Annotated in this window: 50 protein-coding genes, 1 rRNA gene, 1 pseudogene and 1 riboswitch (1 of these 53 cut by a window edge); of the genes and pseudogenes, 19 read left to right on the top strand and 33 right to left on the bottom strand. The window is 70.1% G+C overall.

All coding sequences use genetic code 11. From position 1 onward, the window contains the following. Positions 1-183, bottom strand: partial view of a hypothetical protein gene (locus ACFVTC_RS00260; RefSeq protein WP_390123708.1) — the 5' portion only. The gene continues 381 nt to the left of window position 1, outside the view; only the first 183 of its 564 coding nucleotides appear in the window; it begins with the start codon at positions 181-183; its stop codon lies off the left edge, out of view. Positions 184-328: 145 nt separating this feature from the next. Continuing rightward, complete coding sequence (ung, locus tag ACFVTC_RS00255) at positions 329-1,012, bottom strand: uracil-DNA glycosylase (RefSeq protein WP_329286125.1); 684 nt, start codon at positions 1,010-1,012, stop codon at positions 329-331. A 539-nt stretch (positions 1,013-1,551) separates the two neighbouring features. On the opposite strand from ung, the gene ACFVTC_RS00250 reads away from it, so the two are divergent. From ACFVTC_RS00250 to ACFVTC_RS00240, 3 genes and pseudogenes are all read left to right on the top strand, one after another. Further along, positions 1,552-3,507 carry a 3-hydroxyacyl-CoA dehydrogenase NAD-binding domain-containing protein gene (locus ACFVTC_RS00250; protein WP_390122343.1) on the top strand — a complete coding sequence of 652 codons (1,956 nt, stop codon included), beginning with the start codon at positions 1,552-1,554 and terminating at the stop codon, positions 3,505-3,507. A 41-nt stretch (positions 3,508-3,548) separates the two neighbouring features. Further along, a pseudogene (locus tag ACFVTC_RS00245) lies at positions 3,549-3,872 on the top strand (enoyl-CoA hydratase-related protein); the annotation flags it as partial. Positions 3,873-3,916: 44 nt separating this feature from the next. After that, entirely contained in the window at positions 3,917-4,069 is a 153-nt protein-coding gene (locus tag ACFVTC_RS00240; protein ID WP_390122341.1) for a hypothetical protein, read from the top strand. A gap of 217 nt (positions 4,070-4,286) precedes the next feature. Here the strand turns inward: ACFVTC_RS00240 and ACFVTC_RS00235 are convergent, their stop codons facing one another. The 6 genes from ACFVTC_RS00235 to ACFVTC_RS00210 all read right to left on the bottom strand — a co-directional run bounded on the left by ACFVTC_RS00235 (position 4,287) and on the right by ACFVTC_RS00210 (position 10,042). Continuing rightward, positions 4,287-5,048, bottom strand: coding sequence for an SDR family oxidoreductase (locus ACFVTC_RS00235; protein WP_390122339.1), 762 nt, complete (start codon positions 5,046-5,048; stop codon positions 4,287-4,289). Between the two features lie 16 nt (positions 5,049-5,064). Continuing rightward, positions 5,065-5,826: a 3-oxoacyl-ACP reductase FabG gene (gene fabG, locus ACFVTC_RS00230; RefSeq protein ID WP_390122337.1), complete on the bottom strand. Its 762-nt coding sequence runs from the start codon at positions 5,824-5,826 to the stop codon at positions 5,065-5,067. 159 nt (positions 5,827-5,985) lie between these two features. Further along, entirely contained in the window at positions 5,986-6,369 is a 384-nt protein-coding gene (locus tag ACFVTC_RS00225; RefSeq protein WP_329525816.1) for a DUF3037 domain-containing protein, read from the bottom strand. After that, entirely contained in the window at positions 6,366-7,211 is an 846-nt protein-coding gene (locus tag ACFVTC_RS00220; RefSeq protein WP_390122335.1) for a HipA family kinase, read from the bottom strand. The genes ACFVTC_RS00225 and ACFVTC_RS00220 overlap by 4 nt, the downstream gene beginning before the upstream one ends. Positions 7,212-7,292: 81 nt before the next feature. Further along, positions 7,293-7,820, bottom strand: coding sequence for a YbhB/YbcL family Raf kinase inhibitor-like protein (locus ACFVTC_RS00215; protein WP_390122333.1), 528 nt, complete (start codon positions 7,818-7,820; stop codon positions 7,293-7,295). Further along, positions 7,817-10,042 carry an FUSC family protein gene (locus ACFVTC_RS00210; protein ID WP_390122331.1) on the bottom strand — a complete coding sequence of 742 codons (2,226 nt, stop codon included), beginning with the start codon at positions 10,040-10,042 and terminating at the stop codon, positions 7,817-7,819. The genes ACFVTC_RS00215 and ACFVTC_RS00210 overlap by 4 nt, the downstream gene beginning before the upstream one ends. A gap of 193 nt (positions 10,043-10,235) precedes the next feature. On the opposite strand from ACFVTC_RS00210, the gene ACFVTC_RS00205 reads away from it, so the two are divergent. Then, complete coding sequence (locus ACFVTC_RS00205) at positions 10,236-11,309, top strand: NAD(P)-dependent alcohol dehydrogenase (protein ID WP_390122328.1); 1,074 nt, start codon at positions 10,236-10,238, stop codon at positions 11,307-11,309. A 121-nt stretch (positions 11,310-11,430) separates the two neighbouring features. On the opposite strand, the gene ACFVTC_RS00200 is transcribed toward ACFVTC_RS00205, so the two are convergent. The 4 genes from ACFVTC_RS00200 to ACFVTC_RS00185 form a co-directional block, all read right to left on the bottom strand. After that, positions 11,431-12,228 (bottom strand): maleylpyruvate isomerase family mycothiol-dependent enzyme, encoded by a 798-nt coding sequence (locus ACFVTC_RS00200; protein WP_390122326.1) that lies wholly within the window; start codon positions 12,226-12,228, stop codon positions 11,431-11,433. A gap of 82 nt (positions 12,229-12,310) precedes the next feature. Further along, on the bottom strand, positions 12,311-13,216 hold the full coding sequence (locus ACFVTC_RS00195) for an NAD(P)-dependent oxidoreductase (RefSeq protein WP_390122324.1): 906 nt from the start codon (positions 13,214-13,216) through the stop codon (positions 12,311-12,313). Between the two features lie 139 nt (positions 13,217-13,355). Beyond that, positions 13,356-14,738, bottom strand: coding sequence for an NADP-dependent succinic semialdehyde dehydrogenase (locus ACFVTC_RS00190; RefSeq protein ID WP_390122322.1), 1,383 nt, complete (start codon positions 14,736-14,738; stop codon positions 13,356-13,358). Between the two features lie 134 nt (positions 14,739-14,872). Beyond that, positions 14,873-15,751, bottom strand: coding sequence for an alpha/beta fold hydrolase (locus ACFVTC_RS00185; protein WP_390122320.1), 879 nt, complete (start codon positions 15,749-15,751; stop codon positions 14,873-14,875). A gap of 596 nt (positions 15,752-16,347) precedes the next feature. Between ACFVTC_RS00185 and ACFVTC_RS00180 the strand changes: the two genes are divergently transcribed. Further along, on the top strand, positions 16,348-16,824 hold the full coding sequence (locus ACFVTC_RS00180) for a Rieske (2Fe-2S) protein (protein ID WP_390122318.1): 477 nt from the start codon (positions 16,348-16,350) through the stop codon (positions 16,822-16,824). A gap of 12 nt (positions 16,825-16,836) precedes the next feature. Here the strand turns inward: ACFVTC_RS00180 and ACFVTC_RS00175 are convergent, their stop codons facing one another. Further along, complete coding sequence (locus ACFVTC_RS00175; protein ID WP_390122316.1) at positions 16,837-17,475, bottom strand: cysteine hydrolase; 639 nt, start codon at positions 17,473-17,475, stop codon at positions 16,837-16,839. 143 nt (positions 17,476-17,618) lie between these two features. Between ACFVTC_RS00175 and ACFVTC_RS00170 the strand changes: the two genes are divergently transcribed. Next, positions 17,619-18,086, top strand: coding sequence for a pyridoxamine 5'-phosphate oxidase family protein (locus ACFVTC_RS00170; protein ID WP_168527069.1), 468 nt, complete (start codon positions 17,619-17,621; stop codon positions 18,084-18,086). A 28-nt stretch (positions 18,087-18,114) separates the two neighbouring features. On the opposite strand, the gene ACFVTC_RS00165 is transcribed toward ACFVTC_RS00170, so the two are convergent. Next, complete coding sequence (locus ACFVTC_RS00165; RefSeq protein WP_390122314.1) at positions 18,115-19,017, bottom strand: LysR family transcriptional regulator; 903 nt, start codon at positions 19,015-19,017, stop codon at positions 18,115-18,117. A 75-nt stretch (positions 19,018-19,092) separates the two neighbouring features. Between ACFVTC_RS00165 and ACFVTC_RS00160 the strand changes: the two genes are divergently transcribed. Further along, positions 19,093-20,145, top strand: a complete 1,053-nt coding sequence (locus ACFVTC_RS00160; protein WP_390122312.1) for a DMT family transporter — start codon at positions 19,093-19,095, stop codon at positions 20,143-20,145. Between the two features lies 1 nt (position 20,146). Here ACFVTC_RS00160 and ACFVTC_RS00155 read toward each other — a convergent pair whose 3' ends face one another. Then, positions 20,147-21,478, bottom strand: coding sequence for an aminotransferase class I/II-fold pyridoxal phosphate-dependent enzyme (locus ACFVTC_RS00155; RefSeq protein ID WP_390122310.1), 1,332 nt, complete (start codon positions 21,476-21,478; stop codon positions 20,147-20,149). 35 nt (positions 21,479-21,513) lie between these two features. Between ACFVTC_RS00155 and ACFVTC_RS00150 the strand changes: the two genes are divergently transcribed. Continuing rightward, positions 21,514-22,203 carry a pyridoxamine 5'-phosphate oxidase family protein gene (locus ACFVTC_RS00150; RefSeq protein ID WP_390122308.1) on the top strand — a complete coding sequence of 230 codons (690 nt, stop codon included), beginning with the start codon at positions 21,514-21,516 and terminating at the stop codon, positions 22,201-22,203. 51 nt (positions 22,204-22,254) lie between these two features. Here ACFVTC_RS00150 and ACFVTC_RS00145 read toward each other — a convergent pair whose 3' ends face one another. Both ACFVTC_RS00145 and ACFVTC_RS00140 read right to left on the bottom strand, forming a co-directional pair. After that, positions 22,255-23,292 (bottom strand): DMT family transporter, encoded by a 1,038-nt coding sequence (locus tag ACFVTC_RS00145; protein ID WP_390122305.1) that lies wholly within the window; start codon positions 23,290-23,292, stop codon positions 22,255-22,257. 196 nt (positions 23,293-23,488) lie between these two features. Next, positions 23,489-24,037: a Clp protease N-terminal domain-containing protein gene (locus ACFVTC_RS00140; protein ID WP_390122303.1), complete on the bottom strand. Its 549-nt coding sequence runs from the start codon at positions 24,035-24,037 to the stop codon at positions 23,489-23,491. Between the two features lie 348 nt (positions 24,038-24,385). Here ACFVTC_RS00140 and ACFVTC_RS00135 point away from each other — a divergent pair, with 348 nt between their 5' ends. Beyond that, on the top strand, positions 24,386-24,814 hold the full coding sequence (locus tag ACFVTC_RS00135) for an SRPBCC family protein (RefSeq protein WP_153291794.1): 429 nt from the start codon (positions 24,386-24,388) through the stop codon (positions 24,812-24,814). Positions 24,815-24,915: 101 nt separating this feature from the next. Here the strand turns inward: ACFVTC_RS00135 and ACFVTC_RS00130 are convergent, their stop codons facing one another. Then, entirely contained in the window at positions 24,916-25,569 is a 654-nt protein-coding gene (locus ACFVTC_RS00130; protein ID WP_390122301.1) for a PadR family transcriptional regulator, read from the bottom strand. 220 nt (positions 25,570-25,789) lie between these two features. Between ACFVTC_RS00130 and ACFVTC_RS00125 the strand changes: the two genes are divergently transcribed. From ACFVTC_RS00125 to ACFVTC_RS00110, 4 genes are all read left to right on the top strand, one after another. Beyond that, complete coding sequence (locus ACFVTC_RS00125; protein ID WP_390122299.1) at positions 25,790-25,987, top strand: hypothetical protein; 198 nt, start codon at positions 25,790-25,792, stop codon at positions 25,985-25,987. Between the two features lie 123 nt (positions 25,988-26,110). Next, positions 26,111-26,755 carry a TnsA-like heteromeric transposase endonuclease subunit gene (locus ACFVTC_RS00120; protein WP_390122297.1) on the top strand — a complete coding sequence of 215 codons (645 nt, stop codon included), beginning with the start codon at positions 26,111-26,113 and terminating at the stop codon, positions 26,753-26,755. Continuing rightward, positions 26,752-28,809 carry a Mu transposase C-terminal domain-containing protein gene (locus ACFVTC_RS00115; RefSeq protein ID WP_390122295.1) on the top strand — a complete coding sequence of 686 codons (2,058 nt, stop codon included), beginning with the start codon at positions 26,752-26,754 and terminating at the stop codon, positions 28,807-28,809. Before ACFVTC_RS00120 ends, ACFVTC_RS00115 begins: the two co-directional genes overlap by 4 nt. Continuing rightward, on the top strand, positions 28,806-29,822 hold the full coding sequence (locus tag ACFVTC_RS00110; RefSeq protein WP_390122293.1) for a TniB family NTP-binding protein: 1,017 nt from the start codon (positions 28,806-28,808) through the stop codon (positions 29,820-29,822). The genes ACFVTC_RS00115 and ACFVTC_RS00110 overlap by 4 nt, the downstream gene beginning before the upstream one ends. Before the next feature lie 998 nt (positions 29,823-30,820). Here the strand turns inward: ACFVTC_RS00110 and ACFVTC_RS00105 are convergent. Then, positions 30,821-32,257 (bottom strand): ATP-dependent endonuclease, encoded by a 1,437-nt coding sequence (locus ACFVTC_RS00105; protein ID WP_390122291.1) that lies wholly within the window; start codon positions 32,255-32,257, stop codon positions 30,821-30,823. Positions 32,258-32,613: 356 nt separating this feature from the next. Between ACFVTC_RS00105 and ACFVTC_RS00100 the strand changes: the two genes are divergently transcribed. Further along, positions 32,614-33,429, top strand: coding sequence for a PhzF family phenazine biosynthesis protein (locus tag ACFVTC_RS00100; protein ID WP_390122289.1), 816 nt, complete (start codon positions 32,614-32,616; stop codon positions 33,427-33,429). A 165-nt stretch (positions 33,430-33,594) separates the two neighbouring features. Here the strand turns inward: ACFVTC_RS00100 and ACFVTC_RS00095 are convergent, their stop codons facing one another. Continuing rightward, positions 33,595-34,395, bottom strand: coding sequence for a CPBP family intramembrane glutamic endopeptidase (locus tag ACFVTC_RS00095; RefSeq protein WP_390122287.1), 801 nt, complete (start codon positions 34,393-34,395; stop codon positions 33,595-33,597). A 195-nt stretch (positions 34,396-34,590) separates the two neighbouring features. On the opposite strand from ACFVTC_RS00095, the gene ACFVTC_RS00090 reads away from it, so the two are divergent. Next, positions 34,591-36,360: a substrate-binding and VWA domain-containing protein gene (locus ACFVTC_RS00090; protein ID WP_390122284.1), complete on the top strand. Its 1,770-nt coding sequence runs from the start codon at positions 34,591-34,593 to the stop codon at positions 36,358-36,360. A 423-nt stretch (positions 36,361-36,783) separates the two neighbouring features. Here ACFVTC_RS00090 and ACFVTC_RS00085 read toward each other — a convergent pair whose 3' ends face one another. After that, the gene (locus tag ACFVTC_RS00085; RefSeq protein ID WP_390122282.1) at positions 36,784-38,301 is read right to left on the bottom strand and encodes a glutamate--cysteine ligase; all 1,518 of its coding nucleotides are present in this window, start codon (positions 38,299-38,301) and stop codon (positions 36,784-36,786) included. Positions 38,302-38,840: 539 nt separating this feature from the next. On the opposite strand from ACFVTC_RS00085, the gene ACFVTC_RS00080 reads away from it, so the two are divergent. The 3 genes from ACFVTC_RS00080 (at position 38,841) to ACFVTC_RS00070 (ending at position 41,804) form a co-directional block, all read left to right on the top strand. Beyond that, positions 38,841-39,425 carry a hypothetical protein gene (locus tag ACFVTC_RS00080; RefSeq protein WP_390122279.1) on the top strand — a complete coding sequence of 195 codons (585 nt, stop codon included), beginning with the start codon at positions 38,841-38,843 and terminating at the stop codon, positions 39,423-39,425. A 435-nt stretch (positions 39,426-39,860) separates the two neighbouring features. Beyond that, the gene (locus ACFVTC_RS00075; protein ID WP_148007936.1) at positions 39,861-40,067 is read left to right on the top strand and encodes a DUF5999 family protein; all 207 of its coding nucleotides are present in this window, start codon (positions 39,861-39,863) and stop codon (positions 40,065-40,067) included. 543 nt (positions 40,068-40,610) lie between these two features. Continuing rightward, positions 40,611-41,804 carry a M23 family metallopeptidase gene (locus ACFVTC_RS00070; RefSeq protein ID WP_390123706.1) on the top strand — a complete coding sequence of 398 codons (1,194 nt, stop codon included), beginning with the start codon at positions 40,611-40,613 and terminating at the stop codon, positions 41,802-41,804. 264 nt (positions 41,805-42,068) lie between these two features. Here ACFVTC_RS00070 and gcvP read toward each other — a convergent pair whose 3' ends face one another. Beyond that, on the bottom strand, positions 42,069-44,954 hold the full coding sequence (gcvP, locus tag ACFVTC_RS00065; protein ID WP_390122276.1) for an aminomethyl-transferring glycine dehydrogenase: 2,886 nt from the start codon (positions 44,952-44,954) through the stop codon (positions 42,069-42,071). A 178-nt stretch (positions 44,955-45,132) separates the two neighbouring features. Next, positions 45,133-45,228, bottom strand: a riboswitch (glycine riboswitch). A gap of 114 nt (positions 45,229-45,342) precedes the next feature. Here gcvP and ACFVTC_RS00060 point away from each other — a divergent pair. Next, entirely contained in the window at positions 45,343-45,714 is a 372-nt protein-coding gene (locus tag ACFVTC_RS00060) for a PRC-barrel domain-containing protein (protein WP_329286188.1), read from the top strand. A 112-nt stretch (positions 45,715-45,826) separates the two neighbouring features. Here ACFVTC_RS00060 and ACFVTC_RS00055 read toward each other — a convergent pair whose 3' ends face one another. The 11 genes from ACFVTC_RS00055 to rrf all read right to left on the bottom strand — a co-directional run bounded on the left by ACFVTC_RS00055 (position 45,827) and on the right by rrf (position 56,490). Further along, complete coding sequence (locus ACFVTC_RS00055; RefSeq protein WP_390122272.1) at positions 45,827-47,257, bottom strand: DNA polymerase IV; 1,431 nt, start codon at positions 47,255-47,257, stop codon at positions 45,827-45,829. Positions 47,258-47,411: 154 nt separating this feature from the next. Continuing rightward, entirely contained in the window at positions 47,412-48,086 is a 675-nt protein-coding gene (locus tag ACFVTC_RS00050) for a MerR family transcriptional regulator (RefSeq protein ID WP_168527086.1), read from the bottom strand. Between the two features lie 269 nt (positions 48,087-48,355). Next, on the bottom strand, positions 48,356-48,829 hold the full coding sequence (locus tag ACFVTC_RS00045; RefSeq protein ID WP_006123076.1) for a bifunctional nuclease family protein: 474 nt from the start codon (positions 48,827-48,829) through the stop codon (positions 48,356-48,358). An 86-nt stretch (positions 48,830-48,915) separates the two neighbouring features. Then, the gene (locus ACFVTC_RS00040) at positions 48,916-49,656 is read right to left on the bottom strand and encodes a MerR family transcriptional regulator (protein WP_390122270.1); all 741 of its coding nucleotides are present in this window, start codon (positions 49,654-49,656) and stop codon (positions 48,916-48,918) included. 42 nt (positions 49,657-49,698) lie between these two features. Continuing rightward, positions 49,699-50,664 carry an FHA domain-containing protein gene (locus tag ACFVTC_RS00035; RefSeq protein WP_390122268.1) on the bottom strand — a complete coding sequence of 322 codons (966 nt, stop codon included), beginning with the start codon at positions 50,662-50,664 and terminating at the stop codon, positions 49,699-49,701. Between the two features lie 61 nt (positions 50,665-50,725). Continuing rightward, on the bottom strand, positions 50,726-51,583 hold the full coding sequence (locus ACFVTC_RS00030) for a DUF881 domain-containing protein (protein WP_390122266.1): 858 nt from the start codon (positions 51,581-51,583) through the stop codon (positions 50,726-50,728). 5 nt (positions 51,584-51,588) lie between these two features. Then, complete coding sequence (locus tag ACFVTC_RS00025) at positions 51,589-51,921, bottom strand: small basic family protein (RefSeq protein WP_148007916.1); 333 nt, start codon at positions 51,919-51,921, stop codon at positions 51,589-51,591. Continuing rightward, complete coding sequence (locus tag ACFVTC_RS00020; protein WP_390122264.1) at positions 51,918-52,814, bottom strand: DUF881 domain-containing protein; 897 nt, start codon at positions 52,812-52,814, stop codon at positions 51,918-51,920. Before ACFVTC_RS00020 ends, ACFVTC_RS00025 begins: the two co-directional genes overlap by 4 nt. Positions 52,815-52,968: 154 nt before the next feature. Further along, positions 52,969-55,464: a sugar phosphate nucleotidyltransferase gene (locus ACFVTC_RS00015; RefSeq protein ID WP_390122262.1), complete on the bottom strand. Its 2,496-nt coding sequence runs from the start codon at positions 55,462-55,464 to the stop codon at positions 52,969-52,971. A gap of 116 nt (positions 55,465-55,580) precedes the next feature. After that, positions 55,581-56,189: a CDP-alcohol phosphatidyltransferase family protein gene (locus ACFVTC_RS00010; protein ID WP_390122260.1), complete on the bottom strand. Its 609-nt coding sequence runs from the start codon at positions 56,187-56,189 to the stop codon at positions 55,581-55,583. A gap of 184 nt (positions 56,190-56,373) precedes the next feature. Beyond that, a 5S ribosomal RNA gene (gene rrf / locus ACFVTC_RS00005) occupies positions 56,374-56,490 on the bottom strand. Positions 56,491-56,650: the final 160 nt, after the last annotated feature.

Below are 56,650 nucleotides of genomic sequence, written 5' to 3'. Positions count from 1 at the left end.
GTCCGCCATGTAGTGCGCCAGGGTGCAGCGGTGCAGCGGGTCACCGTCCTCGCCGATCTCCGACCACAGGTCCAGGAAACGGCCCCTGGCCTCCTCGCGGTCGCCTCCGTGGTGCAGCATGACGGCCTGGCCGATCCGGGTCATCATGGCGTCCGGCGCCGTCTGCTCCTGCTGCTCCGCCACCGCGTCCTCCAGGCTCGTCACTGTCTCTTCCGACGCTAACCGCAGCCACTGCCAAACCGGCTCAGGCGCCCCCGTACGCCGCCGGACCGGGCCGGGGAGGGCGGGACCGGGCCCCCCGCCCGGCCCAGCCGTCCCCCATCCCGGGTCAGCCGAGGTCCGGAATCCGCCAGTCGATCGGGTCGTGGCCCTGCTGCGCCACGGCCTCGTTGATCTGTGTGAACGGCCGGGAGCCGAAGAACTTCTTGGCGGAGAGCGGCGAGGGGTGCGCGCCCTTCACCACGATGTGCCGGTCCTCGTCGATGAGCGGGAGCTTCTTCTGCGCGTAGTTCCCCCACAGCACGAAGACCGCCGGGTCGGGCCGGTCGGCCACGGAGCGGATCACCGCGTCCGTGAACCTCTCCCAGCCCTTGCCCTTGTGGGAGTTGGCCTCACCGGAGCGCACGGTCAGCACCGCGTTGAGCAGCAGGACGCCCTGCTCGGCCCACGGCATCAGATAGCCGTTGTCCGGGATCGGGGTGCCGAGCTCCTCCTTCATCTCCTTGTAGATGTTCCGCAGGGAGGGCGGGGTCCGCACTCCGGGGCGCACCGAGAAGCACAGGCCGTGTCCCTGGCCCTCGCCGTGGTACGGGTCCTGGCCGAGGACCAGCACCTTGACCCGCTCGTACGGTGTCGCGTCCAGCGCGGCGAAGACCTCTTCGCGCGGAGGGTAGACGGGACCCTTGGCTCGCTCCTCCTCGACGAACTCGGTGAGTTCCTTGAAGTAGGGCTGCTGCAGTTCCTCGCCGAGGACGCCGCGCCAGGACTCGGGCAGCATGGCGGTGTCGGTCACGTCAACTTCCTCCGATGTACGGTCACTTCCAGGCCTCAGAACCTACAGGCGACCACTGACACCCGGCCCCGTACCCCTTGCCACCAGCGGATCCTCCCCTGTCACCCGGCGGATCTCGCCCCTCGGCCGTCGGCTCCGGTCCCCTCCGGCCACCGTCACCCCCTCCGCGTCCGCCCCCGCTGTCACCCCGCTGCCGGCTGGTCCCGCGTCTCCGCCCGCCCGTCATCGTGATCGTCGACGACGATCCGCGGGGCCTCCGGGAACCGCCGGACCACGGCTCCTCGGCGTCCCCGAGATGCCCCGGCCGAGCAGGCGCCGCACCCTGGAATGGAGCCGTCATGGCGTCACCGGGCCCCCGCCCCGACCTGGCGTGGCGGGCCGGGTCCTTCCTGTCGGCGGCCGGGCGGAGGGCCGCGCCGCACGGCCGGTCCGCACGCGGGCCTTCCCCGTCCGCGCCGCCCGCGCCGCCCGCGCCGTCCCTGGTCCGCCCGACATTTCAGGTGCACCGGAGCAGCCAAGAGCAAGAGCGACGAGGAGCCATGAACGCACAGGGACCCGTCCATCGTGTAGCGATCGTCGGCACCGGCACCATCGGTGCGAGCTGGGCGACGCACTACCTCGCCCGGGGCTTCGAGGTCACGGCGACCGACCCCGCCCCCGCCGCGGAGGAGGCCCTCAGGGCGTACGTGGCCGAGGCATGGGACGCGGCGGCCACGCTCGGCGCCGAACCCGGAACCTCACCCGACCGTCTCCGGTTCACCACCGACATGCGAGAAGCCGTCGCGGACGCGGATTTCGTCCAGGAGAACGCGCCGGAGCGCCCGGATCTGAAGGTCAGGCTGTTCGCCGACATCGACGACGCGACGCCGCCGGACGCGATCATCGCCTCGAGCTCGTCGGGCATCACGATGAGTGTCATCCAGGCCGAGTGCCGGAATCCGCAGCGCACCCTCATCGGGCATCCGTTCAACCCCCCGCACATCATCCCGCTCGTCGAAGTCGTCGGCGGGACGAAGACCGCCCCGCGGACCGTCCGGGACGCCATGTCCTTCTACACGGCGATCGGCAAGAAGCCGATCCATCTCAAGAAGGAGCTCCCCGGACACGTCGCCAACCGCCTCCAGGCCGCTCTGTACCGCGAGGTCGTCCACCTGATCGACCAGGGGGTGCTGGACGTCGCGGACTCCGACGACGCGGTGTCCTGGGGCCCCGGACTCAGGTGGGGTGTCATGGGTCCCAACCTGCTGTGGCATCTCGGCGGCGGCGAGGGCGGCATCCGGCACTTCATGGAGACCCTCATGCCGGGGATGGCCGGGATGTGGCACGGACTGGGCGACCCGCGACTCACGCCCGAGCTCGAGGAGAAGATCGTCGGTGGGGTCCTGGAGGAGGCGGACGGTCACTCCGTCGGCGAACTGGCCGCCCGGCGTGACGCGATGCTGCTCAGCCTGCTGGCCGTACGGGGATCCGGCCGCGCGACGACACCACCGGCCGACCGGCATGAGACGGCAAAGGTCACCCCTGAGGCACCGGTCACCCCTGAGGCACCGGTCACCCCTGGGGCAGCGAGCCCTCGCCCGGGAGGAGGAACCGCGACGGAGCGGCGGCAGAGACTGTTCGTGCTCGAAATCAGCGGTGCCGGTCGGGTGTTCTCGGTGAACCCCGACGGCACCGACAAGCGGTTCCTCGTCTCGGGATGCGGGTTCCCCGACGGTGTCGCCGTGGACGCCGCTGCGGGGCACATCTACTGGACGAACATGGGCTCCCCGCCCCTCGACGACGGCTCGATCGAGCGTGTCGACCTGGACGGAGGCAACCGGACGACGATCGTTCCCGACGGCGCCACGCACACGCCGAAGCAACTGCACCTCGAAGCCGTCGGCCGCAAGCTGTACTGGGGTGACCGCGAAGGGATGCGCGTCATGCGCTGCGACCTCGACGGCACGAACATCGAGACACTCGTCCGGACGGGGCGGACGGACAGCGACCGCCGCGATGAGACCAGATGGTGCGTCGGAGTCGCCGTGGATCCCGGCGCCGGCCACCTGTACTGGTCGCAGAAGGGACCGAGCGACGCGGGTCGGGGGAAGATCCTCCGGGCCGGGATCGATGTGCCCGCCGGCGAATCCGCTGACAGGCGCAGCGACGTCGAGGTGCTTCTCCAGGGGCTCCCGGAACCGATCGACCTGCAGTTGGACCTGACGGAGCGCACGCTGTACTGGACCGACCGCGGGGATCCGCCGCGAGGCAACTCCGTGAACCGCGCACCGGTGGATCCGCCCGGCGGGCGGCGGGAGCCCGAGATCCTGTGGACGCACCTGATGGAGGGCATCGGCATCGCCCTCGATCTCGACGGCGGCCGCCTGTTCGTCACCGACATGGCCGGGACCGTCTACGCGGCGGATCTCGACGGGTCGAACCGCCGGGAGATCCTCATCGTCCAGGGCAACCTCACCGGGATCGCCCACGCCCTGGTTCCGGCCGAGGAGCACTAGGGCGTGGACGGCCGGCGCCGCCACCGAGGTCCCGGGACACCGTGGACCGGCCGAGGGTACGCAACGCTGTCGACGGCGCCACCGCGCGGGCCCTGGCCGATGCCTTCGACCGGCTCGGCGCCCGCGACGACCCGCTGGTCGGTGTGCTCACCGGGGCCGGCGGCACCTTCAGCACCGGGATGGACCTCAAGGCGTACGCGGTCGGGGACACCCCGAACATCCCCGGGCGGGGCTTCGCGGGGCTCACCCGGACCCGCCGCCGCGCCCCCCTCATCGCGGCCGTCGAGGGCTGGGCGCTGGGCGGCGGCACGGAGATGGCCCTCGCCTGCGACGTGATCGTCGCGGCCCAGGACGCCACCTTCGGTCTCACCGAGGTGAGGGTCGGCCTGGTGCCCCTGAAGGCGGCATCGTGTGCCTGCCCGAAAGCATCCCCCGCGACATCGCCGTCGAGGTCCTTCTCACCGGCCATCCCCTGCCCGCCGAACGGGCTCATCAGCTCGGCGTGCGGGAAGGAGCCCATGCCTTCGCCGAGAAGCGCTCACCCCCGTGGGAAGGCCGCTGACCCCAGCCCGTTCCCCAGGCCCGAGCCCGTTCCCCATGCCTCGGGCCGCCATCACCGAGGACCGGCCGATCGTACGGCGATGCCCCGCCGGGAACCCGTGTTCCCGGCGGGGCACTTGATCAGCGCGCCGGTGACCGCGCGGGCAGGACGGCGGGCGTCCGTGGCACCTGGACCCGGGCGCCGCCCGGGTCCGACCGCGGTCGCGGCGAGGCGTCCGTCAGCCCACTCCGGCGTTCAGGAAGATGCCGCCGTCGACCACCAGCGTCTGCCCGGTGATCCAGTCCGACTGTGCCGAGGTGAGGAACGCGGCGGCGCCTCCGATGTCGGAGGGCACGCCGAGCCGGCCGAGGGGGTAAGCCGCGGCCGCCTCCGCCTCCCGGCCCTCGTACAGGGCCTGCGCGAACTTGGTCTTGACGACGGCGGGCGCGATCGCGTTGACCCGCACCTTGGGCGCGAACTCGTGCGCCAGCTGCACGGTCAGGTTGATCATCGCGGCCTTGCTCATGCCGTACGCGCCGATGAACGGCGAGGGAGAGATGCCGGCGACGGACGCGATGTTGACGATCGCGCCGCCGTTCTCGCTCTGCCATGCCTTCCAGGTCAGCTGGGCGAAGCCGAGCGCCGAGACGACGTTGGTCTCGAAGACCTTGCGCGCCACGTTGAGGTCCAGGTCGGCCATGGGGCCGAACACCGGGTTCGTGCCCGCGTTGTTGACCAGGTAGTCGACGCGTCCGAAAGCCTCCATGGTGCGCTCGACGGCGACGGCCTGGTGGGCCTCGTCGTGCGCCTTGCCCGCGACACCGATGACGCGGTCGGCACCGAGTGTCTCGACGGCCTCCTTGAGAGCGTCCTCGTTGCGGCCGGTGATGCACACGCGGTCACCACGGGCGATGAGGGCCTCGGCGACGCCGTAGCCGATGCCACGGCTCGCGCCGGTGACGAGGGCGACCTTGCCGGAGAGTTCGGGAAGTGCGGTCATGTCCGTGTCCCCGCCCTTAGTTGAGCGGTCCGCCGGCCACGTACAGCACCTGGCCGGAGACGAATCCGGCGGCCTCGCCGGTGAAGAAGGCGATGGCGTTGGCGATGTCGTCGGGGTTGCCGACGCGCTGCACGGGGATCTGGGTGGCGGCGGCGGCCTGGAAGTCCTCGAAGCCCATGCCGACGCGGGCGGCCGTGGCGGCGGTCATGTCGGTGGCGATGAAGCCGGGCGCGACGGCGTTCGCGGTGACGCCGAACTTGCCGAGTTCGATGGCGAGCGTCTTGGTCAGGCCCTGGAGGCCCGCCTTGGCGGCGGAGTAGTTGGCCTGGCCGCGATTGCCGAGAGCGGAGGAGGACGACAGGTTGACGATCCGGCCGAACTTCGCCTCCACCATGTACTTCTGACAGGCCTTCGCCATCAGGAAGGCACCGCGCAGGTGCACGTTCATGACGGTGTCCCAGTCGGACGCGGCCATCTTGAACAGCAGGTTGTCGCGGAGCACGCCCGCGTTGTTCACCAGGATCGTCGGCGCGCCGAGCTCCTCGGCGATCCGCGCGATCGCGGACTCGACCTGGGCCTCGTCGGAGACGTCGCAGCCGACCGCGACGGCCTTGCCGCCCGCGGAGGTGATCTTCTCCACGGTGTCCTTGCACGCGGCCTCGTCGAGGTCGATCACCGCGACGGCGCGGCCCTCGGCGGCCAGTCGTACGGCGGTCGCGGCGCCGATGCCGCGCGCGGCACCGGTGACTACGGCGACGCGCTGCTCAGTGGTGGACATTGCTGGTTCTCCTCGCCCTTGAAAAGCCCTGCGGCCTGACATGTCCTGCGGCTCACACGGTACGCCCGTCCGGTGAGCGACCGCTTAGTACCTTCAGCAGACGTGACGCTAGAAGCCCTGGCACCCGGTGTCAACGGCACACGGCGCGGGTGTGATCCATTACCTGACCAGCAGCGCGAGCAACCGCTCCGTCTCCGCCTCCGGATCGGCGGTGAGGCCCGTGTGCACGGGCCCTGGCTGCAGCACCGTCGAGCGCGGCGCGATCAGCCAGCGAAAACGCCGGCCCGCATCGTCCCCCGCGGCCTGACCTGCCGCTTTCCCACCCGCGCAGACCCCTTCCACGGCGCGCAGCGCGGCCCGTACGCCCGCCACGTCGGCCTCCGGGTCCAGCGCCCGCAGTTTCGTCTCGTCCAGATGGGTGCGCGCCGCCACGAAGGACTTGGCGCGGCAGTACACCAGTACGCCCGCGTTGAAGCACTCACCGCGTTCGACGCGCGGCACCACCCTCAGCAGCGCGTACTCGAAGACGTCCCGCTCGCTCACGCGTCCCCCTCGGTGACCCTGGTGCCGTTGGCTCCCCCGCCGCCAGCGGGACCCTCGCCGCTCGTACTGCCCGCCCCGGCCTCGGGGCCCTCGACGCCCCTGACCCGTTCGTGGATGACGGCGGCGCGGGCCAGGAGCGGCTCCGCGTAGGCGCGCCGCAGCGCCTCGGTGGAGTCGAAGCCCGGCTCGTCCGCCAGCCACTCCTCCGGGATCGCGGCGGTCACCTCGGCGAGCAGTTCCGCGGTCACCAGCGGCGCCAGCTCGGCCGCCGCCGTGGCGATGTCCGGGCCGAAGGGCGCGAGCGCGTGGTCGGAGGCGTCGTACGGCTTGGCGGCGGAGGCTCGGGCACCGGGCCAGTGGTGGTGCCAGATCATGGTGGCGCCGTGGTCGATGAGCCACAGATCGCCGTGCCACATCAGCAGGTTGGGGTTGCGCCAGGAGCGGTCGACGTTGTTGACCAGCGCGTCGAACCAGACGATGCGCCCGGCTTCCCGCGCGCTCACGTCGAAGGCGAGGGAGTCGAAGCCGACGGCGCGGGAGAGGAAGTCCATGCCGAGGTTCAGCCCGCCGCTCGACTTGAGCAGTTCCTGGACCTCCTGGTCGGGTTCGCCGAGCCCCAGGACCGGGTCGAGGCCGATCGTCACCAGTCCGGGCACGCGCAGGCCGAGCCGACGGGCGAGTTCACCGCAGACGACCTCCGCGACGAGCGTCTTGCGCCCCTGCCCCGCGCCGGTGAACTTCATGACGTACGTCCCGAGATCGTCGGCCTCGACGAGCCCCGGCAGCGAGCCGCCCTCACGCAGCGGTGTGATGTAGCGGGTGGCGGCGACTTCTTTGAGCAATGTTCCCGGCTCCCTCGTTCTTCGGCCGTACCAATCTACGGTCAGGCGCGCCTCCTCCGGGAAGCGGAGTGCCCCGTCCGGTCACCGCTCGTAGGTGCCGTACATGGTTGCCCGCGCGATCGCGTGGGTGAAAAGGAGGAAGTCCATGAGGGCGGGGGCCGTCGCCTGCGACACCTCCAGTTCTTCCACGTCGACGGCATGGACCACGAGGAAGTAGCGGTCCGGGCCGTTGCCCGGCGGTGTCGCCGGACCGAGGTACCTCCTGTGGCCGGCGTCGTTGACCAGCGTCACCGCGCCGCCGGGCAGATCGCCACCGTCTCCGGCCCCGGCCGGAAGGCCGGTCACGGAGGCGGGAAGGTTGGCGACGGCCCAGTGCCAGAAGCCCGAGGCGGTGGGCACGTCGGGGTCGAACATGGCGACCGTGAAACTCCGTGTCTCCTCGGGGAAGCCGGACCAGCTCAGTTGCGGCGAGACGTCCGATCCGCCCGCTCCCAGGATGCCGCTCACCTGCGCACGGGCCAGTGGCTCGCCGTCGGCCACGGACTCCGAGGTCAGCGTGAAGGTCCTGATCGGCGGCATGAAGTCGTACGGACCAAAGGGTTTGATCATGACGATCCCTCACTCCAGGGCGACGTCGTCGTTCCCGTCGCCGCTCGTGGCGTGCGAGCCGCGCCGATCGCCCGCTGCAGACTCGCCAGCCAGATGGCCGCGTCCACCGCGTAGTACAGCAGGGGGTCGGGGTCCCGGCCCGCGGAGGCGGCACAGACGTCGCGGATCACTGTGCTGTCGGCCTGCGCGTCGGTGGTGGGGCCGGTGACGGGGCCGCCCACGGGAGCGGGCCGGCCTTGTCCCGAGCGCAGGTCGTGGCTGAACTCCAGCGTGCTGAGCCGTAGTCGGTGGGCCGCGTCGCGCAGGTGCGCGGCGCTCAGCGGCCACGCGGACAGCGCGCCCGGCGGGCAGTTGTCCAGCAGGATCTGGCCCATCGTGATGACCCGGTTGCCCATCAGCATGATCGCTTGGAAGTCGGTGTCCGAGGCCGCCCCTTCCCGCCGCCGTACGTGCCGCTCGATGGCGAACTCCGCGTAACTCGCCTCCGCGATCCGTTGAGCGAGCCTCGCCCCGGGCAGGGCGTCGGTCGTCCGCACACCTTTGGTGATGGTGTCGGTGACATCGGTGACCGCTCGGGTGCCCTGGTCGAGCACGCGCGCGCAGGCCCGCCGCAACTCGCCCGTGCCTCCGTGCGGCCACGCGAGCAGCCCGACGAAGGCACCGATGAACGCACCGGCCAGCACGTCCAGCACCCGCGCGGCCGCCAACTCGGGCCCGCTGCGGGCCACCTGAGAGAAGGCGGCCGCCACGGTCAGGGTGAAGAACGCCTGCCCCCAGCCCGGCCCCAGCACGGAGCCCGATGCGAACGCCAGGAACATGCAGGGCGGAAGCATCACCGCGTACACCACCGGCGCGTCCACGGCGAAGTGCAGGATCAGCGCGGCCACGACCGCCCCCGCGAGCGTCCCGCGCAACGCGGGCCGCAGAGCGGTACGGGTGTCCGCGGCGCTCGTCCGCATCACGGTCAACGTCGTGAGCAGCGCCCAGAATCCGTGTGCCAGACTCAGCTCGCCCACCACCAGCCGCACCGCGGACAGCGCCACCGCGGTGCGCACCGCGTTCTGGAAGCACACCGACCGCGGAGTCAGATGCGCGCGCACCCGCCAGTAGTACAGCTCCGGGGTCGACCTGCCCGCGTACCAGAACGCGCCGTGCACCTCCGGCGACGCCGTCCCTGCCGGCACGGGGGCACCCAGCGCGATCCGGGCCGCTGTCACCACCAGATCCGCCGTGTGCGTGATGTCCAGGGCGATCGCACCGTCACGCACCATCGTGGCGGAGTACGTGCCCGCCGCGCACGGCCGCACACGATACGACTCGAACACACGGACCGCGGACCGGCACCACGACCGCGTCGGCGGCGGCGCCTTCCCGCTCAGAGCCCGTGCGACGTCTTCGCAGGCTGCGGCCGAGGCCGTCAGCAACCCCTTCGCGGCCGGTCCGGGCGGGGCCGCCCCCCTCTCCAGCGACTCGGCCAACTGCCGCGTCTGTGCCAGGAGATGCCGCATGTGCCCGGCGCCCTCGGACAGCGCGCGGTCCCGCGCCGACGCCGACACGGGACGTTCGTCAGGCGGCACCCGGCTCATGCGCAGCGCCTGCGACGCCTCCGGCAACAACGCCGGATCGGAGTACCGGGGTGGATCCTCCGCCAGTCCGTGCAGCGCGTCGGCCGCCGCCCGACCCGCCCGTGCGAGCCGGTCCTCGTACCGACCCGGGCACGGCGCCGGCCAGAGCCACACCTCCGCCGCGGCCATGAGCAGCACTCCGGCCGCCAGGCCCGCGAGCCGCAACCCGAGCGTGGCCGGGGCGTAGGGCGGAAAGCACGGAAGGATGTAGAACAGCTGCAGCCCGTTGGCCAGCCCGACCATTTTCGGGCCGCCGACCCCGCTGTACGTCACCAGGAACCCCACGACGAGCATCCCCAGTGCCGCGGCCCACCCGTACACCGCCAGCCACGTACCGAGCGTCACCAGCGCCATGGCGAGCGGCAGCACCACCAGCAGCGTCCGCGCCCGCTGACGCGGCGTTCCCGGCACCGACGACAGCCCGCCCGCCGCCACGGCACCGAACAGGGCGTAGATCGCGACGGTCCGGTCTCCCAGCCCGTACCGCGCCGCGTAGAACCCGGCGCACGCCACCACGGTGACCCGCGCCGAACGCCGCGCCGCGGCAAGACCCGTGTCCCGGGTCCGCGGCCACTTCGTCCGGCGCAGCACTCCCACCGGTCAACCGTAGGCTCCCTCCGGTGGCCGGACCACCGCGCGGGCGTCCGCGCGCCGCGTTCCGGATGCGGGGGCGGGGCAGGCGCAGGAACCTGGTGATGTCGGAAGCGGGGGCCGCGATGACCGGCGACGGAGTCCGGGTCCCGTCACGCGTGCCCGCCCTCTTGCCCGCCGACGGAAGCGAGGCACACCCATGCGGATGCGAGCAGCCCGGATGCACGGATACAACGAGCCCCTCCGGATCGAGGAGGTTCCCGTACCCGAACCCGCGCCGGACGAGATTCTGCTGAAGGTCGCCGCGACCGGCATGTGCCGAAGCGACTACCAGCTCGTCGACGGCTACTTCAAGGGTCCGTTCCCCGTGGACTTTCCCTACATCCCGGGCCACGAGGTCACAGGCCGGGTGGCGGGGCTGGGCAGCGGCGTACCGCAATCGGTCGGCTACTCGGAGGGGGACATGGTCGTGGTCAACCCCAGCTGGGGTGACGGCACATGCCGTCAGTGCCGCGAGGGCAACGAACAGCTGTGCAGCGGCAACGGCAGGTGGGTGGGCTTCGGCCCTCCGGGAGGCTTCGCCGAGTACATGGCCGTGGAGTACCGGCACGCCGTTCCGGTCTCGGAGGAGGCCGCGAGGACGCCCGAACTCCTCGCTCCCATGACCGACGCGGGCATGACCCCGTACCGGGGAATGAGGAAGCTGCGGGACGCGGGCAAGCTCGGTCCCGCCCGGACCGTCGCCGTCACGGGCATCGGCGGTCTGGGCAGCTACGCGGTCCAGTACGCGAAGCTGCTCGGAAGCGGAGCGACCGTGGTGGCCCTCGCGCGCACTGACGGCAAGCTGGACGTGGCGAGGGAGAACGGCGCGGACCACGGGGTCAATGTCAGGGACAAGTCCACCGAAGCCATCCAGGACGAACTGGAGGGGCTCACGGGCCGCAGGACGATCGACGCCATCCTGGACTGCGTCGGCAGCGAGGCGTCCATCTCGATGGGGTTCGACCTGCTGGGTCCCGAGGGCGCGCTGGCGGCCGTCGGCCTCATGAGTCACCGCGTGGAGCACAACCAGTTCCCCTTCGTGGGGACGGAGCTGTCCTATCTCGGTTCTTTCTGGGGCAACCACATGGACCTCGTAGAGGTGCTCTCCCTCGCCGAAGCGGGCCTGGTCAAGCACAACGTCACCAAGGTCGCGCTCGAGGACGTCAACGAGAACCTGGAGGCCCTGGGGCGGGGCGAGATCGTAGGGCGGCAGGTCATCGTCTTCGACTGAGCGGGCACCGCGGACGGCCCGCTGATCTCCAGCGGGCCGTCGGGGCGCGCGTGTTGATCTCCAGTTGACCTCCAGCGGGCCGTCCGGGTATGCCCGTTGACCTCCAGCCGGCCGTCCGGGCTCAGATGATGTCGAGGCAGTCGAGGAACGGCGTCGCGGCGGACGTGTCCCCGGTGATGCGGCAGTGGTCGCGCCAGGGTGCGCGCGTGGTGCCCCATGCGATGAAGTCGGATGCCGTGCTGCTGATCCTGGTGGCGCCGTCGGCCCCGGGTCGCACGGTCAGGGGTCCGTCCTGCCGGGCGGCGGGGTGGACGGTGACGGTGGTGGCGCCCGGTCCCGTCAGGTCGAGGACGAGGGGTTCGCAGACGGTGGCGGCGAGTTCGGGCCCCTGCATCTGGGGCAGGCCGGCGAGCATGAACGCGACCGCGGGTGCGACCAGGCCGTCGGTCTCCTCGGGCACGGCGAACGGGAGCGGACCGTCCGGGGCGAGCATGTCGTGGCGCAGGTGGCACAGGACGTTGAACGCCATGGTGTTCGCCAGGAGATGTCGCGGGTAGGTCCCCAGGCCCGGCACCTCGACCGGTTGCCCGGCCCGTGAGGGCTCCTGGGCCGACTCCAGGATCTCCAGCTGCCTTGGGGTGAAGTCGCGCCACTCGTCCACGACTTCGCCGTGGCTCCAGCCGCGGCGCTCGTCGACCCGCAGGTCGTGGTAGCGCTCGCGGTTCTTGGGCAGGGTGGGGTCCGGGGCGGGGGGTTCCACCGCTTCGTGGGCGAGGGCACCGAGGTGGGCGATCACGTCGATGACGCGCCAGCCCGCACAGGCGGACGGCAGTTCCCACTGCTCGTCGTCCACCAGGGACACGACGTCCGCCAGGTGCTCGCTGCTCAGACGCGCGGAGGACAGTCCGGCACCAGTCATCGGTTCCTCCCTTCATGACCCGGCCCGAGGACCCGGCCCGAGGGCCGTGGACCGGGGCCGGACGGGCGTCGGGCAGAAGTGGTCACGCGGGGGTCCGGCGGGACGTGCGGTAGGTGGCGGCCACGTCGGCACGGCCGAGTCCGTCGTCCGCGGCGCGGTGCAGCCGCTCCCGGACGACTTCGGCGATGCCGAGGTGCAAGCCGGCGGCGCGGGCCGTGTCGGTGATCAGGCCGGCGTCCTTGGCTGCCGCTTCCAGGGGGAAGGATGGGTCGTCGAGATCGTCGTCGATCATCTTCGGGCCCTTGTTCTGCACGTACGGGCTGTTGAGTCCGCTTCCGTCGATGACGTCGATGACCAGGTGGGGATCGACGCCGAGGGCGGCGGCGAGGGTGAGGGACTCCGCGATGCCTTCGACGGTGGTCAGGACCCAGGCGTTGTAGGCGAGTTTGAGGCTGCTGGGCCGGCCCACTTCGTCGAGCCAGACCGTGCGTGATCCCACGGCGTCCAGGACCGGTCGGACACGGTCCCGGACGTCCGTCCGGGAGGAGGCGGCCAGGACGGTCAGCGTTCCGGCCACGGCTGGTTCCTTGGTGCCGAGGAGGGGTGCTTCCACGTAGGCGACGCCGAGGTCCGCGGCCTGATCGCCGAGCCGGCGGCTGCCGTCCGGAGAGACCGTGCACGACTGCACCCACACCGCGTCGGCGCCGAGGCCGTCCCGGGCCTGGTCCATCACGTCGGCGACCACACCCTCGTTGGCGAGTGCGGTCAGGACGACGCTCGCGCCCCGGCATGCCTCGGCCGCCGTGTCGCACACCACCGCGCCGACGCCGGCCAGCGGTTCCGCGGTGGCCCGCTCGCGGTTCCACACACGCAGTCCCAGCCCGGCCGACGCGATGTTCCTCCCCATGGCGTCACCCATGGTCCCTGTTCCGAGCACTGCCACCACCGGTTGCCCCTGCCCGGACGGCACCGGGTTCGCTCCGCTCATCGTGACGCCTCCACGCCGCTCGATACGCGCCTTCGCACCTCGGCATCCGGCGCGTGGACCCGCTTCCCGCGTCCGGCGCCCGGAGCGGGCGCCGGGGCATGCCCGTCGCGACCGTCCCGCAGGGGGCCGCACCCGGCGGTCAGGAGTCCTGGCCGACCCATACGGTCTTGGCGTTCATGAACTCGCGCATGCCGAGGTCGGACAACTCCCGTCCGTAGCCACTGCGTTTCACACCTCCGAAGGGGATCTCCGGATAACTGGTCGTGTTGCCGTTGATGAACGCCATGCCGGACTGCACGTCCCGCACGAACAGCTCCCGCTCCTCCGCGTCCTCGCTCCACAGGTTCGATCCCAGGCCGTAGGGGTGCCCGTTGGCGATCTCCAGTGCCTCTTCCAGAGAGGAGACCGCCCATACCTGCGCCACCGGACCGAAGACCTCCTCGTGGTACATCTTCATCTCCGGTGTGACACCGGTCAGCACGGTCGGCGGGTAGAACCACCCCGGCCCATCCGGACGGCTGCCGCCCACCAGCGCCGTCGCCCCCTTGCCGACGGCGTCGTCGACGTAGTCCTCCACATCCCGCCGGCCCGACTCGGTGGCCAGCGGACCGACGTCCGTGCCCTCGTCCATCGGGTCCCCCACCACCAAGGCGCCCATCTTCGCCGTGAATCTCTCCAGGAACGCCTCCGCGATGTCCTGGTGCACGAAGAAGCGCTTGCCGTTGATACAGGATTGCCCGTTGTTCAGCGTCCGCGCCTTCACCGCGACGTCGGTGGCCCGCTCCAGGTCCGCGGACGGCATGACGATGAACGGGTCGGAACCACCGAGTTCGAGGACGACCTTCTTGATCTCCTCCCCGGCGATGGTGCCCACCGAACGCCCCGCGGGCTCACTGCCCGTCAGCGTCGCGGCCCGCACCCGATCGTCCCTCAGCACCTCTTCGACCCGGCGGGCGGAGATCAGCAGCGTCTGGAACACGTCCTCCGGGAACCCCGCCTCGCGAAAGAGCCGCTCCAAGTACAGCGCGCACTGCGGCACGTTCGACGCGTGCTTGAGCACCCCCACGTTCCCGGCCATCAGCGCGGGCGCCGCGAACCGCATCGCCTGCCACAGCGGCAGGTTCCACGGCATGACCGCCAGCACCACGCCGATCGGCTGGTACGTCACGAACGTCTGCTTGGCACCCACGCGCCCAGCGTCACCCGGCGCGTCCCGCAGGAACTTCGGCCCCTCGGCGGCGTAGAACCGCAGCCCGTGCACGCACTTGGCCACTTCCTCGTGCGCCGCCCGGAGCGTCTTGCCCATCTCCATGGTGATCATCCGACTGACGGCGTCGGCGTCCTTCTCCAGATGGTCAGCGGCCTGCGCGAGCCACCCCGCCCGGTCCTCCACGCTCGTCAGCCGGTACGTCGCCGCCGCGGCGGCGGCTCGGGCCAGCTTGTCCTCCAGCTGTTCGGGAGTGAGCTCGTCGAAGGTCTTGACTACCTCACCGGTCACAGGACTCGTCGTCGCAATAGCCATATATAAACCATATGATCGCCATACGCTCGGTGCAATTCACCCTATTTGCGGCATGCCCGTCGACCGCGCGTGACTCCTTGGGGTGCGGTGCCCGTACGCCACTGACCGAATTCGGTCCGTCACCGCCAAACGATTCAGGGGATCTTCGGCTCCGTCGAACTCCGGTTCGCCTGTTGACGGAGATAGTCGTCGGCGGCGGCGACGATCAGGCCCGTGACAGCCTGCGGGTGAGAGACGAGAGAGACATGGGAGGAATCGATCTCCAATGTCTTGCGCGCATGGGAACGCTTCGCCTCGAAACGTTCGAGACGGGGATCGATGACCCGGTCCTGCTTTCCGACGAGTACATAGACAGGCTTTTCCCGCCAGGCCACAGCGCCGACTTTGTCGGTGAACGCCGACAGCGCGAGGGGGCGTTGCGTGGCCGCCATGATCCTGGTCTGCCTCTCGGGGAGGTCCTGAGCGAAAACCGACCGGATCTTGTCGGCTCGAATGTACACGTCCGTACCGGCACTGCCGTCGCCATTGCGGAACGGAACCTGTCCGAACGAACCCGTGATCTTGGTCGGCGGGAATTTGGCGGACAGGCTGGAAAAGGACTCGCCCTTGTCGGGCATGATCGCATTGATGTAGACGAGCGCCTTGACCTGGTCCACGCCCTCCGCGGCCTGTGATATAACTTCGCCGCCGTAGGAGTGGCCCACGAGGACGATCGGGCCCTTGACGGACTTCAGGAGGCTGTTCAGGTACGTCGAATCCTGGGGCATGCCGCGCAACGGGTTGGCCGGAGCGATGACCTGGTAGCCGTCATGCTGAAGACGCTCCACCACTCCGCTCCAGCTGCTGCCGTCGGCGAAGGCCCCGTGCACGAGCACCACGGTCGGCTTGGTGCCGGGGATGGCGCCGACGGGACCATGGGCGGCATGGGGCAAGACCACGCCCAGCCCGGCGAGCACGGCGACGGCGGCCACCCCCGTCGTCCTGCCGGGCATCATGAGGTGACGGGCTTTCATATGCTTGCCGTTCCTTCAGGATTCGAATATCGAAGGGGCTTTGCGCACGAGCCGACAAACAGGTTCGGCGAGCCAAGTCGCGCCTGACCGCGAGTGGATTGAATCATTCTCATGCAAAAAATACCGCTCCCCGAGATCCGAGGCAACCGCAGTCACCGCCAGAACCTGCCGGGCCGACCTCACCGCCGAAAGCACTCCGACCGCCCCGAGCGCTGAGGACTCGAATGCCAGAATTCCACCGTCAGAATTCCACCGTCAGAATTCCACCGTCAGAATTCCACTTCATCATCCGGAGCAGAATTGGGCCCTTTTGGTCGGCCCGCGCACCGATGCGGGCAACCGGCGCGGGCAACCGGGGCGGAGCTTTCACGAAGCCGTGCGGGAATTCCAGCAGGCATCAGGGACTCGTCGGGCGGTCCTGTCGGCGTGCCGTGCCGCAGGATCTCTGCGGTGGGGCAGGCTGTGGACAGCGGGCGGACCAGCTGTCGGCCCGCTGTCGATCAGGTCAAGAAGTCGCCACCTCCTGAACAGGTCACGGCGGTGGAGCGTACTTCTGTACGGATCAACCCATCACATCCATCGGAGGGAAAGTCAGCATGACCAGCGAATCGCTTCACCCCGCCCCGGCCCCGGCACGCCGCACCGTCGTGGCGGCGGTCGGCGCGGCGGGACTCGCCGTCGCGCTGACCGCGTGCGGGTCGGACGGCAAGTCCTCCGACCCCTCCTCCAGCGCGAGCAGCGGCGGCACGGGCGGCGGCGACAACGGCGCGGCCAGGAACGCGGGCGGCACGGTCCTCGCCAAGACCGCCGACATCCCGGAGGGCGGCGGCAAGGTCTTCGCCGACCAGGGCGTGGTGGTCACACAGCCGACGGCGGGCACGTTCAAGGCCTTCTCGTCCAAGTGCACCCACCAGGGCTGCGCCGTGAAGGACATCTCGAACGGCGTGATCACCTGCCCCTGCCACAACAGCCAGTTCTCCGCCACGGACGGCAGCGTGAAGAAGGGCCCCGCGACGCAGGCCCTGGCGGCCGCCGACATCAGCGTGGACGGGGACTCGATCAAGCTCGCGTGACGCCGGCGGTCGTCAGTGGCGCGGTCGCGCGAAACAGGCCAGCACGTCCTCGGTGGTGGTGACGGTGGCGACCAGGGCGAGCGTGTTGCGGATCATCGCGGGGGTGTAGTCGGAGGGCACTCCCGCGATGGCGTCCGCGGGCACCACGACGGTGTAGCCGCGGTTCACGGCATCGAACACGGCATTCGGGACGGCGACGTTGGCGGAGACACCGGTCACCACGAGGGTGCGGCAGCCCAGGTTGCGCAGCAGCGCGTCGACGTCCGTCCCCGCGATCGGTGACAGCCCGTGCAGACGGCGTACGACGAGATCCTCCTCGGCGACCTCGATCGGGGCGGCGACCCGGACCGCCGCCGTCCCCGGCAGTTGGCGTACGGGAAGCCGTTCGGCCGCGCGGAAGAGCCGGGCGTTGCGGTTGGCGCCACGCCCGTCGGCGCGCCGCTCCGCGACCGCGTGGATCACCTGCACCCCACCCTCATGGGCCGCGGACACCAGTCGGCCCACCTGCGCCAACGCCCCGGAGGAGCGCGCCTCGTCGGCGAGTTCGGGCAGTGCGCTGCGGGGGCCCACCACACCCTGCTGGCACTCGACGGTGAGCAGCACGGTGGTGGCGGGATCGAGGAGTTCGCGGAGCTGTTCGTACGACGGCACGGCTCCCCCTTGTCGTCGAGGGTCGGGGCGGGGGAGCGTAACGACCATTGCGTGGGGACGGAAGACGCCTCATGCTTTTTCTGACGCAACGTCAGAGGATCTCTGTCGACACACCAGGCCGACGTGGAAGAAGAGGTGCCCGTATGACCGTCACTCAGCGCAGGGGTCGGAAGATCATGATGACTCCCGGCGAACTGGACGAGTTCCTCACCACCCAGCGCACGTGCCGCGTCGCGACGGTGTCGCAGGACGGCGTCCCGCATGTGAGCGCCCTCTGGTTCGCCTGGGACGGCACCTCGTTGTGGCTCTACTCCGTGGTGCGCAGCAAGCGGTGGGCCCAGTTGCGGCGTGACCCGCGGGTCGCGGTGGTGGTCGACTCCGGCGAGGAGTACGACCAGTTGCGGGGCGTCGAGCTGTCCGGGACGGTGGAGTTCGTGGGCGAGGTCCCCCGCACCGGGGAACTCCGCGCCGAACTCGACGTCCCGGAGACCCTGTTCGCCCGCAAGAACTTCGGCCTGGAGGAGATGCCGCACGACGGCCGTCACGCGTGGGCGCGGCTGACTCCGACGGCCATCGCCTCCTGGGACTTCCGGAAGCTGCCGCCGCTGTAGGAAACGGGGCGGAGGCAGGACGGCGGGGTCAGCGGACCCCTTCCCCGGCCGCTCGCAGTGCCTCCACCGCCGCCCTGATCGACGGGCGGCGGTCGGCGTCCGCCCGCCAGACGACGTACACATGGCGCCGTACACGCTGGCGCAGCGGCACCGTGACGACCCCCTCCGCCATCGGACGCCGCCCGAGCACCGGCGCGATGCAGACGCCGAGCCCCGCGGCGACCATGCTGAGCTGGGTGTGCGTCTCGGCGGCCCGATGGCCGACGCGCGGCTCGACGCCCTTGGAGCGCAGCGTGAACATCAGCCACTCGTGGCAGAACTCGCCCTCGCCCCAGGTGATCCACTCGTCCTCGGCGAACTCGGCCAGGTCGACCTCCGCGCGGTCCGCGAGCCGGTGGCCGACCGGCATCGCCACATCGGCCGGGTCGTCGAGGATCGACGCCTTCACCAGGCCGTCGGGCAGCGGCATCGGCTTGTTGTACCAGTCGAGCACCACCGCCAGGTCGAGGTCTCCGCGCACCACTCCCGCGACCCCGGCCTCCGGCTCCAGCTCGCACGAGCGCACCCGCAGCCCGGGGTGGTCGGCGCGCAGTGCGGCGAGCGCGGTGGGGAACAGGCCGCGGGCGGCGGTCGGGAACGCCGAGAGCCTCAGCTCGCCGACGACCTGGCCGCGCTGTGCCTCCAGGTCGGACTGGGCGAGTTCGACCTGCGAGAGGATGCGCGCCGCGTGGTCGGCGAGGAGCCGGCCCGCGTCCGTGAGCCTCACCCCTCGCCCGTTCTTGGCGAGCAGCTGCTGCCCCACCTCGCGCTCCAGCTTGGACATCTGCTGGGAGACGGCCGAGGTCGTCACGTGCAGCCCGTCGGCCGCGCCGCTCACCGAGCCGTGCCGGGCCAGGGCGTCGAGGGTGCGCAGGCGCTCCAGATTCAACATGTAAGCAATGCTACGAGATACCGCTCGAGAAATCTCGCTTGTGCTACGAGATCGTTCTGCTTCATCGTTACGACCATGACCACCGTCGCCACACCGGGCACCGCCTCCCCCGAACCGACCGCCTCTGAACCGACCACCCCCGGATCGATCCCCGCGGAACAGAGCCCCTCGAAGCCGAGTCCCTCAGAGCCGAGCCCCTCGGAGCCGACCTCCGCCGCCCGTGCGTCCCCCGGCCGCGGGCCGGGCTCCCGCGCCGCGCTCGACTGGCGGATCCGCTTCGGCGCGCTCTCGCTCATCTGGGGGTTCAGCTTCCTGCTCATCAAGGTCGGCACGGAGAGCTACGCGCCGTTCCAGGTCACCCTCGGGAGGCTGGTCTTCGGAACCGTGGTGCTCGCGGCCGCGATGGCGGTGAAGCGGGAGCGGCTGCCGCGCGGAGCCCGCACCTGGGGACATCTCGCGGTCGCGGCCCTCCTGTTGAACGCGCTGCCGTTCTCACTCTTCGCCTACGCGGAGCTCACGATCCCCTCCACGCTCGCGGGTATCTGCAACGCGACCTCGCCCCTGTGGGGCATGGCCCTGTCCATGGTCGCCCTGTCCGAGGACCGGCCGACCCGGCGCAGAGTCGCGGGCCTGGGCCTCGGGTTCCTCGGCGTCCTGACGGTCCTGGGCGCCTGGCAGGGTTTCCACGGCCTGGACGCCACGGGTACGGCGATGGCCCTGCTGGCCTCGCTGAGCTACCCGGTCGGCTGGATATACGTCCGTCGCACCCTGGCCGCCTCCGACCACTCGCACCTGTCCATGACCGGCGCCCAGCTGCTCCTGGCCACCGCCCAACTGGCCCTGGTCACCCCGCTGTTCACCACCATGCCGAGCCACTTCCCGCTCGTCCCGCTGCTGGCCACGGCCGCCCTGGGCGCCCTCGGCACGGGCCTGGCCGTCCTCGTCCAGTACGGCCTGGTCGCCGAGGTGGGCCCGACCACCGCGCAGATGGTCACGTACTTCATCCCGGTCATCGCCACCGCGGCGGGGGTCGCCGTCCTCGGCGAGTCACTGACCTGGTCGACACCGGTCGGCGCGGTGATCGTCCTGGCCGGCGCGGCGCTCACCCAGGCCAGGAGCCGCCGATGACTCACACGTAACGGCGGGCGGGCGCGGGACCCGCGGCGGAGGCGACGGCGTCCGCCAACGGTCCGATGTCGTCCGGTGCGAGCGTCGAGACGGTGATCCGGATGCCGGGCGGCGCGCTCATCCGGAAGCGTGCCCCCGGCGCGACCGCCCAGCCCGCGTGCAGCAGCCGCGCGACCGCTCCGGTCTCGTCCGGGACGGGAATCCAGACGTTCATCCCGCTGCGCCCGTGGGCCTCGATGCCTCGCTCCGCGAGGGCGGTGATCAGTGCGTCCCGGCGCCGCCCGTACGCGGCCGCCACCGCCGGCACGTCCACCGCACCGCTCGCCCACAGGTGGGCGACCGCCCGCTGCAGCAGCCGGCTCACCCAGCCGGGGCCGAGCCGCTGCCGCCCGTGCACACGGTCCATGGTGACGGCGTCCCCCGTGAGCACGGCGAGCCGCAGGTCGGGGCCGTACGCCTTGGCGACGGAGCGCACCAGGGCCCAGTGGTCGGTCACTCCGGCCAGCGGGTGCAGGGGCAGATCGACGATCCGATGTCCGTGGTCGTCCTCGACGAGCAGGGTGCGCGGGTGCCGCGCCAGCACGGAACGCAGGGCACGCGCGCGCGTGGCGGTCACGGCGGCGCCGGTCGGGTTCTGCGCCCGGTCCGTGACGATCAGCGCGCGGGCGCCCCCCTCCAGCGCACGTCGTACGTCGTCGGGCAGCGGGCCCTCGTCGTCGACGCGCACCGGGACCGTGCGCAGTCCCAGCGCCGGCGCGAGATCGAACACACTCCCCCACCCCGGGTCCTCAACGGCGACGACGTCACCCGGCTTGAGATGGGCCGCCAGGACGCGCTCGATGCCGTCGAGCGACCCGGACGTGACGACGACGGGACCCTCCGGCACCCCGTCCGCGTCGAGGTCGGCGCGTGCGAGCCGCAGCAGTTCCGGTTCCACGGCGGCGTCCCCGTACAGCACGGGGTCCCGGTCCGACTGTCCCGCCGCCGCTGCGAACGCCTCCGCGAGGCCGGGCAGCAGTGCGCGGTCCGGGTTGCCGTCCGCCAGGTTCCGTACACCGTCCGGCACCTCGACCCGGATGTACTCGCGTCCCGTGGTGACGGGCTTGGAGCGGACACGACTGCCTCGGCGGCCGTCCGTCTCGATCACTCCGCGTTCCCGCAGCACGCGGTACGCGGCGGCCACGGTATTGGGATTCACCCCCAGTCGCGCGGCCAACTCCCGCATCGGGGGCAGTGGCTGTCCCGGTTCGAGCGCTCCGGCGCCCACCGCACGCTCGACACTCGACGCGATGTCGGCTGCGCGGCGCCCTTCGATCCGATACTCTCCTAGCACAAAGAAGATTATGCACTAGTACAATGGGGAGCGCAATGTCGGAGACGAGCACACAGCCAGAGACGGCGCGGGCCGCCGCCTACACCCCGACCGACCGCACCGTTCCCACGCGTTCCAAGGAGCGCGCCGCGTACGACCACGAACTGGTCCACGCGATACTCGACGAGGGCTACGTCTGCCACCTCGGCTTCGTCCGGGACGGCGCCCCGGTGGTGCTGCCCACCCTCTACGCGCGGGTCGGCCGACGCCTCTACGTGCACGGGTCGACGGGCTCGCGGCCTCTGCGGATGACCGGCGGGACCGACCCCGGTCTTCCGGTCTGTGTGACCGTCACCCATGTCGACGGTCTGGTCCTGGCCCGGTCGGCCTTCCACCACTCGATCAACTACCGCTCCGTGGTGGTGCACGGCGTCGCGCACCAGGTGACGGATCCGGACGAGAAGCGGGAGGCCCTGGACGCGCTGGTCGACCAGGTCGTTCCCGGCCGCTCGTCCGATTCCCGCGCGGCCAACGCCAAGGAACTGGCCGCCACCGCGGTGATCCGCCTGGACCTGCGCGAGGTCTCCGCGAAGCTGCGCACCGGCGGCCCGAACGACGACCCCGAGGACCTGGCCCTCCCCCACTGGACCGGCGTCGTTCCCGTCACCAAGGGACACGGCGCCCCGATCCCCGCCGCCGACCTCGCCCCCGGCATCGACGTCCCCGACTACCTGACAACCCGGTAGCGAGGAACAGCTGGGGACGGGGCCGGAAGTCCGACCCGTCCGTGACGTCCGTCAGTTCCGGCCCTGGGCCGTGCCGCCCCGGGCGGACAACTCCCTTTCGGGATCGCCCGTTTCGACACCGGCCGCACCGCCCAGGACCGGCCCCTCCGAGGGCTTCACCGGCGCCGACGACTGCGCGATGAAGGCGCCGGCCAGCACGACAGCACCGCCGACGATCTGCGGAGCGGACAGGTGCTCACCGAGCAGGACCCAGGCGAGCACGGTGGCGATGACCGCCTCCAGACAGGCCACGACACCCGCGACCTGCGGGGAGAGCCTGCGCACGGAGAGCACGCCGGTGACGTACGCGACGACGGTCGCGATCAGCACGATCCAGCCCAGGAGCAGGGCGGCCGGAACGGACGTCCCGTTCATGTCCGCGCCGCCGCCCAGGACCGACCACTCCATCGTCCAGGGCCGTGCGACGAGCGTCAGCACGAGCGAGCCGACGAGCAGTCCGTACGCGATGACGCCGAGCGGGTCCGGTGCCTCGTCCCCGGCGTCGCTGCCCTGGTCGGACAGGACGAAGTAGCCGACCTGGCAGCAGGCGGCGCCCAGCGCGAGCAGCAGTCCGAGGGCGTCGAAGCCGAGCCCGGACCACACCTCGACGACACAGGCGAGTCCGCCCGCAGCGAGGACGACACCGAGGGCCGCTCCACGCGTCACCGGCCTGCGCTGCACGAACCGCACCCAGCCGAGCACGAGCGCCGGCGCGAGGTACTCGACGAGCAGGGCGACGCCGACGGGTATTCGGGAGATCGCCGCGAAGTAGCATGCCTGGACGCCGGCGACGGCGAGCAGACCGAACCCGGCCAGCAGCGCGGGACGCCGCCGCAGCAGCGCGCGATGGCGTACGGCCAGCGGCAGCATCACCAAAGCGGCGCCCGTGACCCTCAGCCACACCACGTGGAGCGGGTCCAGACCCGCCTCGATCAGCGGTTTCGCCGCGACACCCGATCCGCCGAAGGCGACCGCCGACGCGAGGGCGAGGCCCAGGCCGACGCCCTTCCCACGATTACCCTGACTGCCCTGAGACGTATGCACCGGCACATGATGACAGGCGGCGACATGAGCGTCATCCCCGATGACTCCTGTCTCGCCGACTGGACCCCGCGCCCTGGACCGCCCGGTACCCTCCTGCGGACCCGTCTGCGGACCGGCCTGCGTGCCTGCCTGCGGACGCGTCTGCGGACCCGTCTGCGGACCGGCCTGCGTGCCTGCCTGCGGACGCGTCTGCCTATTCGCCCTACTCGTCCGCGTTCTCGTCCGCGCGTTCGTTGCGCAGCGCGCTCTCGATCCGCGGAAGCAGCACTCTGGCGTCCGCGCCCGCGCGCCGGAGTACCTCGACGGCCCGCGCCTGCGGATCGGCGACGATCGAGGCGAGCAGGTCGAGGCAGCGGGCCCGCGCCTCACCGCGCAGTCCGGCGCGTACGCACGCGCCCTCCATGGCACCGGCCGCCACCGGGGACCAGCCCGCCTCGACCACCACCGGCACGGCACCCGAGTCCTCCACGGCGCTCTGCCAGCGCAGCCCGTAGCCGATGCTGCGCTGGACGAGATAGCCGAGCAGCCGGGCGACCTGTGGGGCACCGTCGAAGACGGCGCGCACCCCCTGGTCGGACTCCAACAGCGAGTGCAGCAGATGGGCCGTGTCGATCTGCCGGTCCCCGTCCCGCATCGCCCGCCTGCGCGCGGCGGAGACCACCGAGGCCAGCTCGTCACCGAGCCCGGCCTCGAGTTCCGTACGGTGGGGACCGCTCTCCGCGGCCGACTGCGAGGGGATACGGGGTGGCACATCTCCCACCCCATCAGCCCGCGAGGTCCGGGGCATCCCCGCAGGGCAGCATTTCCACGTCCCGCACAGGGTGGGCAGGCGCGAGCGAGTTCTCCTCCTCAGGGATGACTTCGCACGGATTTCTCCCCCGGGCGCGCGCCGCCTTGCGTAGCGCCCCGCACACGACCGTGCCACGGACGAGTGAACGGGCCCCGCCACACCGCCCCACCGCTGCGCCCCGGCCGTCAGGCCCACCCGACACCGCACTTCCTGACGGTTCATCAGTCTTGAATCTTCCAGGGCCTGCGGCTACCTTCCGCGACACCGTAGCTGCGCCGGGCGCAGCGCCCGACACGAAGGGGTGGCCGCATGGCCGAAGTCAGCGCGGAAGCACGCATCGAGGCGCCGGCCGAGAAGGTGTGGGCGCAGCTCACGGACTTCTCCTCGTACGGCGAGTGGAACTCGACCCACACCAGCTTCCCCAAGGGCGGCCCCGCCTCACTCGAGGTGGGCGGGACGTTCGAGGAGAACATGAAACTCATGGGGTTCCCGGCCGAGGTCGGCTGGACCATCGAGGAACTCGAGCCCGCCCGCGTCCTGGCCATCCGCGGAAAGGGTCCGATGGCCGTCACCGTCGCCACCCGCTACACGCTGACTCCCGACGGCGACGCCACCTCGGTGCGCATCGACGGGGAGTTCACCGGCGCCGCCGTCTCGCTGATGGCCGGAAAGCTCAAGGACTCGGCGACGGCCGCCCTCAACGAGTCGTTGCGCAAGCTGGGCGGACTGGTGACCTGAGTCCCGCACCTGCGCCGAGGCCCGCACCCAGCCCCCGTAGGCGGAAAGGCGCCCCGCGAAGACACTTCCACGGGGCGCCGTCAGGTACCACAGCATGCCCGTCAGTCCTCGTCGGCGAGGATCAGGTACAGCTTCTTGCGCGCTTCGTTGATGACCGCCAGCGCCTTGTCGCGCTGGTCCTTGCTGCCGGTCTTCCAGACCTGGCCGAAGGCCTCCATCAGGCCGAAGCCGGCCTGCCGGATCTCTTGCAGCGTCTCCCAGTCGACTCCGCGCCCGGCCTCTTCCCAGGGAGCGTCGGGTCCCTCCTCGGCCGCGCCGCGGCCTTCCTCGGTGAGCGAGAACAGCTTCTTGCCGCCCTCGGCCGCGCTCGCGATGAGACCTTCGTCCTCCAGCAACTGGAGGGTCGGGTAGACCGAACCAGGGCTGGGCTTCCACGCCCCCCCACTGCGCTCGGCGATCTCCTGGATCATCTCGTAGCCGTGCATGGGCCGGTCCTTGAGCAGCGCCAGGATCGACGCGCGTACGTCACCGCGCCGCGCCCTGCCCCGGGGGCCGCCCCGGCCTCCGCGCCCGCCACCCCAGGGGCCCGGGCCGAAGCCGGGTCCGCCGAAGCCGTCGGGGCCACCCGGACCGCCCGGACCGAAGGGCCCGAAGGCCCCGCGCCGGCCCTCGAAGCGACCCCTGCCCCGCGGGCCGGGTCCGCCGTGCCGGCCGTGCCCACGTTCGAATTCGAACTCCTGTCCTTCGCTACGCATCGCCATCACTCCATCCGTCTTTTCGTTGATCGACCCATCTGTTCGTTGATCGGTCGCGATGCGTCAACGATATATCGGAACAGGTCGCTGGACAACCCCTGAATGCCGGGCGGCCAGTGTCCTGTGACAGCGAATCTCGTTCGATTGCCACTGAAGTTTGACCACCGCTACGTGCGTGACACCGAACTTTGACCGGTACGGAAGGGAGCGAGACCTCCACATGACGGACGCGGAACGGTTCCTCAAGGAACATCAGGACGTGCTTCGCGCGGCACTCGACCACTACGCCCTCACCTGTACGAAGGCACTCCACAAGCGAGGCGCATCAGGTGAACCCGAAGTCGTCGCCAAGGTGAGAGATGAACTCGCGGACGCTCAGCGAGCCAGGAACGAACTGTCCGGAGCGCTAGCGGATTGAGGAGGTGAGGGGCAGGTGGGGGTACCAGCTCATCTCTACGGCGACTCCGCGTTATCGGCCTTTGAGCTGGAGTTTTACGGTCGCTCAGGCCGCAGTCGGCTGCCCTTGGGAGAAGCCTGGAGCGTGCGGTTCGAGGAGGTTGAGCCGGTTCGTCAGTTCCGCTGGACGAAGGGGGGCGAGAGCTTCCCGGGGTGGTACTACGCTGCGACGACGGCTGGTCATGTGGGATACGAATCGTGGCTGGAGCGGGACTGTCTGACCTTGCTGGATCGCGATCCGGAAGTGGTCGGGATCGCATCTCAGCCGTTCTGGCTTCGCTGGCACGACGGGCGGGAAGCCCGTCGTCACGCCCCTGACTACTTCGTACGGCTTGCCGACGGCCGTGCCCGGGTGGTCGATGTCCGGTCCGCTGACCGTCTGGACGAGCGGACGGAGGATGCCTTCGAGGCTACCCGCGAGGCATGCGGGGCGGTGGGTTGGGAGCTCGAGTGGGCTGGTGCGCCGGAGCCGGTGTTCATGGCGAACGTCCGGTGGCTGGCCCGTTATCGGCGCCGTCGTTCGGGGCGGCCGGCGGAGGTCTCGGCCCGGCTGGTCGATGTGTTCGCGGAGCCGTTGCCGTTGTGGACTGGGGCCGAGCGGGTCGGCGACCGGCTGCAGGTTCTGCCGGTGCTGTTCTATCTGCTGTGGTCTGGGCGGCTCAACGCCGATCTGGAGTCCGCCCTGCTGGGGACAGGCAGCCTGGTCTGGGCCGGGAGGTGGTCGACGTGAGCGGGCTGAAGCGACCGGTCCGTGTCACGGCCGGGGACCGGGTCCGGTTCGACGGGCAGCTTCGCGGGGTTCTCGCGGTGTCGGCCCTGGCGGTGACGTTGAGCGATGACGACCGTCCTTATCGGGTCGTACCGTTGCTGGAGTTGTTCGAGACCGAGGACTTCAAGGTCGTGGACACCCCGATGCGGATGCCGCTGCCGCCTGCTTCGCTGCTGGAGTCGTTCCCGGAGGCGGAGGTGGAGAAGGCTCTGTGGTGGGAGGGGCACATCCTGGAGGTCCTGCACGGTCTACCGCCGGGGGCCGAGCCGGGCGCGGAACCACGGCCTGAGTTCGGGCCGGATCGGTCGCTGACCGCCCGCCAGCGGGCCAAGGCGGCCGAACTGACCACTGCCGGGCACCGGGTGAGTCCCAGCACGGTGGCCCACCGTCGGCGCCGATACCAGGAGCACGGGGTGATCGGGCTGGCTGACCACCGGCTGGTCCGCAAGAGGCCACAGTACGGCGAGGTGGACGACGCGGTGGTCACAGCGATGCGGCAGGCGATCGGCGAGGCCGTGGACGCCTCGACGCGCACGGGCACGTTTCTGCTCTGGCGGACCGGCGAGATCCTCAAGGCTTCTCCAGAGGGGCATCAGGTTAGGTTGCCCTCGCAGCGGACTCTCTACCGGCTGCTGGGGAAACTGACGGTGGGCACCCACACCACCGGTTCCGCCACCACCCGCCGGTCCCGGGCTCATGGTGCCCAAGGACCCCATGGCGAAATGCCCGTGTTCGCACCCGGGGAAGTCATGCAGATCGACTCCACCCCGCTGGACGTGCTGGTCCGGCTGGACAACGGCGTCGTCGGCAAGGTCGAACTCACCGCGATGGTCGACGTCGCGACCAGAACGGTGACCGCGGCGGTGCTGCGGCCGACCACGAAGTCGGTGGACGCCAGCGTTCTGCTGGCCCGCACCGTTACGCCCGAACTCATGCGGCCGGGCTGGGTGGAGGCGTTGAAGATGTCCCGATCGGTGCTGCCGCACCGCCGGCTGCTGGCCCTGGACGAACGGCTGGAACACGCGGCGGCACGTCCGGTGATCGTCCCGGAGCTGATCGTCTGCGACCACGGGAAGGTGTTCCTCTCCCGCAACTTCCGCTCGGCCTGCCGGTTCCTGGAGGTCGACTTCCAGCCGACGCACAAGGGCTCGCCCTTCGAGAAGGGGCACATCGAGAAGACGCTGGGCTCGGTGGCCACGCTGTTCGCCCAGTTCCTGCCCGGCTACACCGGCCGCAATACCGACCACCGCGGGCGCAACCTGGAGCACGAACACCTGTGGTCCCTGCTTGAGCTGCAAGAGCTCCTGGACGAGTGGATCGTCGCCAAGTGGCAGAACCGCAAGCACGACGGTCTGCGCGACCCGTCTCACCCGGGCCGGCCGTTCACCCCGAACGAGAAGTACGCCGCCCTCGTCGAGGCCTGCGGCTATGTCCCGGTCGCGCTCGGTGGGGACGACTACGTCGAACTCCTGCCCGCAGAGTGGCGGGTGGTCAACGACTACGGCATCCGGATCAAGAACCGCACCTACGACAGCCCTGAGCTGGGACGAATGCGTCGCCAGGACTCCGGTGTCAGGGCGAAACGGGGTCTATGGGAGGCCCACACTGACCCCTATGACGTCTCCCGCATCTGGGTACGCGACCACCGCCGCGACAACATCTGGGTCCAGGCCGCCTGGAGATACCTCAACCGGGTCCCGGTTCCCTTCGGTGACCTGGCCTGGGACCACGTCAGCCACCAGCTGCCCCGCGCCACCGAGGCGGAGATCGCCGACGCGGTCGCGGCCCTGCTCACCCGGGCCCACGCCGGCCCGCAGAGCGGGCCCGAGCCCGAACCCGACAAACGCGACCGCCGCGTCGCCGCCCGCACAAAGGCTGCCGGGCCCGTCACCCCGGCCTCCGCCAGCTCTGGCGCATCGTCCGAAGACACTGCGGAAGAGCCCGAGGAGACGCTGGCTGAAGTCATCCCGCTCGGCTTGTTCGACCCGCTGGAAGACCCTTGGAAGCGGCCATGACAACGCCCCCGTCCCCGGAGGAGTCCGAACGGCACCTGACCACACTCGACGGCTGGCGCCGTCTCGTCGAAGAACCCCCGCCTCCCCCGCCCCGGCTCACGGACGCCGCATACGACGCCCTCGGTGAGGCCGGTCAGACCGCATTCGACGAAGCCCGCCTGGACCATCACGCGAGGTTGCTGGTGGTCCGCACGTCCGTCGTCCGCCACACGGTGACCTGCGGACGCCGCCTGGTACTGCTGAACCGCCACGCGATCAGCGCCCGCCGGGGCCTGATCGTCTCCGGCGCCGCTGGCACCGGCAAGACCATCGCCATCACCCAGCTCGGCAGATCCCACGAACTGCGGGACCGGGCCCGGAACCCCACAGCGACGGACCGCATTCCGGTCATCTACATCACCGTCCCACCCGCCGCGACACCCCGCATGATCGCAGCGGAGTTCGCCCGGTTCCTCGGATTACCGGTGATGGCCCGCATGAACATCACCGACCTCATCGAATCCGTCGTCGGGGTCTGCACGGACGCACGCACCGGCATGATCCTGGTCGACGAACTACACAACGTCTCGCTCACCACGCGGCACGGCGCCGAAGTCGCCGACACCCTGAAGTACTTCTCCGAACGCATCCCCGCGACGTTCATCTACGCGGGCATCGACATCGAGCGCAGCACCCTGCTGACCGGAACCCGGGGCGCCCAAATCGCTGGCCGTTTCACCCTGATCCCCACCCGCCGGTTCCCCTACAACAGTGAGTGGCGGGGCTTGGTCGCCACCACGGAGGAAACTCTACATTTGCGGCGGCACAAGCCGAACACCCTCGCCAAGCTGGACCGTTACCTCCACGACCGCACCGGCGGCATGATCGGTGCCCTCTCCCACCAGGTCCGGGGCGCCGCAATGGACGCGATCCTCGACGGCTCGGAAGAGATCACCAAAACAGGACTTGAAGCCGTCCCCCTGGACGTCGCCACCGAGGCATCCGAGTTCCGCAGCCCTGGAAGCACCCGGTGACTGACGAACGGCTCCGGCTCCTGCCCGTTCAGATCCGGCCCCAGGCCGGCGAGGGCATCCGGGCCTTCATCGTCCGCCTGGCCAACGCCAACCATCTCCCGCCCCGCTACCTGCGAACTTACCTCTGCGAACCGCCGCGTCACCTCGGTCTTCCCAGCTTCGGCCGCCTGGCCGTGGTGACCGGCCGGGACGCCGAAATCCTCCGGATCACCCTGGAGACGAAGCGCTGCCTGGAATGCGGCGCCGCCATGCCGCCTCTCGGCATCCTCGGCCGCCAGGCCCTGCGCTGTTCCCAAACCTGCCGGCAGAAGGCATACCGCAGGCGAAACCCCCGCGCTCACTGGCCCAAAGTCTCCTGCAAGCAATGTGGGCAGAAGATGCGGGTCCATCCCGGACAGCGTCACCGACTTTGCTCCTCCGCCTGCCGACGAGCAGACTATCTCCGGAAGAAGCGCGAACACTGGATAGAACGCGGGTTGGGCGAACCCCGCCCGTGTCCCGGTTGCGGCGACCCCATCTTCTCGACGACCTTGACGACGTGTTCCAGTCGATGCCGTCAACGGATGCGTCGGTACCCCACCGGACCACCCCGCCCGCACACGCCTCCTTCACCGCCGCTGCCCCGGTACCTGCAGGATCTGGACTTCTGCATGCTCTGTCACGCACCCCTTCCGCCAGGCCGGGGTCTACTGCCCCGACCGACCTGCTCAGACCGTTGCCAGCGGAAGATCCGGCAACGGTCTGTCTCTCTCGAGCAGATCATCCAGAAAGCCCGCACCGAAGCGGATCCCGATACAACGCCTTCCCAGCCATAGCAACGCTGGGTACGACTACGGCCAGTGCCGCCCCAGGGGTCAAGCTCAACTTCGGTGAGATGCAACCAAACTTCGCTACGCAAAACGACTGTTCTGCGACTGCGAACCGTATCCGGTTTCTATTGAACGTTGATCGATGCCAGCGCGTGACAGCAAAGTTCGATCGCGACGGGTTGGGCAGGGTTATTCGACAAATCGCTGCTTGATGGCCTCTACGAAGTCGGCACGCTGAACGGGGTCAACCACTTCCTGGGCCCAGACCGCCGCAATGTTCTCCCAGACCCGGTCAACACGCACGCGGGGACCAAGATGCTCGGCCACCCTTCGCGTCCAGGCGTGGTGGTTGCTGATCTGCCGGGCGTCGTCCACGGCTTCAAGCAGGTCACCGACCCGTACTCCGAGCCTGGCAGCCACCTTCTCCCAGGCTGGTTCGTCGAGCCCGTTGAAGACCTCCGCCTCAGGAGCGGCCGTACCCGGCAGAGTGACGCAACCCGCGCTCGCCTGCTGGTCTGCGTCCAACACGCTGAGGCAAGCAGCAGGCAAGAGGTTCTTGTCCGCGAGGCCGCCCAGCATCACGACCGTTGAGGCCGCACCGGCGGGCAGGATCTCTACCCGCTTGCCGATCTCAGGCGCCTCCTCGGTGATCAGCGCGTCGATCAGCGTGGCCGCCTGGCTGTCCTCGCAGAAAAGAACGAGCTCGGGGTGCTCAATATCATCCATGAGGGACATGGCGAACTGAGCGGTCACCCCGTACATGATGTTCCGCCCGCCGCCCCGCTGTGTCTGGACATAGACACGAGCCTCGGTTGGAAGCTGCTCAAGGATCGTCGGCGAGTGGGTAGAAAGGATGAACTGGATCCTGTGGTCCTTAGCGATCTCGAAGAGCTCCGCCATCAGCCTCCGTTGCGCACGGGGATGCAGAGATGCCTCGACCTCGTCAATGATGACCAACGAGTTTCTAGGAACGCCACGCAACAGGGCAACCAGGTCGGCGGTGGCATCCTCGCCCGCTCCCTGGTGGAAGTTGGAGTACACGCCGACATCCGTACTCAGCACACCGATCCTCTTGTCCTGATAGGTGGCCATGCTACTCACCGTGTACGTCTTATTCATGATCCGCGAGAGCAGGGAACGGTCGGCCTCACTCGCGGGGGTCAGGTCGCCAGCGAAGTTTGATTGCTTGGCGATCTTCCCGTAGCCGATCACGGTATTGACGGGCTGGGTGCGGCTGATGTCGAGGAAGAACAGGGGCCGCTGGACACGGCGAGGCATGCCGCGCCACCTGCTGGTTGGCTTAGTCATTGTCGTGGTCTCGATCTGCGTACCGCGCCGCAGCTGATAACGCAGGGTGACACCCTTCACGGTCTCCCAGGGCGTGTTGGGGAAGAAGTCGTCCGGATTGAACGTGAGTCCGCCCTGCTGCTGAGCTATGTAAGCAGCCGCAGCAGCCTTGAGGACGGTGCTCTTGCCAGCACCGTTCTCCCCCGCGATAGCAACGATCGGGAACCTGAATTCGACAGTTTCGCCGCTCCACCCACGCAGACCGGTGATCTGAACCGAGTCAAGGAACTGTGCCCATCCCCTGGCCGCAGTACGCGCCGTGTTCCATTCATGGATCAAGGACGACAAGGTAGGGAGGGGCTGGCGGCGTGCACCGTTCACAAGGGTCTCTCTCTGCTCTGCGGCCACGAAGATGGTGGTGCAGGACATGATGCCGGTCAGTGGTCGCGCCGCCCAAGCAACCAGGGTAATGCGGAGCCCTCCGGCCATCGACCTGCCGCCCAAAGCACCCGAAACGTGCTAGGAGTTGCCTAGTCAGACAAATCAAAGTTCAGTGACAATCGGTCAAGGTTCAGTGGCACAGGACAGCCAGGACGAGACCGCTGGGAACCCGCTCGAGGGGCGGCCCGGAACCGGGCCAGAACCGCGGGATTGGCCTTGTTCCCCGGCTCCCTGGGGCCGCTAGCGTCGGGGGCATGCGGATTCGAATCGTCGACGCCTTCACCGACCGCCCCTTCACGGGCAACCCGGCCGGGGTCCTCCTCCTCGGCCCCGACGGCTTCCCCGAGGACAGCTGGCTGCGGAACGTGGCTCTGGAGGTCAATCACGCGGAGACGGCGTTCGCGCACCCCCTGCCCGAGGGCGGTGACGCCGACTGGGCGCTGCGCTGGTTCACTCCCGCGAGCGAGGTCGCGATGTGCGGGCACGCGACCCTGGCCACCGCACACGTCCTGCGCACGACGGGCACCCGCACGGGACCGGTGCGGTTCGCCACCCGCAGCGGCGTACTCCTCGCCACGGCCCAGGAGGACGGCACCCTCACACTGGACTTCCCGACCGCGCCGCTGACCCCCGTCGACGTACCCGACGGTGTCGCGGAGGCGCTCGGCACCGAACCGCTCACGGCCTTCGACACGGGCCCGAACACCGGAGACCTGCTGATCGAGGTCGCCGACGAGAAGACGGTGCGCGGACTGGCTCCCGACCTCAGGGCCCTGGCCCGGTACTCCGAGCGCGGCATCATCGCGACGGCCCGCTCGGCGGACCCCGCCCGGGGCTACGACTTCGTCTCGCGGTGTTTCTTCCCGAACATCGGCATCGACGAGGACCCGGTCACCGGCAGCGCCCACACGGCCCTCGCGCCCTACTGGTCCGAGCGTCTCGGCCGCCCCGACCTGACCGGTCTGCAGGCCTCGCCGCGCTCCGGTCTCGTCCGCACGGGGCTGCGCGGCGACCGCACCCTCCTGACCGGCAGCGCGGTCACGGTCATCGAGGGCGAACTGCTCGTGTGACCGCGGACGGACGGCGGCGTACGCACGTACGGACCGAGCCGTCGCGGGACGCCGAGGCGCCCGGTGGCCGGACGCCCGGTGGCCGGACGCCCGGTGGCCGGACGCCCGGTGGCGGGGCGCTCGGCAGCGGGGCGCTCGGCAGCGGGGCGCCCGGTGGTGGGACGATCACGCCGTGGGCAGCCACCCCACCTTCCCCGCCAACAGGGCGTACCCGACGAACGCCCCGATGTCGAGCAGCGAGTGGGCGACCACGAGGGGCCCGACCCGGCCCCACCGCCGGTACAGATAGACGAAGACGACGCCCATCACCATGTTGCCGACGAAGCCGCCGATGCCCTGGTAGAGGTGGTACGAGCCGCGCAGCACGGCGCTCGCGACCAGGGCGGTGCCCGGCGTCCAGCCCAACTGGCCCAGCCGGCGCAGCAGATAGCCGACGACGATGACCTCTTCCAGCACGGCGTTCTGCACGGCCGACAGGATCAGCACCGGGTACTTCCACCACACGTCGGGCAGCGCCTCCGGCACGACCGTGAGGTTGGCACCGAACCCGCGCGCCAGCAGATAGAAGGCGATGCCCGTGCTGCCGATCACCGCCGCGACGGCGGCCCCGCGTCCGAGGTCGGGCCAGGGCCGCGTGCGGTCGAACCCGATCACGCGCAGCCCCTGGCCCTCCCGCAGCAGCAGGTGCGCGACCAGCGCGACCGGCACCAGGGCCGACGCGATGCCGAACAACTGCCACGCCAGATCCAGCCATGGCCGGCCCGGCGCGGCCGAGGCGTTCAGCGTGGCGGCCTGGTCCTTGAGACCGCCCGGTTTGGTGACCGATCCGACAAAGCTGATCAGCGCGGACACCCCGCTCGCCCCGAGCGAGACGCCCAGGACGAGCAGTGTCTCGTCCCGGAAGATCCTTCGCGTCAGCCGCTCCCCAGGAATAGAACCGGCCGGTGACCCCGCCTCCACCTGCACTCTCGCCTCCAGTTGAGTAATCCCGCCTCATCCCCATCTTCGCCCCGCTAGGGTCTCGAAAGAAGTTGCGAAGATCGTGCGCGACAGGCCGTCGGGGGACGGACGCCGTACGGGCGTGCCTCCCCATTTCGCCCTCTCCCGGCTTTCATACGGCCGTCTCGCGGCACCGGCTCACCCACGGAGGGCACCACCGTCATGGGACGTCACAGCTTGCCCCACCAGTCCGGGGCGGGCGCCGCCGACCCCCGTCCACGCCCGCGCCGCCGCACGGTGGTCCTCGCGACGGCGCTGGTCGTGACGGTCGCCGCGGGCGCGGCGGCCGCGGTCAACGGCGGCCTGTTCTCCATCGGTTCCTCCTGCCGGGACAGCGCCGTGCACATCACGGTCGCCGCGTCACCCGACCTGACGCCCGCCCTGAAGGCGCTCGCCGACCACGCCCGAGAGCGCGACATCACGTCCGACGGGCGCTGCATCGACGTCACCGTGACCGCCCGCGAGTCCTACCAGGTCGCCCGGTCCCTGGGGTCGGGCAGGAGGGCCGGCTTCCAGGCGTGGGTGCCGGACTCCGACGTGTGGGTGGACGGGGTCACCGCACGCAGCGGGGCGCTCCAGGTCACCAAGGCGGGCAACGTCGCGTCCTCGCCGGTCGGTGTCGCGATGGTCCCGACCGCCGCCACGTCGCTCGGATGGCCCGCCAAGACGTACACCTGGGCCGAACTGGCCGACGCCTCGATACGGGACGACCGGTTCAGGCTGGGCGCGGCCGACCCCGCGCACAGCGCGACCGGCCTGCTCGCGCTGACCCGGCTCAGCGGAACAGCGGACGGGACCGAGGGCGGCGGCATCCGGGCCGCGGCGCTGGCCAAGACGCTCTCGCCGCGCACGTCCGACAGCGACCGCCAGGTCCTGGACACCCTCCCCCGCGATGCCTCCGGTGCCGAGCGGAGCGATCCGAGGCGCAACCAGGCGCTGTTCCTCTCCGAGCAGTCGGCGTTCGTTCACAACTCCTCGTCCGGCCGCGGGCTCGGGCTCGACCTGTTCTATCCCAAGGACGGATCACCGCGGCTCGACTACCCCTTCGCGCTCGTCGACCGGCCACGGCTGAGCACCGACGAGAGCCGGGCCGCGCTGCGCTTCATGACGCTCGCGGGCGAGCCGGAGGGCCGGCGGATCCTTCAGCGGTCCGGGTTCCGCACGGACGACGACGAGGTGTCCGGCGCGCTGGTCGCCAAGGCCGGCGGCCGCGCCCCGCAGCCCTTCGACCGCGCCGCGGCCGAACCCCTCCCGGACAAGGCGGTCGAAGAGGCGCTCGGCACATGGACGATCACGGTACAGAGCGCCCGGCTCACCGCCGTCGTCGACGCCTCCGCGTCCATGTCGCAGCCGGTGCCGGGCACCGGCCGGACCCGGATGGACGTCACCAAGGCGGCCCTGCTCCAGGCGCTCGCCACCTTCACCACGGAGGACGAGATCGGGCTGTGGAAGTTCTCCACCCGGCTCGACGGCGACCGCGACTACCGGGTGCTCGTGCCCACGCAGCGCCTCGGTGACAGCGAGGGCGGCAACGCCCAGCGGGCGAGACTGGCGGGGGCCTTCAACGCCCTGAAGCCCGTGCCGAACGGGGCGACGGGCCTGTACGACACCACTCTCGCCGCGTACCAGGCGGCCACCTCCGGCTATGCGAAGGGCAGGTTCAACGCGGTGGTCCTGCTGACCGACGGTGTCAACGAGGACCCCGGAAGCATCTCGCGCGCCGCTCTCGTCTCCCGGCTGCGGCAGCTCGCCGACCCACGGCACCCGGTGCCGCTGATCGCCATCGCGGTGGGCCCGGACGCGGACAAGGCGGAGGTCGAGGAGATCGCCAAGGCGACCGGCGGCTCCGGCCAGGAGGTCAGCGACCCCTCGCAGATCCACTCGGTGATCCTCAAGGCCATCGTGCGAGCGGCCGCCCGCAGCCGGGGCTGAGGCGGCACCCACGCCCGTGGCGGGGCCGACGCGGTACGCCCACCCAGAACCGTGCCGTCGCGACACCCCCGCCCGGAGCAGTGGCCGCAGCCACAGCCTGGGCCGAAGCGGTACTCGCACCCGCGGCAGGGGCAGACGCCGCTCACACCCGGGGCCGGGGCTGTGGTCACGCCGTCAGCCGCGCCCGAGGTGCTCACACCCGCGGCCTGGGCCGACGCGGTACGCGCACCCGCGGCCTGGGCCCAAGCGGCACTCACACCCGCGACCTGGGCCAGACGCCGCTCACACCCGGGGCCGGGGCTGTGGTCGCGCCGTCAGCCGCGGCCGAGGTGCTCACACCCGCGGCCTGGGCCCAAGCGGTACTCACACCCGCGGCCTGGGCCCAAGCGGTACTCACACCCGCGGCAGGGCCCGAGCCCGTGCTCAACCGAGGGGTACGGGCTCCGGCAGCCCCACCGGCCAGGTGTGCACCGGCTCCCCGAGATGCATCAACTCGCCGTAGCGCCGGGTGGTCGCGGCCAGCGCGGCGTCCCGGCCCAGTCCCTTCTCCAGGGCCTGGTGGAAGGTGGCCGCCTGCCAGGTCGCCCCGTTGACGCGCAGCCGGCACCGGTCCTCGATCACCCCGAGGTAGAAGTCCCGGTCGACGGGCTCCACCCCCCAGGCGTCCAGTCCCACGGCGGCGAGCGGCAGCAGTTCGTCACGGACCAGGCTGACCGCGTCCACCTCCGCGACGCCCCCGTACCGGCCCCGTCGCGGCCACTCCAGGCGCGCGTCGATGCCGTGGCGGCAGGCGGCGTCGAAGTTCGCGGCGGCGGACGCGAACGGCAGCCGCGTCCACACCGGCCGCGCCTCCTCGGCGAGGGCGCGGACGAGCCCGTAGTAGAAGGCCGCGTTGGCGACGACATCGGTGACGCTGGGCCCCGCGGGCAGCACACGGTTCTCCACGCGCAGATGCGGGACCCCGTCGGCGATGCCGTACACGGGCCGGTTCCAGCGGTACACCGTGCCGTTGTGCAGGACGAGTTCGGCGAGCTTGGGAACGCCTCCGGCGTCGAGGACCTCGAGAGGGTCCTCGTCGTCGCAGATCGGCAGCAGGGGCGGGAAGAAGCGCAGGTTCTCCTCGAAGAGGTCGTACGCCGACGAGACCCACCGCTCGCCGAACCAGGTGCGCGGCCGCACCCCCTGGGCCTGCAGTTCGGGCGGCCGGGTGTCGGTGGACTGCTGGAACAGCGGCGGCCGCGACTCACGCCACAGCTCACGGCCGAACAGGAAGGGCGAGTTGGCACCGACCACGACCTGCGCGGCGGCCACCGCCTGGGCCGCGTTCCACACGTCCGCGAAGCGTGCCGGGGTGACCTGGAGGTGCAACTGCACCGAGGTGCAGGCGGCTTCCGGCGCGATGGACTTCGACGTGCACACCAGATGCTCCACGCCCTCGATGTCGAGCACGAAGTCCTCACCGCGGGCGGCCACGATCTGGTCGTTGAGCAGGGTGTAGCGGTCGCCGTCCGACAGGTTCGACGACACCAGGTCGTCACGGTCGATCGTCGGCAGAATCCCGATCATCACGATTCCGGCATCGACCTCGGTGGCTTTCCGGTGCGCATATGCCAGTGAAGTACCTAGCTCCTCGGCGAGCTGGTCGAATACCCTGCCGACCAATCGATGTGGAGCTATGTTGACTTCCAGATTGAACATGGCAAGTTCTGTTTGGAAATCGTGACTCGCAATCCTTTCGAGTACTTGCGCATTCATCATCCTGGGCATGCCGTCGGGTCCGGTGAGATTCAGTTCGATCTCCAGGCCCATGAGATTCTTCGGGCGATCGAACCGCTTCTCCTCCAGCAGTCGCGCCAGCCCCGCCAGACACTCCCGGAGCTTGCCGCGGTAGCGCTGGCGATCGGACAGGTCGAACGACCCTGCCACGACCTTCTCTCCCATCGAAGTGTCCCTCCTCGAAGGGCGGGCCGATCCTCGGGCCCCCGCCGTCCCGGTGGATGATGCCCAGGCGAGCCGATCGATAACGCCTTGGAGGGCGCCGTCGGCCGCTACGCTGTGAGCAGGTGTCCAGCGGCACATTCACGAGGCATGGACCACTGCCTGTTTTCAGCCTGACATGATCTCGTGAAAAACGCCGACGAGAATCGGCCGACCGCTCGCGCGGAGTATTCCGAGGTCATCGTCGCGCATCGCCGTGGAACCGGGATGAACCTCTCCTTTCGTCGACCGAATACCGCCTTGCTCTTCATATTCGGACCGACTAGACGAAACACCGTCTGAACACCTGTCGTATAAACTCCGCAAACGAGGCAGAGAGTTGGCGCTCGCGGTCCCAGGTCCTGCCGTCGAGGTGACACGCGGCAGGCGACACCACCGTCGGCAGATCCAGACCCCCCGCCCCTCCGACCCCGAGAGCTGACAGCGCCGTCCGCCCCCGCCCCCTCGCGCCACTGTGCCTGTCGAATGAGAGGCGACCCACCATGCCGCTGCACGTACCCCCGGCTCCCGCGCCCGCCCTGCGCACCGTTCTCACGGCACTCGGTTCCCCCACCGCAGTCCGCGAGGCCCGCACCCCGTCCCTGCGGATGGCCGAGGGGCCGGTCACCCCCGAACTGCCGCTGCCCGTACATGTCCTGGACCGGAGCGATCCGGCGGGCCCGTCCGCCACCCGACTCGTCGCGTGGCGTTTCCTGATCCGCTGCGGCGAGCGCTCGGTGGCCGCGGCCGACACCATGCTGACCCCGGACGGCTGGGCCTTCTCGCACTTCTTCGAAGGCCCGTACATCACCGCCACCGAGCGCGCCCTGCGCCAGGCCGAGAACATGAAGCAGTCGTTCCAGGCGCGCCTGCTGTCGGTGCCCGAGCTCTACATGCTCACCCTCTGGCTGCACGGGGACTGCGCCGCCGACGGCGCCACCGGCCATCCGGCCGCCACCGACCTCCTGGTGCCGCTGGCGCCCGCGCCGCCCGGTATCGCCGCCCACCGCCCGCACCGCGTCGCCGAGTTCCTGCCGGTCCTCACCCACCGCCTGACCGCCGCCCCGCTGCTCAGCTCCCCCGCATAGCCACCCGCACCCGGTCACCCGTGCCCGTCCATGTGCCCCGCAGCCGTTCCGCCGGCCGCGGGGCACGTCGTCGCGCCCCGCGGCCGACCCGCCGGGACTCCCGTGAACCGGCCCGGAACCGGCTCCGAGCTGGGACGCTCGTTCGGGCCCCTCCCTGCTCGTACGAGGGGAAACACGCCCCTGACCGCGCCGGACTAGCCCCATCCGACCACTGCGAACCCCCCGAAGTGACCGTGCGGTTGTGATGAACCGTCCGCGAGGGTGACGCGTCTCCAACCTGTGAGGAGCGCTGCTGCCAAATCCCTGCGGATTGACGCCCGTAGGGCAACACTGGGTTCCAAACACACACCACGGGGGGCGGCCATGAGCAGTTCGAGCCGCGAATCAGACACCACGACCAGCACACACCTCTCAACCCAGCGAAAGATCCCATCCATGTGCCAGCACCAGCCACCCTGTCCGTCAGCCGAATCAGCCGACCGGGAGTCCGCACGTCTCGTGGCGCACCACCCGGAGCAGGGGTGGAGCCTGCTGTGCAACGGCGTTCTGCTCTTCGAGGACACCGGTGAGCTCCTGCCGGACGGCCAGATCATCGCGCCGCACCGCCCGCTGGGCAGCGAGCACGTGATGACGGCCGCCTGAGCCGCACACACGACGGGCGCCAGCCCGGACAGAACGAGGGGCCGGCCGGAGACACGCTCTCCGCACCGGCCCCGACGCATGTCCACACGTGATCACTCCGCGTAACCCGTCGGGGACCCTCCGCCCCTGACGGTCCCCACTCGGCGCAACACCCCCGTACCCGCACGCCTGCCTGCCTGCCTGCCTACCTGCCTGCCTGCCTGCCTACCTGCCTACCTGCCTACCTGCCTACCTGCCTGCCTGCCTACCTACCTGCCTACCTGCCTACTACGGTCTGCCCGAACGGACATTCCCCTCTGCCTCTCCACCTCCTGAAGTCGCGCGGACGAAACGCTAGCGTCCCTTCGTGAGCCTCCGGAGGCGTCCGAGAATCCGTCGCCGGACCCGGACCCGGCCCCGACGGCATCCGGTTCACGTCTACGGACCTCCCCCGAAGCGAGCAAGGCGGTCATGGGACTCCTGCACTCCCCCGATCGTGGGCAGCACCACCCGACGCCCGGTGACCGCACGGCCCAGGAGGATCCCGCGGCGCACGAGCGGCCGATGAACGATCCGACCCCGGACGCACGTCGGACGGGCGCGCGACCGGTCGGCGTGGGGTCGGTCGACGTGGAACCCATCGGCGTGGAGCCCGGCGTCGACGCGGTGGACCGGGCGCCGTCGGACGAGCGCCCCGAGCACACGCGCCGCCGTCGCCGCCCCGGACCGTTCACCCTGCTGGCCCTGCCGGGGCTGACCGTCGTGCTGGGCTTCGCGGGGTTCATGGCCGCGACGGGCCGTCTGCCCTCGCCCTGGCCGGAGGACTCGGACGCGCACACGGCGACCGCGGGCAGCAGCGTGACGGACCGTGTCGACGCCTCGTACGTCCCGTGGCTGCGCGAGGCGGCCAGGACCTGCTCCCTCCTGAAACCGTCCGTCCTCGCCGCCCAGATCGACCGGAGTTCCGGATGGAACACCGACCCGGCCACGCTCTCGGGCACGGTGGGGATCGCCGGGTTCACCGAGAGCCAGTGGCGGACCTGGGGCAAGGACGCCGACGGCAACGGAAAGTCCTCGCCGCGCGACCCGGTGGACGCCATCATGGCGCTCGCCCGGCAGGACTGCGCTCTCGCCGAGGACGTCACCCGGCTCAGGACCCGTGGCACCGTGTCGGGCGACCTCCTCGACCTCACCCTGGCCGCCTACACGGTGGGCACGGACTCCGTGACGCGGGCGGGACGCGTACCGACGACGGCACGGGCGTATCTCACCGAGGTCAAGGACCTGTCAGCGCGGTACAGGCCCTTCGACCGCGAGGAGAACGCGAACCCCGGCACCGGCAAGGCGAGCGGGGTGCTGGCCCCACCGGTGACCACCTTGGTGATCAGCTCCCCCTTCGGATCACGCAAACACCCCCTCACGGGCGTCACCAAACTGCACACGGGCGTGGACTTCGCCGCTCCCCGGAACGCGCCGGTGTCCGCCGCACGGCAAGGGCAGGTCGTGTTCGCGGGAATGACCAAGGCGTACGGCAACCGCGTCGTGATCGATCACGGCACGATCGGCGGCAGGCGGCTGGAGACCACCTACAGCCACATGTCGTCCCTGCTGGTCAGGGCCGGTCAGAGCGTCGAGACCGGGACCGCGGTCGGGTTCGTCGGTTCCACGGGGCTGTCGACGGGCCCGCACCTGCACTTCGAGGTGCTCGTGGACGGCGCGTACACCGACCCGATGCCGTGGCTCGCCGTCGCCCGCTGACGACGCCGGCAGGTACGGCCGGCGAAAGCGGCCCCGGGCGACCGCTAACACCGGGCGCCGCCCTGTCCCAGGGCTCGTCACCGGCCCCCGCACCCCGAAAAAGGGCCGAGCCACGGAAATGCGCAAGAGCCGAGCGCGGAACAGCGGAACAGCAGAAGAGGGGACGCGCCCCGGCTCCTGCCGGGGCGCGTCCCCTCTTGCGATCCCTCACGTCACCGGGCGGGCCCTCACGTCACCGTGCCGACCCGCCGGCCTGTCCCTGCCTCAGTCCTCGTAGGCGTCCAGCGGCGGGCAGGAGCAGACGAGGTTCCGGTCGCCGTACGCCTGGTCGATCCGGCGCACCGGCGGCCAGTACTTGTCCGCGGCCGCGACACCGGCCGGGAAGACCGCCTCCTCACGCGTGTACGCGTGCTTCCACTCACCGCCGAGCGCGGCGGCGGTGTGCGGGGCGCTGCGCAGCGGGTTGTCGTCCACCGGCCAGTCGCCCGAACCGACCTTCTCGATCTCCGCGCGGATGGCGATCATCGCGTCGCAGAACCGGTCGATCTCGACGAGGTCCTCGGACTCGGTCGGCTCGATCATCAGCGTGCCCGCGACCGGGAAGGACATGGTGGGCGCGTGGAAGCCGTAGTCGATGAGCCGCTTGGCGACGTCGTCGACGCTGACGCCGGTCGCCTTCGTCAGCGGACGCAGGTCGATGATGCACTCGTGGGCGACGAGCCCGCCGGGGCCGGTGTACAGCACCGGGTAGTGCGGCTCCAGACGCTTGGCGATGTAGTTCGCCGACAGCACGGCGACCTGCGTGGCCCGCTTGAGGCCCTCGCCGCCCATCAGCCGGACGTAGGCCCACGAGATGGGCAGGATGCCCGCGGAGCCCCAGGGCGCGGCCGAGATCGGGCCCACACCGGTCTCGGGACCGGCGGCGGGCTGCAGCGGGTGGTTCGGGAGATACGGCGCCAGGTGCGCGCGCACACCGACCGGGCCGACGCCCGGACCGCCGCCGCCGTGCGGGATGCAGAACGTCTTGTGCAGGTTGAGGTGCGAGACGTCACCGCCGAAGTGGCCCGGCTTGGCGAGGCCCACCAGCGCGTTGAGGTTGGCGCCGTCGACGTACACCTGCCCGCCCGCCTCGTGCACCTGGGCGCAGATGTCCGCGACATGCTCCTCGAACACCCCGTGCGTCGAGGGGTACGTGATCATCAGCACGGCCAGCTCGTCGCGGTGCTGCTCGATCTTGGCACGCAGGTCCGCGACGTCGATCTCGCCGTCCTCTGCGGTCTTCACGACGACGACCTTCATACCGGCCATCACGGCGCTCGCGGCGTTCGTGCCGTGCGCCGAGGACGGGATCAGGCAGACGGTGCGCTGCTCGTCCCCGTTGGCCCGGTGGTAGCCACGGACGGCGAGCAGACCGGCCAGCTCGCCCTGCGAACCGGCGTTGGGCTGGAGCGACACCTTGTCGTAGCCGGTGACCTCGGCGAGCCGCGTCTCCAGCTCCTCGATGAGCGTGAGGTAGCCCTGCGCCTGCTCGGCGGGGACGAAGGGGTGCAGCTGGCCGAACTCGGGCCAGGTGACCGGCTCCATCTCGGTGGTCGCGTTGAGCTTCATGGTGCAGGAGCCCAGCGGGATCATGCCGCGGTCCAGCGCGTAGTCACGGTCGGAGAGCCGGCGGAGGTAGCGCAGCATCGCGGTCTCGGAGCGGTACTGGTGGAACACCGGGTGCGTGAGGTAGTCGTCGGTGCGCAGCAGCGCCGCGGGAAGCGTGTCCTCGGTGCTCGCGTCCAGCGCCTCGATGTCGCCCTCGATACCGAACGCGGCCCATACGGCGCCCAGTTGCCTGCGCGCGGTGGTCTCGTCACAGGCGATCGACACGTGGTCGGCGTCGACGAGGTGGAGGTTGACGCCCTGGTCGCGCGCGCCCGTCACGATGTCGGCGGCCCGGCCCGGCACACGGACGGTCAGTGTGTCGAAGTACGCGCCGTGCACGACCTCGGCGCCGCCGGCCCTCAGCCCCTCGGCGAGGAGAGTGGCATAGCGGTGGGTGCGGCGGGCGATCGTCCTCAGCCCGTCCGGCCCGTGGTAGACGGCGTACATGCCCGCCATCACGGCGAGCAGCACCTGCGCGGTGCAGATGTTGCTGGTCGCCTTCTCACGGCGGATGTGCTGCTCGCGCGTCTGCAGGGCGAGCCGGTACGCCTTGTGTCCGTCCGCGTCGACGGAGACGCCGACCAGTCGGCCGGGCAGGCTGCGCGCGAACTTCTCGCGCACCGCCATGTATCCGGCGTGCGGGCCGCCGAAGCCCATCGGGACGCCGAACCGCTGGGTCGTGCCGACCGCGATGTCGGCGCCGAGCTCGCCGGGCGAGGTGAGCAGGGTCAGGGCGAGCAGGTCGGCCGCGACCGTGACGACCGCGCCGAGCTCGTGCGCCTGCTCGATGACGGGCCTGAGATCGCGTACGGCACCGGAGGCGCCCGGGTACTGGACGAGCACGCCGTTGATCTCGCGCTCGGCGAGCGCGGCCGGGATGCCCTCGCTCAGGTCGGCGACGACGACCTCGACGCCGGTGGGCTCGGCGCGGGTCTCGATGACGGCGACGGTCTGCGGCAGGGCGTCCGCGTCGATCAGGAAGAGGCCCTTCTTGTTCTTGCCCATGCGCCGGGACAGCGCCATCGCCTCGGCGGCCGCGGTGCCCTCGTCCAGCAGCGAGGCGCCCGAGGTGGGCAGCCCGGTCAGCTCGGCGACCACGGTCTGGAAGTTGAGCAGCGCCTCCAGGCGGCCCTGCGAGATCTCCGGCTGGTAAGGCGTGTAGGCGGTGTACCAGGCCGGGTTCTCCATGACGTTGCGCAGGATCACCGGCGGCGTGAAGGTGCCGTAGTAACCGAGGCCGATCATCGGGTCGAGGACCTGGTTGCGGTCCGCGAGGGAGCGCAGCTCGGCCAGGACCTCGGCCTCGGTGCGCGCGCCCGGGAGGTCGAGCACCTCGGCGTTCTTGATCACGTCGGGCACGGCGGCGGCCGTCAGTTCGTCCAGCGAGCCGTACCCGACCTGCGCGAGCATCTTGGCCCGTGCTTCCGGGGCGGGCCCGATGTGGCGCTGCTCGAAGGGGATTCCCTGCTCGAGCTCGGAGAGCGGAATGCGATGGGCGGTCATTGCGGAGGCCTCCTGGTCACACACGACCTTCGAGGGGCACCACGGCGCGGGTACCCCGACGGCCTCCCCCTCTGTCATCTGACCTGAGAGCTTCACCGGCCCGCCCGCCCGCTGCGACCCGGCTTTCACCGTCGGTGAGAGCGGAAGGCGTCAGCCCCGCCCTGCTTTCCAGAGTGACCTCGTCCGTGCGGTACGTGAGCCTGAGAGATTCCGGGGAGGATTTGCTCCTTCGGCGCCTCCGATGGTGTCTGGAGGACTCTCCCGCACGGGATCAGCAGCCGTTTGCCAGGGTACCAGCGTGAACAACGCACGGGCTTTCGAGTGGCCACCGTCACGAATGTGCTCTTTCGTAGTGCCTACGGATGAGTTGCAATCGAGTGGAGGGCCCGTGCAGACCGACATCGATCCGCGCAATCTGATCGGCCGCAAGGCGCTCGACCGCAATGGCGCCAAGATCGGCACGGTCGACGAGGTCTATCTGGACGACGCGACCGGCATACCGGAGTGGGCCGCCATACGTACGGGCCTGTTCAGCAGGGACGCCTTCGTGCCCCTGGAGCCCAGCGAACTCGTCGAGGGCAGTCTGCGCGTCCCCTTCGACCGCGCCCTGATCAAGGACGCTCCCGACTTCGGCGTGGGCCGTCACCTCTCTCCGGAGCAGGAGCTCCAGCTGTACCACCACTACGGTCTCGACGTGACGCCCCCGGCCCTCCCGCCGGACCGCGACTTCGGCCGTCTGGCGGGAACGGACGAGACCTGAGACACCCTTCCGGAGGCGCGGGAGAACGCGCCCGGGGTACGGCGTACCGGGCGACCGGCCGGCCGCACGTCTCATGCTGCACAGCCCTTCCTGCCGGCCGTCCCGGACGGGCTCAGGCCCTCCCGGGCGCACCGGCGGCGCACACGTCGGTCGAATCCTCGGGTCTTCGGGGCACCAACGGCAGCGGGTCAGCCGGCTCCAGGGCCCGGTCGTCCGTACGGAACGTCCGCACCCGCCCCGGTTCCGAGTCGGGTGTCTCGAAGCGCACCGTCACCCTTCCCAGCCCGCTGCCCTGCACCCACCCGTGCCCGTACTCGGCATGGCGCACGTCGTGCCCAGCGGGCCAGCGCCGCTCGGCCGCCGGCATCTGTTCGGCGGCCGGCTCCTCCGCCCCCTCCGCCCCGTCCCCATCGGAATGCTCCTGCGCCGCCGTCTCCTCCACCGCGGCCCGGGCCTGCGCCGTGGCCTCGGCCTGGGCCTGCGCGAAGAGGTCCTCCTGCGTGTAGTCGGCGAGCCCTGACACACCGACGCCCAGCAGGCGCACACCACCCGTGGTGTCCACCGCTTCCAGGAGCCGCCCGGCCGCCTCTTGCACGACCGCGGGGTCGTCCGTGGGCCCCCGGAGCGTCTCGGACCGGGTCAGCGTCGAGAAGTCGTACCTGCGCACCTTCAGCACGATGGTCCGTCCCGACAACCCCGCCCGGCGCAGCCGCTGCACACACCGGTCGGCGAGCCGCTGCACCTCGAGCCCGACCCGCACCCGGTCATGGATGTCCACGTCGTAGGTGTCCTCGACCGACACGGACTTCGTCTCCCGCTCGGCCACCACGGGCCGCTCGTCGCGCGCCAGCGCCATCGCGTACAGCGCGTGCCCGTGGGCCTTGCCCAGCAGCCGCACGAGCTCGTCCTCGCCCGCCTCGGCGATCTCCTCGACCGTGTTGATCCCGCCCCGGCGCAGATGGTCCCCGGTGGCGGGCCCCACGCCCGGCAGCGTCCGCACCGGCATCGGTCCGAGCAGCGCGCGCTCCGTCCCCGGCTCGATCACCACCAGGCCGTCGGGCTTGGCCTGCTCGGAGGCGATCTTGGCGAGCATCTTGGAGGCCGCGAGCCCCACGGATCCGGTCAGGCCCGTGACGGCTCTGATGTCCGAGCGCAGCTTCGCCCCGGCCAGCCGCGCCGAGGCGTCGTCCCAGGCGGTTCCCCCGGCCTCCAGGTCGACGAACGCCTCGTCCAGGCTCAGCGGCTCCACCAGGGGGGACAGTGTCCGCAGCAGCCCCATCACCTGGTCGCTGATCTCCCGGTAGAGCCCGAAACGCGGCACGAGATACGCGGCGTTCGGCGCGAGCCTGCGTGCCTGGGCCATCGGCATCGCCGAGTGCACCCCGAAGACACGGGCCTCGTACGAGGCGGTGGCGACCACGCCCCGCAGCCCGAGACCGCCCACGACGACGGCCTTCCCCCGCAGGCTCGGCTTGGACGCCTGCTCCGCCGAGGCGAAGAAGGCATCCATGTCGAGATGCAGGATCGTGGGCGCGTTTCTCACACCCCCGATGCTGCCCTACGCCACTGACATCGCCCCGGAATCCGGCCGCGAGGCCGGACCGCGCCGCCCGCGAGCCGGACCGCCACGCCGGACCACGTCACGACGACGGTCCGCATGGCCCTGGGCCACGCGGACCGTCGGACCGCGCCGATCGTCAGACCGCGCGGTTGCGCCGTCGTGCCAGCTCGTCCGCGGGATTGTGCCCGACGAGCGTCTCACCCGTGTCCACCCGCTCCCCGTGCAGCTGTGAGAGGGCGTTCTCGACGTCCCGCCACACCACGCCGACGGCGATCCCGAAGACGCCCTGGCCGCCCTGGAGCAGGGCGTGGACCTCGTCGGGCGAGGAACACTCGTAGACGGTCGCGCCGTCGCTCATCAGCGTCATCCGCTCCAGGTCCCGGAAGCCACGCTCCCTGAGGTGCTGGACCGTGGTGCGGATGTTCTGCAGCGACACACCCGTGTCGAGGAAGCGCTTCACGATCTTCAGGACCACCACGTCCCGGAAGCTGTACAACCGCTGTGTCCCGGACCCGTAGGCGGGCCGCACGCTCGGCTCGACCAGCCCCGTCCTGGCCCAGTAGTCGAGCTGCCGGTAGGTGATGCCCGCGGCGGCACACGCCGTGGGCCCTCGGTAGCCGATCTCCTCGGCGTCCGTCCCGCCCTCGCCCGGCACCGCTGTCGGCCGCTGTGGAACATGGTCGGCCGCGCTGTCGTGATGGGGGTACCCCCTGCTCGAGCCGAGCCGAGAGCTTGGGGGAGGGTACGGGCCGCTCTCCCCCAGACCGCGTCCGGGGGCACCCCCAGCCGTACCGTCGCCGCTGCTTCTCACGCCGACCTCCGTCCTTGACCTGCCTTCTCGACGGTAGGCAGTCACCAGGGGTGCGTCAACGATCGCCACACTCGGCACGCCGAGTGATAATCACCCTAGGAGTGGTTTCCCGTGTCCCACCGCGGGGAAAGGCTAGCCGAATGCTCTCGGAGTGAGCCGCAGCGCGCCACAGTCGCCACGGGCAATTGCCGCCGGGAGTACTCCGATCCCGTGACGCGGCACAGCTGCGGGAACGGGTGTCCGGACGCCCGCCGGGGACGCCCGGCCCCTCACTGGCTGTTGGTCCCGAAGTCCTCGGGAGAGATCTGGTCGAGGAACTCCCGGAACTTCTCCACCTCGTCCTCCTGCTCGTCCGGAATCGCGATTCCCGCGTCGTCGAGCACCCCGTCACTGCCGTAGATCGGCGTTCCGGTGCGCAGCGCCAGCGCTATGGCGTCGGACGGACGGGCACTGACCTCGACCCCGCTGGCGAACACCAGCTCCGCGTAGAAGACCCCCTCGCGCAGATCGGTGATGCGCACCTCGGTGAGCTCCTGGCCGACGGCTTCCAGCACGTCCTTGAACAGGTCGTGGGTCAGCGGTCGTGCGGGGGCCATGCCCTGCTGGGCGAAGGCGATCGCCGTCGCCTCCCCCGGTCCGATCCAGATGGGGAGGTAGCGATCGCCTCCCACTTCACGCAGGAGCACGATCGGTTGGTTGGAGGGCATTTCGACCCGGACACCTACGACATCGAGCTCGTTCACACAGCAACCCTAGGCCGTGCCCGGGACGTTTGGGTAGTCGAGCACAGAACGGGTGGCCGATCCGGCCGGCTGCGAGGGCCCCGAGGTCAGGGCAGCCTTACGCCCAGCGCGGTCTGCACCAACGCGGCGTGCAGCCTCACCGTGAGCCCCGCCAGCTCCTTCGTACGCGCCTCCGCGTGCGCCCTCGTCTGCGGATTGCGGTGGCGCCTCAGCGGGGCCACCACCTGGTCCACCAGCCCCGCGTCCCGTTCGGCCGCGGCCTTCATCGCCCGCAGATGGCGCGGCTCGATACCGAACCGCCCCAGCTCGACGACGAGCGCGGCTACCGTCACCGCCTCGGCGTCGTACGTCCCCTCCGCCAGTGGGGCGATGAGCCCGTACGACTCCCACTCCTGGAGCTCCTGCTCGCCGATCTCGGCGGCGGCCAGCAGCTCCGAACGGCCCACCCGGACCGCCGCGGGCACGTCCGGCTCCAGCGGCTCCCCGTCACCCGCGTCGCGCTGACGCCCCAGGGACGGCAGCCGTACCGGCTCGCCCCGCTCCAGGGCGTCCAGATGCTCGCGGATGACCTTCAGTGGAAGATAGTGGTCCCGCTGCATCCTCAGGACGTGCCCGAGGCGCTCGACGTCGTCCGCGCTGAACTTGCGATACCCCGAGGGTGTCCGCCGAGGCTCGATGAGCCCCTCCGACTCCAGGAACCGGATCTTGGAGATGGTGACCTCGGGGAACTCGTCACGCAGCGCGTTCAGCACCGCGCCGATGCTCATCAGCCCACTGTCCGTTGCGGCGGTACCGCTGCCGGCACCGCCGCTCGGTGTTCGAAGCATGGACCTTCCTGGGGGTCCCCCCGGACGGAGTCTGGGGAAGGGTCAGATACCTCGCTGGCTCGCGTAGAAGACCAGCCGGTACTTACCGATCTGCACCTCGTCGCCGTTCGACAGCGGAACCGAGTCGATCCGCTCCCGGTTGACGTACGTGCCGTTCAGGCTGCCCACGTCGGCGACCGTGAACGAACCGTCCGCGGCGCGACGGAACTCCACATGCCGGCGCGACACGGTCACGTCGTCGAGGAAGATGTCGCTCTGCGGATGGCGCCCGGCCGTGGTCAGCTCACCGTCCAGGAGGAAGCGGCTGCCCGAGTTCGGACCGCGGCGGACCACCAGGAGCGCCGAGCCGAGCGGCAGTGCGTCGACGGCGGCCTGCGCCTCCGGAGAGAGCGTGGGCATCTGCGTCTGACCGGTGACCTCGGCGTCGTAGGCCTCGAGGCCCGAGATGGAGATCGTGGACGTCGTCTCGGACGGACGCTCCGGGATCGCCCCGGGCCGCAGCGGCGCACCGCAGTTCGAACAGAAACGGCTGTTTTCCGCGTTGCGGTTACCGCACCTCGTACACACCAGGGCCGACATCGGATCCTCCTGCCGCGGCTGCCCCCCAGGGACATGAGACGCGTACGGGGTGGCGGCGAACCCTCCACCCGTACTTGAGGCTGACGGTTCCCCGAAACCTATGCGGCCGGACTGGGCAGGGTCAACAGACGGCGCGCCCTGACCACCGGAAATGTCGCCGCCCTGACCAGCCACCTGGTCCCGGAACAGCGGGCGCTCGCCACCCTGGCCCTCCACGTCTCCATGGCGTGGTGCACGGTGCCGGGCGTTGTCGCCGCCCTCGCGTGCGCTCTTGCCGAACAACTTCGCAAACAACTTCACGGGCGATTCCCCTTGACCGAAACAGACCCGCCCGTGGGGCAGGACGAACCCTGATTGCACACACCGGTCGACCCGGACATCCTCACAACGTCCGTATCCACCAGACAGTTTCCACCACGCACCACCCATTCGGTGCGCCGACCCCCCGCAACCTCATGCCCTCGCCGCACCACCCCCATGCGCCCCCCGCTCACCGGGAGGAGGACCGAGCGTAGTCAGGCAGCTTCGCGGCCCGCAAGGCGTCCACAACGATCTTCGTCGCACGCTCCACCGTGACGGTGGCCTGCTCCTTCTCCAGAGTCTGCACCACGCCTCCGGGAATGTTGAGCGCCGGCTCGAGGTCCTGCGGCTTGCCGATGACCTTGAAACGATAGGGCTGGGTGATCTTGTTCCCGTCCACGCTCACACCCTTGCCGGAGTCGCTCAGATAGGTGCTGGCGACGACCCGCACACCGTTCACCTGAATCGCCTCCGCGCCGGCCGCGCGCAGCTCCTGGATCGCGTCAAGCAGCATGTCCGCCTTGACCGTCCCCTTCGTATCGTCGATGGTCAGCGTGATGCCGGGTCCCTGCGCCGCCACCGTGCCCGCCAGAATGCCGAGTTGCTTCTCCTTCTCGGCCGTCTGCTTGCGCGCCTCGGCAGCCTGGTTCGAGCTGTTCTCCAGCTCGGTGCGCTGATCCTCGAGACCCTGCTTCTCGTCTTCAAGACGCTGAGTGCGGTTGTCGAGTTCATCGAGGATACGTACGAGATCTTCTTGACGTGCGCCACGCAGTGCGCTGCCGCTGTCACTGTTGGACGCGACCTGGACGGCCAGACCGAAGCCGAGGCCGAACAGCAGCACCGCGACGATGAGTTGCGCACGGGACACCCTCGGCGGCCACACCCCCTTCGCCAGCCGCTGACGGCCGGTCAGCGCCGGGGCGGCGTCCGTGCCGTCCGGCGGGGGCGTTCCGTCCTGCCGGGGCGCGGAACTCTCGGCGGCGGCCGGAACCTCTTCGGGAAGTTCCCGGCGCAGCCGGTTGTCGGGGGTCTCACCCTCGTTGCTCATCGCCCTCACGCCCGGAACACGTGCCGACGGATCGCCGCGGCGTTGGAGAAGATACGGATACCGAGGACGACCACGACCCCGGTGGAGAGCTGGGCACCGACGCCCAACTTGTCGCCCAGGAAGACGATCAGCGCGGCGACGACCACGTTCGACAGGAACGAGACCACGAAGACCTTGTCGTCGAAGATGCCGTCGAGCATCGCGCGCAAGCCTCCGAAGACGGCGTCGAGCGCCGCCACGACGGCGATCGGAAGGTAGGGTTCCACGATCACCGGAACCTCGGGCCGGACCAACAATCCAGCCACGACTCCCACGACGAGGCCCAGTACGGCGATCACGATGTGCCCTTCTCTGTGCTCGGCTGTGCTGTACGTACGATCACACTCGGTGCGGCGGACAACCGGACGTCGTCGTCGACGGAGATGCTGGTCCGGATGCCGTAGTTCTCCTGAAGGGCGTGAAGATACAGCCCGTCGGCACTGTTCTGGAACCTGGTGCTGAGTCGCTCGCCGTCCCCCACCGCGAGCACCGCGTAGGGCGGTACCAGCGGCCTGTTGTCGACCAGTATCGCGTCTCCCGCGGCCCGGATCGCCGAGAGCGCCGTCAGCCGCTGTCCGTTGATCGACACGGCCTCCGCGCCGGACTCCCAGAGCCCGTTGACGACCCGCTGCATGTCGCGGTCGCGGACCCGGCCGGTGTCCGAGAAGCCGTCGGTCTCCCGCGGGTCACCGTCACCGCCCTGGGTGGCTTCCTTGGCGTCGTTCACGACCAGCTTCACGCCGGGGCCGTGCACCGCGACGGCCCCCGACAGAATGCCGACCAGGTCGGCCTGGTCGCCGCCCCCCTGCTTCTTCAGTGCCTCGCGCTGCCGGGCGCTCACGTCGTCGCGCAGGGTGTCGACACCGCTCTCGAGCTTGTCCGCGGACGAGGTCTCGCGCTGGATCCTGTCGATGAGCTCCTGGCGCTCCTTGGCCACGACCGGCGCGGCGATCCGCGCGTTGGCGGCTCCCACGGTCACGACCAGGGCGGCGAGCACGAGACCGGCGGCGAGACCGAGCTTCGCCCTCACCGTCTTCGGCATGCCGCCGGCGCCCTCGGCCTTCTTGCGGGCGGCAGCCTCGGCGTAACCGTCGTCAAGGCTGTGGTCCATGACGTTGGTGAGCAGCGACATGGAGGCGTCCGGGCGCGAGGGGCGCGGCGGTGTGCTCCGAACGGGGGGCTGCTGCGGCATGCCGCACATCGTCGCACGTCGCGGGTGCTACCTCCGAATGGCCCCACCCACGTGCCGGACAGGCCCCCTTGGGGACACCTGTCCGGCACGTACGCGTGCAGCTCCCGAGGCGGGCGACGTCCGCGCGCTGGGGCGAACGCCGCCTCTCGCGGCGCTAGCGGCCGGCGCTGTCCACGACGGCCGCCCACTCGTCGAGCAGGGCCTCCGCCGACGCGACGTCGGGGCCCTCGGCCCACAGATGCGTCACGGCCTCCGCGGGGTCGGGCAGCACCATCACCCAGCGCCCGTCGGTCTCCACGACCCGGACACCGTCGGTGGTGTCCACGAACCGGTCCCCCGCCTCCTCCACGACCCGGCGCATCACGAGCCCCTTGACCGCCCAAGGAGTCGCGAGGTCCCGCTTGAGGACATGCGCCCGCGGAATCCGCGCGTCGATCTGGCTGAGCGTGAGCTGCGTCCGCGCCACCAGCCCGATGAGGCGTACGAAAGCGGCCGCGCCGTCGAACACACTGCTGAACTCCGGAATGATGAAGCCGCCGCGGCCGTCACCACCGAAGATCGTCGACTCGTCCCGTCCGACCCGGGTCAGGTCGTCCGGGGACGTGGTCGTCCACTCCACCTGGGTCCCGTGGTAGGCCGCCACCTGCTCGGCGATCCGAGTGGTGGTCACCGGCAGCGCCACACGCCCACTGCGCCGCTCCGCGGCCACCAGGTCGAGCATCACGAGGAGAGCCCGGTCGTCCTCGACGATCCGCCCCTTCTCGTCGACCAGCGAGAGCCGCTCGCCCACCGGGTCGAAGCGCACGCCGAACGCGGCCCGCGCGGACGCGACGATCTCGCCGAGCCGCACCAGTCCGGCCCGCCGGGTGTCGGCGGTCTCCGTCGGCCTGGACTCGTCGAGACCGGGGTTGATGGTCAGGGAGTCGACACCGAGCTTGCCCAAGAGGCTGGGAAGCACCAGACCGGCACTGCCGTTCGAGGCGTCCACCACCACCTTCAGCCCGGACTCGGCGATCCCCGTCGTGTCCACATTCCTGAGCAGGGAACCCGTGTACGAGTCGAAGACGCTGGCCGGGAAGTACAGATCCCCGATCTCACCCGGGAACGCACGCCGGTACTCCTGTCGCGCGAACACCCGGTCGAGCTTGCGCTGTCCACCCTGCGACAGGTCGGCACCCTCCCCGTCGAAGAACATGATGTCGACGGAGTCCGGCACCCCGGGCGTCGTGCGGATCATGATCCCGCCCGCACTGCCTCGCGCCGTCTGCTGCCTGGCCACCGGCAGCGGTACGTTTTCCAGGTCGCGCACGTCGATGGCGCTGGCCTGCAACGCCGAGATGACCGCCCTTTTCAGCGCCCGCGCGCCTCGGGAGTGGTCACGGGCCGTGGTGACCGTGGAGCCCTTCTTGAGCGTCGTCGCGTACGCCCCGGCCAGGCGCACCGCCAGCTCCGGAGTGATCTCCACGTTCAGGATGCCGGACACACCGCGCGCTCCGAAGAGATGCGCCTGTCCGCGCGACTCCCAGATCACCGAGGTGTTGACGAAGGCGCCGGCCTCGATGGTCTTGAACGGGTAGACGCGTACGTTTCCCTGAATGATCGATTCTTCACCGACGAGGCATTCATCGCCGATGACGGCGCCGTCCTCGATGCGGGCGGCCCGCATGATGTCGGTGTTCTTGCCGATGACACAGCCCCGAAGATTGCTGTGCGGGCCGACGTACACGTTGTCGTGCACGACGGCTCTGTGCAGGAAGGCACCGCTTTTGACGACGACGTTGGACCCGATGACCGTGTGTTCGCGGATCTCGGCGTCCGCCTCGACCTTCGCGTAGTCCCCGATGTAGAGCGGGCCGCGCAGCACGGCGTCGGGGTGTACTTCCGCGCCCTCGGCGACCCATACGCCCGGGGAGATCTCGAAGCCGTCGATCTCGACGTCGACCTTGCCCTCCAGGACGTCGGCCTGCGCCTTCACATAGCTCTCGTGGGTGCCCACGTCCTCCCAGTAGCCCTCGGCGATGTATCCGAAGACCGGCTTTCCTTCCTTCATCAGCTGAGGGAAGACATCGCCCGACCAGTCGACCGAGACATCCGCCTCGACGTAGTCGAAGACTTCGGGCTCCATGACGTAGATACCGGTGTTCACGGTGTCCGAGAAGACCTGACCCCAGGTCGGCTTCTCCAGGAAGCGCTCGACCTTGCCCTCTTCGTCCACGATGGTGATGCCGAATTCGAGGGGGTTGGGGACACGCGTCAGGCAGACGGTGACCAGCGCGCCCTTCTCCTTGTGGAAATTGATGAGATCGGTGAGATCGAAGTCGGTCAGGGCATCGCCGGAGATCACCAGGAAGGTGTCGTCCTTCAACGCCTCCTCGGCGTTCTTGACGCTACCGGCAGTACCGAGTGGCTTCTCCTCATTGGCATAGGTGAGCTCCATGCCGAGCTCCTCGCCGTCACCGAAGTAGTTCTTGACCAGAGAGGCCAAGAACTGAACAGTCACGACGGTCTCGTTGAGCCCATGCCTTTTGAGCAGCCTGAGCACGTGCTCCATGATCGGGCGATTCGCCACGGGCAGGAGCGGCTTGGGCATGCTTGAGGTCATGGGACGAAGGCGAGTACCTTCGCCTCCGGCCATCACTACGGCCTTCATGTCGGAAGCGTCCTCCTTTAAGAGACGACGGACTAGCCGACTTCACCCGTCCAGATTGTCCCGCAGTTTTCGAGCGCGGGCCATCGGGGCGCTTCAACTGCCCCTGCGAGCCGAGCTCAATCGGCCGTGGTGTCCGCCCGGACAAGCCGGCGGACCTGCACCACGTACAGGACTCCTGCCCACCAGTACAGGGTTGTACCCCACCCTGCGAACGCCCATCCGAAAATCGCACCGAGTGACGCGATCCATCCGTGTCCGTCGCTGAGCAGCAACAACGGGAAGGCGTACATCAGGTTGAAGGTGGCGGCCTTCCCCAGGAAGTTCACCTGGGGCGGCGGATAGCCGTAGCGCCTGAGGATGCCCACCATGACCAGGAGGACCAGTTCACGCGCCAGAAGTGCGGCGGTCAGCCAGATCGGCAGAATCTCGCGCCAGGTGAGGCCCACGAGAGTGGACAGGATGTAGAGACGGTCGGCCGCGGGGTCCAGCAGCCGGCCGAGGCTGCTGATCTGGTTCCAGCGCCGTGCGAGCTTCCCGTCGAGATAGTCACTGATGCCGCTCAGCATGAGCACGAGCAGGGCCCAACCGTCGCTCTTGGGACCTCCGAACTCCGGCCTGAGGATCAGCCACAGGAAGATGGGTACGCCTACCAGGCGTGCCATGCTGAGGATGTTCGGGATGGTGAGGACCCGGTCCGTCTGAACGCGAGTCTCCTGGACCTCCACCCGGGGGCCTCCTGTGGGAAATGTGCCAACGATGCCCCCTGACCTTACCCGCAGCCCAGACAGCGCGACGCGGCGGGTGTGCGCCCCACCGAAAACCAACCCTGCCGGACAGCCCGGGAAACCCGGAAAACAAAAAAGCTCCGGCTCTCGGGCAATATGCCCGAGAGCCGGAGCTCTAAAATTTGTTCGGCGGCGTCCTACTCTCCCACAGGGTCCCCCCTGCAGTACCATCGGCGCTGTGAGGCTTAGCTTCCGGGTTCGGAATGTAACCGGGCGTTTCCCTCACGCTATGACCACCGAAACACTATGAAACTGTCAACCGGAGCCGTGGCATGGCTACGACGGTTGTTCGTGGTTTCAGAACCAACACAGTGGACGCGAGCAACTGAGGACAAGCCCTCGGCCTATTAGTACCGGTCACCTCCAGCGGTTACCCGCCTTCCAGATCCGGCCTATCAACC

The sequence above is a fragment of the Streptomyces sp. NPDC057950 genome (assembly GCF_042887295.1).
In the GTDB taxonomy this organism is placed as follows: domain Bacteria; phylum Actinomycetota; class Actinomycetes; order Streptomycetales; family Streptomycetaceae; genus Streptomyces; species Streptomyces kaempferi.
Note: the sequence above shows the minus strand (reverse complement) of the source record. Positions and strands in the feature narration are given on the sequence as shown.

Bases quoted from the DNA above. Each gene is read 5' to 3' on its own strand.
- ACFVTC_RS00070 (WP_390123706.1), top strand. From the start codon at position 40,611: ATGAACGATCCGACCCCGGACGCACGTCGGACGGGCGCGCGACCGGTC.
- ACFVTC_RS00150 (WP_390122308.1), top strand. From the start codon at position 21,514: ATGTCGGAGACGAGCACACAGCCAGAGACGGCGCGGGCCGCCGCCTAC.
- ACFVTC_RS00085 (WP_390122282.1), bottom strand. From the start codon at position 38,301: ATGGGAGAGAAGGTCGTGGCAGGGTCGTTCGACCTGTCCGATCGCCAG.
- ACFVTC_RS00075 (WP_148007936.1), top strand. From the start codon at position 39,861: ATGTGCCAGCACCAGCCACCCTGTCCGTCAGCCGAATCAGCCGACCGG.
- ACFVTC_RS00090 (WP_390122284.1), top strand. From the start codon at position 34,591: ATGGGACGTCACAGCTTGCCCCACCAGTCCGGGGCGGGCGCCGCCGAC.
- ACFVTC_RS00125 (WP_390122299.1), top strand. From the start codon at position 25,790: ATGACGGACGCGGAACGGTTCCTCAAGGAACATCAGGACGTGCTTCGC.
- ACFVTC_RS00100 (WP_390122289.1), top strand. From the start codon at position 32,614: ATGCGGATTCGAATCGTCGACGCCTTCACCGACCGCCCCTTCACGGGC.
- ACFVTC_RS00250 (WP_390122343.1), top strand. From the start codon at position 1,552: ATGAACGCACAGGGACCCGTCCATCGTGTAGCGATCGTCGGCACCGGC.
- ACFVTC_RS00015 (WP_390122262.1), bottom strand. From the start codon at position 55,464: ATGAAGGCCGTAGTGATGGCCGGAGGCGAAGGTACTCGCCTTCGTCCC.
- ACFVTC_RS00165 (WP_390122314.1), bottom strand. From the start codon at position 19,017: ATGTTGAATCTGGAGCGCCTGCGCACCCTCGACGCCCTGGCCCGGCAC.
- ACFVTC_RS00190 (WP_390122322.1), bottom strand. From the start codon at position 14,738: ATGGCTATTGCGACGACGAGTCCTGTGACCGGTGAGGTAGTCAAGACC.
- ACFVTC_RS00200 (WP_390122326.1), bottom strand. From the start codon at position 12,228: ATGACTGGTGCCGGACTGTCCTCCGCGCGTCTGAGCAGCGAGCACCTG.
- gcvP (WP_390122276.1), bottom strand. From the start codon at position 44,954: ATGACCGCCCATCGCATTCCGCTCTCCGAGCTCGAGCAGGGAATCCCC.
- ACFVTC_RS00110 (WP_390122293.1), top strand. From the start codon at position 28,806: ATGACAACGCCCCCGTCCCCGGAGGAGTCCGAACGGCACCTGACCACA.
- ACFVTC_RS00160 (WP_390122312.1), top strand. From the start codon at position 19,093: ATGACCACCGTCGCCACACCGGGCACCGCCTCCCCCGAACCGACCGCC.
- ACFVTC_RS00020 (WP_390122264.1), bottom strand. From the start codon at position 52,814: ATGCCGCAGCAGCCCCCCGTTCGGAGCACACCGCCGCGCCCCTCGCGC.
- ACFVTC_RS00180 (WP_390122318.1), top strand. From the start codon at position 16,348: ATGACCAGCGAATCGCTTCACCCCGCCCCGGCCCCGGCACGCCGCACC.
- fabG (WP_390122337.1), bottom strand. From the start codon at position 5,826: ATGTCCACCACTGAGCAGCGCGTCGCCGTAGTCACCGGTGCCGCGCGC.
- ACFVTC_RS00170 (WP_168527069.1), top strand. From the start codon at position 17,619: ATGACCGTCACTCAGCGCAGGGGTCGGAAGATCATGATGACTCCCGGC.
- ACFVTC_RS00080 (WP_390122279.1), top strand. From the start codon at position 38,841: ATGCCGCTGCACGTACCCCCGGCTCCCGCGCCCGCCCTGCGCACCGTT.
- ACFVTC_RS00030 (WP_390122266.1), bottom strand. From the start codon at position 51,583: ATGAGCAACGAGGGTGAGACCCCCGACAACCGGCTGCGCCGGGAACTT.
- ACFVTC_RS00135 (WP_153291794.1), top strand. From the start codon at position 24,386: ATGGCCGAAGTCAGCGCGGAAGCACGCATCGAGGCGCCGGCCGAGAAG.
- ACFVTC_RS00235 (WP_390122339.1), bottom strand. From the start codon at position 5,048: ATGACCGCACTTCCCGAACTCTCCGGCAAGGTCGCCCTCGTCACCGGC.
- ACFVTC_RS00040 (WP_390122270.1), bottom strand. From the start codon at position 49,656: ATGCTTCGAACACCGAGCGGCGGTGCCGGCAGCGGTACCGCCGCAACG.
- ACFVTC_RS00130 (WP_390122301.1), bottom strand. From the start codon at position 25,569: ATGCGTAGCGAAGGACAGGAGTTCGAATTCGAACGTGGGCACGGCCGG.
- ACFVTC_RS00035 (WP_390122268.1), bottom strand. From the start codon at position 50,664: ATGGGTGGTGCGTGGTGGAAACTGTCTGGTGGATACGGACGTTGTGAG.
- ACFVTC_RS00195 (WP_390122324.1), bottom strand. From the start codon at position 13,216: ATGAGCGGAGCGAACCCGGTGCCGTCCGGGCAGGGGCAACCGGTGGTG.
- ACFVTC_RS00215 (WP_390122333.1), bottom strand. From the start codon at position 7,820: ATGATCAAACCCTTTGGTCCGTACGACTTCATGCCGCCGATCAGGACC.
- ACFVTC_RS00185 (WP_390122320.1), bottom strand. From the start codon at position 15,751: ATGAAAGCCCGTCACCTCATGATGCCCGGCAGGACGACGGGGGTGGCC.
- ACFVTC_RS00205 (WP_390122328.1), top strand. From the start codon at position 10,236: ATGCGGATGCGAGCAGCCCGGATGCACGGATACAACGAGCCCCTCCGG.